This is a genomic window from Brachymonas denitrificans, assembly GCF_907163135.1.
In the GTDB taxonomy this organism is placed as follows: domain Bacteria; phylum Pseudomonadota; class Gammaproteobacteria; order Burkholderiales; family Burkholderiaceae_C; genus Brachymonas; species Brachymonas denitrificans_A.
The window spans coordinates 2,486,944-2,542,731 of the sequence record NZ_CAJQUA010000001.1; the positions used below are offsets into that span (position 1 = coordinate 2,486,944).

General features: G+C 66.0%; 51 protein-coding genes and 1 other RNA gene (2 of these 52 cut by a window edge). 23 read left to right on the forward strand and 29 right to left on the reverse strand.

All coding sequences use genetic code 11. The features are described from left to right. On the forward strand, positions 1-345 hold the final stretch of the coding sequence (locus KKQ75_RS11700) for an MgtC/SapB family protein (RefSeq protein ID WP_213362365.1). The gene continues 888 nt to the left of window position 1, outside the view; 345 of the gene's 1,233 nt are visible here — the last part of the coding sequence; the start codon falls outside the window, past its left edge; its stop codon occupies positions 343-345. Between the two features lie 96 nt (positions 346-441). On the opposite strand, the gene KKQ75_RS11705 is transcribed toward KKQ75_RS11700, so the two are convergent. Beyond that, positions 442-2,415 carry a pyruvate kinase gene (locus KKQ75_RS11705; protein WP_213362366.1) on the reverse strand — a complete coding sequence of 658 codons (1,974 nt, stop codon included), beginning with the start codon at positions 2,413-2,415 and terminating at the stop codon, positions 442-444. A 282-nt stretch (positions 2,416-2,697) separates the two neighbouring features. Here KKQ75_RS11705 and KKQ75_RS11710 point away from each other — a divergent pair, with 282 nt between their 5' ends. Next, entirely contained in the window at positions 2,698-3,750 is a 1,053-nt protein-coding gene (locus KKQ75_RS11710) for a glycosyltransferase family 4 protein (protein ID WP_213362367.1), read from the forward strand. Positions 3,751-3,763: 13 nt separating this feature from the next. Here the strand turns inward: KKQ75_RS11710 and KKQ75_RS11715 are convergent, their stop codons facing one another. The 8 genes from KKQ75_RS11715 to KKQ75_RS11750 form a co-directional block, all read right to left on the reverse strand. Further along, positions 3,764-5,653 carry an ABC transporter ATP-binding protein gene (locus tag KKQ75_RS11715; RefSeq protein ID WP_213362368.1) on the reverse strand — a complete coding sequence of 630 codons (1,890 nt, stop codon included), beginning with the start codon at positions 5,651-5,653 and terminating at the stop codon, positions 3,764-3,766. Between the two features lie 104 nt (positions 5,654-5,757). After that, positions 5,758-6,039 carry a hypothetical protein gene (locus KKQ75_RS11720; protein ID WP_213362369.1) on the reverse strand — a complete coding sequence of 94 codons (282 nt, stop codon included), beginning with the start codon at positions 6,037-6,039 and terminating at the stop codon, positions 5,758-5,760. 15 nt (positions 6,040-6,054) lie between these two features. Continuing rightward, positions 6,055-6,600, reverse strand: a complete 546-nt coding sequence (locus KKQ75_RS11725; protein WP_250131082.1) for a hypothetical protein — start codon at positions 6,598-6,600, stop codon at positions 6,055-6,057. 184 nt (positions 6,601-6,784) lie between these two features. Then, complete coding sequence (locus KKQ75_RS11730) at positions 6,785-7,732, reverse strand: bile acid:sodium symporter family protein (protein WP_250131083.1); 948 nt, start codon at positions 7,730-7,732, stop codon at positions 6,785-6,787. A gap of 69 nt (positions 7,733-7,801) precedes the next feature. After that, positions 7,802-8,995 carry a nicotinate phosphoribosyltransferase gene (pncB, locus tag KKQ75_RS11735; protein WP_213362370.1) on the reverse strand — a complete coding sequence of 398 codons (1,194 nt, stop codon included), beginning with the start codon at positions 8,993-8,995 and terminating at the stop codon, positions 7,802-7,804. Between the two features lie 46 nt (positions 8,996-9,041). Next, entirely contained in the window at positions 9,042-10,097 is a 1,056-nt protein-coding gene (locus KKQ75_RS11740; RefSeq protein WP_213362371.1) for a RelA/SpoT domain-containing protein, read from the reverse strand. A gap of 24 nt (positions 10,098-10,121) precedes the next feature. Further along, complete coding sequence (locus KKQ75_RS11745) at positions 10,122-12,581, reverse strand: adenosylcobalamin-dependent ribonucleoside-diphosphate reductase (RefSeq protein WP_250131084.1); 2,460 nt, start codon at positions 12,579-12,581, stop codon at positions 10,122-10,124. Between the two features lie 247 nt (positions 12,582-12,828). Next, the gene (locus KKQ75_RS11750; protein WP_213362372.1) at positions 12,829-14,088 is read right to left on the reverse strand and encodes an NAD(P)H-dependent flavin oxidoreductase; all 1,260 of its coding nucleotides are present in this window, start codon (positions 14,086-14,088) and stop codon (positions 12,829-12,831) included. Between the two features lie 235 nt (positions 14,089-14,323). Between KKQ75_RS11750 and mnmA the strand changes: the two genes are divergently transcribed. From mnmA to KKQ75_RS11765, 3 genes are all read left to right on the forward strand, one after another. Then, on the forward strand, positions 14,324-15,436 hold the full coding sequence (mnmA, locus tag KKQ75_RS11755; protein ID WP_213362373.1) for a tRNA 2-thiouridine(34) synthase MnmA: 1,113 nt from the start codon (positions 14,324-14,326) through the stop codon (positions 15,434-15,436). 82 nt (positions 15,437-15,518) lie between these two features. Next, complete coding sequence (locus KKQ75_RS11760) at positions 15,519-15,914, forward strand: TraR/DksA family transcriptional regulator (protein ID WP_213362374.1); 396 nt, start codon at positions 15,519-15,521, stop codon at positions 15,912-15,914. 143 nt (positions 15,915-16,057) lie between these two features. Further along, a complete protein-coding gene (locus KKQ75_RS11765; RefSeq protein ID WP_250131140.1) occupies positions 16,058-16,495 on the forward strand; it encodes a CinA family protein in 438 nt (145 codons plus the stop codon). A gap of 63 nt (positions 16,496-16,558) precedes the next feature. Here the strand turns inward: KKQ75_RS11765 and KKQ75_RS11770 are convergent, their stop codons facing one another. The 3 genes from KKQ75_RS11770 to KKQ75_RS11780 all read right to left on the reverse strand — a co-directional run bounded on the left by KKQ75_RS11770 (position 16,559) and on the right by KKQ75_RS11780 (position 20,152). Then, entirely contained in the window at positions 16,559-17,125 is a 567-nt protein-coding gene (locus KKQ75_RS11770; RefSeq protein ID WP_213362376.1) for an EF-hand domain-containing protein, read from the reverse strand. A 176-nt stretch (positions 17,126-17,301) separates the two neighbouring features. After that, positions 17,302-17,844: a cytochrome b gene (locus tag KKQ75_RS11775; RefSeq protein ID WP_213362377.1), complete on the reverse strand. Its 543-nt coding sequence runs from the start codon at positions 17,842-17,844 to the stop codon at positions 17,302-17,304. A gap of 106 nt (positions 17,845-17,950) precedes the next feature. Continuing rightward, the gene (locus tag KKQ75_RS11780; protein WP_213362378.1) at positions 17,951-20,152 is read right to left on the reverse strand and encodes a malate synthase G; all 2,202 of its coding nucleotides are present in this window, start codon (positions 20,150-20,152) and stop codon (positions 17,951-17,953) included. A gap of 233 nt (positions 20,153-20,385) precedes the next feature. On the opposite strand from KKQ75_RS11780, the gene KKQ75_RS11785 reads away from it, so the two are divergent. The 3 genes from KKQ75_RS11785 to KKQ75_RS11795 all read left to right on the forward strand — a co-directional run bounded on the left by KKQ75_RS11785 (position 20,386) and on the right by KKQ75_RS11795 (position 24,760). Further along, positions 20,386-20,787 carry a polyhydroxyalkanoate granule-associated phasin gene (locus KKQ75_RS11785; protein ID WP_213362379.1) on the forward strand — a complete coding sequence of 134 codons (402 nt, stop codon included), beginning with the start codon at positions 20,386-20,388 and terminating at the stop codon, positions 20,785-20,787. Positions 20,788-20,966: 179 nt separating this feature from the next. Beyond that, positions 20,967-23,264 (forward strand): ATP-binding protein, encoded by a 2,298-nt coding sequence (locus KKQ75_RS11790; RefSeq protein ID WP_213362381.1) that lies wholly within the window; start codon positions 20,967-20,969, stop codon positions 23,262-23,264. Positions 23,265-23,407: 143 nt separating this feature from the next. After that, positions 23,408-24,760, forward strand: coding sequence for an alanine/glycine:cation symporter family protein (locus tag KKQ75_RS11795; RefSeq protein ID WP_213362382.1), 1,353 nt, complete (start codon positions 23,408-23,410; stop codon positions 24,758-24,760). Positions 24,761-24,873: 113 nt separating this feature from the next. Here KKQ75_RS11795 and KKQ75_RS11800 read toward each other — a convergent pair whose 3' ends face one another. From KKQ75_RS11800 to KKQ75_RS11810, 3 genes are all read right to left on the reverse strand, one after another. Next, positions 24,874-26,217: a tryptophan--tRNA ligase gene (locus tag KKQ75_RS11800; protein ID WP_213362383.1), complete on the reverse strand. Its 1,344-nt coding sequence runs from the start codon at positions 26,215-26,217 to the stop codon at positions 24,874-24,876. A gap of 99 nt (positions 26,218-26,316) precedes the next feature. Next, positions 26,317-26,694, reverse strand: coding sequence for a YbaN family protein (locus KKQ75_RS11805; protein WP_213362384.1), 378 nt, complete (start codon positions 26,692-26,694; stop codon positions 26,317-26,319). A gap of 9 nt (positions 26,695-26,703) precedes the next feature. Beyond that, entirely contained in the window at positions 26,704-27,606 is a 903-nt protein-coding gene (locus KKQ75_RS11810; protein ID WP_213362385.1) for an NAD(P)-dependent oxidoreductase, read from the reverse strand. 191 nt (positions 27,607-27,797) lie between these two features. Here KKQ75_RS11810 and KKQ75_RS11815 point away from each other — a divergent pair, with 191 nt between their 5' ends. Further along, positions 27,798-28,520 (forward strand): YggS family pyridoxal phosphate-dependent enzyme, encoded by a 723-nt coding sequence (locus KKQ75_RS11815; protein ID WP_213362386.1) that lies wholly within the window; start codon positions 27,798-27,800, stop codon positions 28,518-28,520. Between the two features lie 10 nt (positions 28,521-28,530). Here KKQ75_RS11815 and rarD read toward each other — a convergent pair whose 3' ends face one another. Continuing rightward, positions 28,531-29,412 (reverse strand): EamA family transporter RarD, encoded by an 882-nt coding sequence (gene rarD / locus KKQ75_RS11820; protein WP_213362387.1) that lies wholly within the window; start codon positions 29,410-29,412, stop codon positions 28,531-28,533. Positions 29,413-29,503: 91 nt separating this feature from the next. Between rarD and KKQ75_RS11825 the strand changes: the two genes are divergently transcribed. Continuing rightward, the gene (locus tag KKQ75_RS11825) at positions 29,504-30,634 is read left to right on the forward strand and encodes an aminotransferase class V-fold PLP-dependent enzyme (protein ID WP_213362389.1); all 1,131 of its coding nucleotides are present in this window, start codon (positions 29,504-29,506) and stop codon (positions 30,632-30,634) included. 99 nt (positions 30,635-30,733) lie between these two features. Here the strand turns inward: KKQ75_RS11825 and KKQ75_RS11830 are convergent, their stop codons facing one another. From KKQ75_RS11830 to purU, 5 genes are all read right to left on the reverse strand, one after another. After that, a complete protein-coding gene (locus tag KKQ75_RS11830; RefSeq protein ID WP_213362391.1) occupies positions 30,734-30,913 on the reverse strand; it encodes a hypothetical protein in 180 nt (59 codons plus the stop codon). 262 nt (positions 30,914-31,175) lie between these two features. After that, positions 31,176-31,529, reverse strand: a complete 354-nt coding sequence (locus tag KKQ75_RS11835) for a glycerophosphodiester phosphodiesterase family protein (RefSeq protein WP_349772157.1) — start codon at positions 31,527-31,529, stop codon at positions 31,176-31,178. A 205-nt stretch (positions 31,530-31,734) separates the two neighbouring features. Then, entirely contained in the window at positions 31,735-33,234 is a 1,500-nt protein-coding gene (locus KKQ75_RS11840; RefSeq protein WP_213362392.1) for an FAD-linked oxidase C-terminal domain-containing protein, read from the reverse strand. 90 nt (positions 33,235-33,324) lie between these two features. Continuing rightward, positions 33,325-34,248 carry a LysR substrate-binding domain-containing protein gene (locus KKQ75_RS11845; RefSeq protein WP_213362393.1) on the reverse strand — a complete coding sequence of 308 codons (924 nt, stop codon included), beginning with the start codon at positions 34,246-34,248 and terminating at the stop codon, positions 33,325-33,327. A 67-nt stretch (positions 34,249-34,315) separates the two neighbouring features. Continuing rightward, entirely contained in the window at positions 34,316-35,164 is an 849-nt protein-coding gene (purU, locus tag KKQ75_RS11850; RefSeq protein WP_213362394.1) for a formyltetrahydrofolate deformylase, read from the reverse strand. A 256-nt stretch (positions 35,165-35,420) separates the two neighbouring features. Here purU and KKQ75_RS11855 point away from each other — a divergent pair, with 256 nt between their 5' ends. After that, positions 35,421-36,785, forward strand: coding sequence for an aminotransferase class III-fold pyridoxal phosphate-dependent enzyme (locus KKQ75_RS11855; RefSeq protein ID WP_213362813.1), 1,365 nt, complete (start codon positions 35,421-35,423; stop codon positions 36,783-36,785). Positions 36,786-36,967: 182 nt separating this feature from the next. On the opposite strand, the gene KKQ75_RS11860 is transcribed toward KKQ75_RS11855, so the two are convergent. Together KKQ75_RS11860 and KKQ75_RS11865 are read right to left on the reverse strand one after the other, a co-directional pair. Then, complete coding sequence (locus tag KKQ75_RS11860) at positions 36,968-37,264, reverse strand: BTH_I0359 family protein (RefSeq protein ID WP_091817498.1); 297 nt, start codon at positions 37,262-37,264, stop codon at positions 36,968-36,970. A 139-nt stretch (positions 37,265-37,403) separates the two neighbouring features. Beyond that, positions 37,404-38,630, reverse strand: a complete 1,227-nt coding sequence (locus KKQ75_RS11865; RefSeq protein ID WP_213362395.1) for a DUF3108 domain-containing protein — start codon at positions 38,628-38,630, stop codon at positions 37,404-37,406. A gap of 161 nt (positions 38,631-38,791) precedes the next feature. Between KKQ75_RS11865 and KKQ75_RS11870 the strand changes: the two genes are divergently transcribed. From KKQ75_RS11870 to KKQ75_RS11880, 3 genes are all read left to right on the forward strand, one after another. Beyond that, positions 38,792-39,751, forward strand: a complete 960-nt coding sequence (locus KKQ75_RS11870) for a fumarylacetoacetate hydrolase family protein (protein ID WP_213362397.1) — start codon at positions 38,792-38,794, stop codon at positions 39,749-39,751. Next, positions 39,748-41,166: a DUF3422 domain-containing protein gene (locus tag KKQ75_RS11875; protein ID WP_213362399.1), complete on the forward strand. Its 1,419-nt coding sequence runs from the start codon at positions 39,748-39,750 to the stop codon at positions 41,164-41,166. Before KKQ75_RS11870 ends, KKQ75_RS11875 begins: the two co-directional genes overlap by 4 nt. Before the next feature lie 101 nt (positions 41,167-41,267). Further along, complete coding sequence (locus KKQ75_RS11880; RefSeq protein ID WP_213362401.1) at positions 41,268-42,221, forward strand: PhaM family polyhydroxyalkanoate granule multifunctional regulatory protein; 954 nt, start codon at positions 41,268-41,270, stop codon at positions 42,219-42,221. A 13-nt stretch (positions 42,222-42,234) separates the two neighbouring features. On the opposite strand, the gene KKQ75_RS11885 is transcribed toward KKQ75_RS11880, so the two are convergent. Together KKQ75_RS11885 and KKQ75_RS11890 are read right to left on the reverse strand one after the other, a co-directional pair. After that, complete coding sequence (locus KKQ75_RS11885) at positions 42,235-43,032, reverse strand: class II glutamine amidotransferase (protein ID WP_213362402.1); 798 nt, start codon at positions 43,030-43,032, stop codon at positions 42,235-42,237. Positions 43,033-43,049: 17 nt separating this feature from the next. Next, positions 43,050-43,286 (reverse strand): cysteine-rich CWC family protein, encoded by a 237-nt coding sequence (locus tag KKQ75_RS11890; RefSeq protein WP_213362403.1) that lies wholly within the window; start codon positions 43,284-43,286, stop codon positions 43,050-43,052. A 125-nt stretch (positions 43,287-43,411) separates the two neighbouring features. On the opposite strand from KKQ75_RS11890, the gene KKQ75_RS11895 reads away from it, so the two are divergent. The 4 genes from KKQ75_RS11895 (at position 43,412) to KKQ75_RS11910 (ending at position 46,597) form a co-directional block, all read left to right on the forward strand. Next, a complete protein-coding gene (locus KKQ75_RS11895; RefSeq protein WP_213362404.1) occupies positions 43,412-44,779 on the forward strand; it encodes a THUMP domain-containing class I SAM-dependent RNA methyltransferase in 1,368 nt (455 codons plus the stop codon). Continuing rightward, complete coding sequence (locus KKQ75_RS11900) at positions 44,776-45,876, forward strand: hypothetical protein (protein ID WP_213362405.1); 1,101 nt, start codon at positions 44,776-44,778, stop codon at positions 45,874-45,876. Before KKQ75_RS11895 ends, KKQ75_RS11900 begins: the two co-directional genes overlap by 4 nt. Next, positions 45,876-46,313, forward strand: coding sequence for a putative toxin-antitoxin system toxin component, PIN family (locus KKQ75_RS11905; RefSeq protein WP_213362406.1), 438 nt, complete (start codon positions 45,876-45,878; stop codon positions 46,311-46,313). The genes KKQ75_RS11900 and KKQ75_RS11905 overlap by 1 nt, the downstream gene beginning before the upstream one ends. A 113-nt stretch (positions 46,314-46,426) precedes the next feature. After that, positions 46,427-46,597 (forward strand): DUF1328 domain-containing protein, encoded by a 171-nt coding sequence (locus tag KKQ75_RS11910; RefSeq protein WP_213362407.1) that lies wholly within the window; start codon positions 46,427-46,429, stop codon positions 46,595-46,597. Between the two features lie 93 nt (positions 46,598-46,690). Here KKQ75_RS11910 and panD read toward each other — a convergent pair whose 3' ends face one another. Both panD and KKQ75_RS11920 read right to left on the reverse strand, forming a co-directional pair. Next, positions 46,691-47,083, reverse strand: coding sequence for an aspartate 1-decarboxylase (gene panD, locus KKQ75_RS11915; protein WP_213362408.1), 393 nt, complete (start codon positions 47,081-47,083; stop codon positions 46,691-46,693). An 81-nt stretch (positions 47,084-47,164) separates the two neighbouring features. Further along, positions 47,165-48,898 carry an NAD(P)/FAD-dependent oxidoreductase gene (locus tag KKQ75_RS11920; protein ID WP_213362409.1) on the reverse strand — a complete coding sequence of 578 codons (1,734 nt, stop codon included), beginning with the start codon at positions 48,896-48,898 and terminating at the stop codon, positions 47,165-47,167. 83 nt (positions 48,899-48,981) lie between these two features. Between KKQ75_RS11920 and rnpB the strand changes: the two genes are divergently transcribed. The 3 genes from rnpB to KKQ75_RS11935 all read left to right on the forward strand — a co-directional run bounded on the left by rnpB (position 48,982) and on the right by KKQ75_RS11935 (position 52,003). Beyond that, positions 48,982-49,301, forward strand: an RNA gene (rnpB, locus tag KKQ75_RS11925) — RNase P RNA component class A. A 44-nt stretch (positions 49,302-49,345) separates the two neighbouring features. Beyond that, positions 49,346-50,896, forward strand: a complete 1,551-nt coding sequence (locus KKQ75_RS11930) for an ArnT family glycosyltransferase (protein ID WP_213362410.1) — start codon at positions 49,346-49,348, stop codon at positions 50,894-50,896. 33 nt (positions 50,897-50,929) lie between these two features. After that, the gene (locus KKQ75_RS11935; RefSeq protein WP_213362411.1) at positions 50,930-52,003 is read left to right on the forward strand and encodes a glycosyltransferase family 2 protein; all 1,074 of its coding nucleotides are present in this window, start codon (positions 50,930-50,932) and stop codon (positions 52,001-52,003) included. A gap of 30 nt (positions 52,004-52,033) precedes the next feature. On the opposite strand, the gene KKQ75_RS11940 is transcribed toward KKQ75_RS11935, so the two are convergent. Next, entirely contained in the window at positions 52,034-52,432 is a 399-nt protein-coding gene (locus KKQ75_RS11940; protein ID WP_213362413.1) for a GtrA family protein, read from the reverse strand. A 107-nt stretch (positions 52,433-52,539) separates the two neighbouring features. Here KKQ75_RS11940 and KKQ75_RS11945 point away from each other — a divergent pair, with 107 nt between their 5' ends. Continuing rightward, on the forward strand, positions 52,540-53,469 hold the full coding sequence (locus tag KKQ75_RS11945; protein ID WP_213362415.1) for a ChbG/HpnK family deacetylase: 930 nt from the start codon (positions 52,540-52,542) through the stop codon (positions 53,467-53,469). A gap of 55 nt (positions 53,470-53,524) precedes the next feature. On the opposite strand, the gene KKQ75_RS11950 is transcribed toward KKQ75_RS11945, so the two are convergent. After that, positions 53,525-55,204, reverse strand: a complete 1,680-nt coding sequence (locus KKQ75_RS11950) for an MBL fold metallo-hydrolase (protein WP_213362416.1) — start codon at positions 55,202-55,204, stop codon at positions 53,525-53,527. Positions 55,205-55,295: 91 nt separating this feature from the next. Here KKQ75_RS11950 and dapF point away from each other — a divergent pair, with 91 nt between their 5' ends. Further along, positions 55,296-55,788: the 5' portion of a diaminopimelate epimerase gene (gene dapF / locus KKQ75_RS11955; protein ID WP_213362417.1), read on the forward strand. 413 nt of this gene lie beyond the right edge of the window; the window shows 493 of its 906 coding nt (coding positions 1-493); the start codon lies at positions 55,296-55,298; its stop codon lies off the right edge, out of view.

The following is a 55,788-nucleotide window of genomic DNA, read 5'->3' on the forward strand; positions in this document are numbered from 1 at the left end:
CATGCGGTGCTGATTGCCGCCATTATCGGCGGCGTGTCGCTGGTTGCGGCCTGGGTGCGCCATACCTTTGGCGACACGGCGGCGATTGCGGCCGCCATGCTGGCCGCCTTGACCGAGTTGCAGGCCGCGGCGGTGAGTATCGCGCAGATGAACACCTCCGGCAGCATGCCGACCAGCTACGCTCAGTGGGGCCTGATCGGCATCCTGACGACCAGCGGACTGGCCAAGTCGGTGCTGGGCTTTGTCAGTGGCGGTCCGCGCTATGGCCTGCGCGTGAGCACGGCGCTGGTCGGCATGGTGCTTGCCGCTGCGGCGGTGCAGTGGATGCTGCCTGCGGGCGCTTGAGGCGCGGCGGCTGCCGTACCGTGCCGCTTGTGCTCCAGGGCCGCAGAGAGCTGTCGCGGGATCGGGAGCACGACGACCCGGAACCGCCTTGCCCGCTCAGTGCTTCTTGTGCTTGCCCGACTTCTTGCCGTGCTTGCCCTGCTTGCCTTCGGATGGCGCAATGTCGTAGAGGCCATGTGCCAGTCGCAGTTCGCGCAGCAGGGTGCGCTTCTTGGTCTGGTGCGAACGCATGCGGCACAGGATGTCGTCCAGCACGCGCACGGCTTCGAGCACGTGCGGGCCCTTGTTCAGCATCACGCATTCGGCGCGGTGGCCCATGGCGGCATCGGTGACTTCGGCGCGTGAGGGCAGGCCTTCCTTGGCCAGGCTTTCCAGCACCTGCGTGGCCCAGATCACCGGCACATGGGCTGCCTCGCAGATCCACAGGATTTCCTCCTGCAGCTCGGCCAGGCGCTCGAAGCCGCTTTCCACCGCCAGGTCGCCGCGTGCGATCATGATGCCGCAGCAGGGGCCCTGCATGGCGCTGAGCAGCATCTGCGGCAGGTTCTCGAAACCGCGCCGCGTCTCGATCTTGAGCACGATGGCCAGGTCCGGCCGGCCCAGGCGGCGCAGCTCGGCTTCGAGCTGTTCCACATCGTCGGCGGTGTTGGCAAACGAGAGCTCCACCACGTCGGCATTGGCGGCGATGAACTCCAGATCGATCAAATCCTGCGCTGTGAGGGCCGGGATATGCAGGTCGCTGTCGGGCAGGTTGATGCCCTTGTCGGCGCGCAGCTTTTCGCCATCCAGGCCGGCGCGCGTGATGCGTACCAGGGCGTGGTCGCTCTCCATCTGCTCGACCACGCCGCCGATCTTGCCATCGTCGAACCAGATCGGTTCGCCGGCGCGCACATCGTCGAAGACTTCGGGCAGGGTGCAGCCGATGCTGGCCGGGGAGAGCACCTTGCCATTTGCATCCAGCGTGGCGGGTTGGCCGGGCTGCTGGTCGCGCGTGACGCGCAGCAGGTCGCCGGCACGCAGCAGCAGGGCGCTTGGCGTGGCTGGCAGGGCGCCCACGGCGGCATCGTGCGGAGGGCCGTCGGGCGTGCTCTTGCCGGTGGCCGGAATGCGGCGCAGCAGGGTGCCAGGCGCCACGTAGAGGGTGCGTTCCGCCTCGGCCCAGCAGCCGGTCTTGCCGGTCTGCACCACCTCCATGCTGCGGCGCTTGCCGCGCGCATCGGTCAGGCGGATGCGGTCGCCGGAGCGCAGCGAGCCCAGCCAGACGGCTGGCACCGGCACGCAGCCGTCGGCGTCTTCGGGCGGCGCTGCCGGCGCAGCGTCTTCGGCATGTAGCCAGATGCGTGCCGGCTGGCAGGGCTGGCCGAGGGCATCGCGGCGGGCGCGCAGGCGCAGCACGGCCGGGCCCGGCTCCAGCGGGCCGGTGCGCAACTTGGGGCCGCCCAGGTCCATCACCACCTTGCAGGTATTGCCCAGCGCGCGTTCGGCACGGCGCAGGTGCTTGATCATGCGCGCCCAGGTGGCGGCATCATCGTGCGCGCAGTTGATGCGCATGCAGTCCATGCCCTGCGCCAGCAGGTCGTGGATCAGGCGCGGATCGTCGGCCGCCTCGCTCGGCATGGTGACCATGATGCGCACGTGGCGGCCCGGTTCGGCCGGGCCGAGCAGGGCGTTGGCGTGCTGTTCGAGCAGGTGCTGGCCGTGGGCAAAGTCATAGACCGTGGGCAGGTGCTCGCCCGGTTCCCAGCGTTGACCGCCGAGCTCGTGCAGGACTTCCAGAACGGCGTCGATGGTGGCCAGCACGTGCGATTCGGCGCGGCCCAGCGAGGACAGGCCCAGGGCCGACAGACGCATTTGCAAGGGGCGCAGATCCTGCTGGCGCATGTGCAGATAGTGCACCAGGTTGCGCGCACTCTCGCGGAAGTTGGGATGGGCGGCGTCGAGCAGCGACTGCAGCGCATCGGGAATGGCGACCATCTCCTCGCGCAGCTCCAGCATCTGCTGGCGGGCGGTTTCGATGTCCTTGCGGCGTTGCGCGGCGCTGCTGCGGGGAGATGAGGCGGGAGATGACATGGCGCTCCAGGATGAGGCGGGGAACAGGCCGTGAAATAGGCCATCTTGCCTCATATTGTGGCTGTGTCGGATGTCATATTTATGTCATCTGTTTGCATGTCGGAAGGTAGGGGCAATCGCTGACGCGGCAAGGCCGAGCGTGTTGCTGGCAGGAAGGCGCGAAACCCGCATATGACAGGAATGACAACAATCCGTCATCAGCAAGCCACGAAAATGCACTTGAATCGTCATGGATGCGGGCGCAGGGGCGCTGTCTGCCGTACTACAAGGACTGTCTCCTCCATGAAAATTCTGATCGTTACCGATGCCTGGGAGCCGCAGGTGAACGGCGTGGTGCGCACGCTGAAGATGACCACACGCCATCTGCAGGAGATGGGCCACGAGGTGGCCATTCTTTCGCCGCTGGATTTCCGCTCCATGCCGTGTCCGACCTATCCGGAGATTTCGCTGGCGCTGACGACGCGGCAGAAGGTGGAGCGGCGCATCGTCGACATCGATCCGGACTGCCTGCACATCGCCACCGAAGGACCGCTTGGCTGGCTGGCGCGCGGCGTGGCGCTGCGGCATGGCTGGCCGTTCACCACGGCCTATCACAGCCGTTTTCCGGAGTATGTGCATGCGCGCTTCAAGCTGCCGACGCGCATCAGCTATGCGGCGCTGCGCCGTTTCCACAATGCCGGCCGCGCCACGCTGGCGCCGACGCCGGCGATTGTGGAGGATCTGAAGGCGCGCGGCTTCAACCAGGCGCGCCTGTGGTCGCGCGGCGTGAATCTGGAGGCGTTCAGGCCCGAGGGCGAGAGGCTGCCGCGCACGCCCGAGGTGCCGGTATTCCTGTATGTGGGCCGGCTGGCGGTGGAGAAGCAGGTGCACAAGTTCCTCGAACTGGACCTGCCCGGCGAGAAGTGGGTGGCCGGCACCGGTCCGGCCGAAGACAGATTGAAGGCGCGCTTTCCCGAGGCGCGCTGGTTCGGCGTGCTCAGCGGCGAGGATCTGGCCACGATCTACCGCTCGGCCGACGTGATGGTGTTTCCCAGCGTGACCGATACCTTCGGGCTGGTGATGGTCGAATCCATGGCCTGCGGCACGCCGGTGGCGGCCTATCCGGTGCCGGGGCCGATCGACGTGGTTGGCATGGAGTCGGATGGCGGCGTGCTCAGCGCCGATCTGCGCGCCGCCTGCCTGGCGGCGCTGGACAAGCCGCGCGACGCCGTGCGCCGCTATGCCGAGCAGTTCAACTGGCCGGCAGCCACGCGCCAGTTCGAGCAGGCGCTGGCGCCGCGCCGGGCGGTGGCGCCGCCCGTGCCGCTGCGTCCGGCGGCGGCCTCGGCCTCCTGAATCGGGAGGGCGCTCAGGCAGTTCCCGGAATCGCCAGTTCTTCCTCCGGGATCTCGTTGTCCTGCTCGCCCAGAAAACCGCCGCTCTGGTGCTGCCACAGGCGCGCGTACAAGCCGCCGCGCGCCAGCAGCTGCTGGTGCGTGCCCTGTTCCACGATCCGGCCCTTGTCGAGCACGATCAGCCGGTCCAGCGCGGCGATGGTGGACAGGCGGTGTGCAATCGCGATCACGGTCTTGCCTTCCATCAGCTTGAGCAGGCTGCACTGGATGGCGGCCTCCACTTCCGAATCGAGCGCGCTGGTGGCTTCGTCCAGCACCAGAATCGGGGCGTCCTTGAGCATGACGCGGGCAATGGCCACGCGCTGGCGCTGGCCGCCGGACAGTTTCACGCCGCGCTCGCCCACCTGCGCCTCGTAGCCGGTGCGGCCTTCGCGGTCGGACAGTTGCAGGATAAAGTCGTGCGCTTCGGCGCGTTCGGCGGCGGCGATCATCTCGGCATCGCTGGCATCGGGGCGGCCGTAGAGGATGTTGTCGCGCATGGCGCGGTGCAGCAGCGAGGTGTCCTGCGTGACCATGCCGATATGCTGGCGCAGGCTGTCCTGCGTCACGCTGCGCACGTCCTGGCCGTCGATCAGGATGCGGCCGCCCTGCACATCCTGGAAGCGCAGCAGCAGGTTCACCAGCGTGGATTTGCCGGCGCCGGAGCGGCCGATCAGGCCGACCTTCTCGCCGGGGCGGATGGTGAGGTTGAGCTGTTCGATCACCGGCGCGGCATCGCTGCGGTAGGCAAAGCGCACATCCTCGAAACGCACTTCGCCCTGCGTCACTTCCAGCCGCTGCGCATCCGGCGCATCCACCACGGCGCGCGGGCGCGACAGCGTGTTGATGCCGTCCTGGATGGTGCCCACACTCTCGAACAGGCTGGTCATTTCCCACATCACCCAGTGGCTCATGCCGTTCAGGCGCAGCGCCATGGCGCTCACGGCCGCCACGGCGCCGATGCCGACCTGGCCCTGCATCCACAGCCACAGCGAGAGTCCGCCGGCTGCCAGGATCAGGGCCACCATCAGCACCTGGTTGGCGATCTCGAACAGGCTTACCAGGCGCATCTGCGCATAGCCGGTGGCGCGGAACTCGTCCATGGCGGCGCGTGCAAAGCCGGCCTCGCGCTGCGTGTGCGAGAACAGCTTGACGGTGGCGATATTGGTGTAGGCGTCCGTGATGCGGCCGGTCATGGCGGCGCGGGCGTTGGCCTGTGCCTTGCTGACCATGCCCAGGCGCGGCACGAAATACCAGCAGGCCAGCGCATAGGCGATGGCCCACAGCAGGAAGGGCAGCATCAGGCGCAGGTCAAAGCCGGCGGTGAGCAGCAGGATGGTGAGCATGTAGGTGCCCATGCCGATCACCACATCGGTGGTGGTGAACAGCGCGTCGCGCACGGCGAGCGCGGTCTGCATGATCTTGGTGGTGATGCGGCCGGCGAATTCCTCGGCATAGAAGGCCATGCTCTGGCCCAGCATCAGGCGATGGAAGGTCCAGCGCATGCGCATCGGGAAGTTGATGGCCAGTGCCTGGTGCTTGACGATGGTCTGCAGCGCGACCAGCGCGATGGAGGCCAGCATGATGCCGGCGAGCCAGCCCAGCGCGGTGCCGTGGGTGGCGAGCAGCTCGGCCGGGCGCACCTCGCTCAGCCGGTCCACCACGCGGCCCAGGGTGGCGAACAGGAATACTTCGTAGGCGGCGATCAGGGCCGACAGGATGGCCATGCCGGCCAGATAGCCGCGCGCACCGGCCGTCATGCGCCAGACAAAGGGCAGAAAGCCCGTGGGGGGAAGCACGGGCTCTGCGGCGGGGTAGGGGGGAAGGCGGCGTTCGAACCAGCTGAACGGGGAAAGACTTGGCATGGGCAAATGCTAGCGAAATGGCCGCGGATGTGCTCGCGGCAGGTCTTTTTTCGGAGGCCGAAGCAAACGCCCCACAGCAGGGTGCGGGGCGTCTCGAGGAGGCGTCAATTCAGATCCGAATCCCGTTCCTGACGTTCGGTGATGCGGTCGACCACCGGTTTCAGGCCGGTGTCCTTGCGTCCCTGGCGGCGGTCGTCAACCGCGTCGTCTGCCTTTTCACGGTCCACCGGATCCTCGTTGGGCTCCAGAGCATCCGGCGATTGGTCGCGCTCGTGCGGCAGCTTGGCCTGATCCTTGGCCTCGCGCGAGATGTCGATGTCGCGGTCGTCTTTTTCCAGGCTATCCCCGGAGGGTGGCGGCGAACTGGGCTGGGTATCGCTTTGCATGGCTGCTCCCGGCTCTCAGCGGCCGTCGCCGTCGGCATCACCCGGTAGGGCGCGCTCCACGCGGTCCCAGGCGGCGCGACCGGCGCTCTTGGCCTGCTCCCAGCTCAGGCGCGAATCGCCCTTGAGTTCCTGCCAGTCGCGTTCCAGTTCGGTCTGGGTCTCATCCCAGGTGCGGCCGGCATAGCGTTCGCGACCCTGGTAGCCCAGGCGGTAGGCGGGGGCGTAATCGTCATAGGTATAGTCGGCCACGTAACCGGGCTGGGTGCGGTAGTTTTCGCCCCAGTAGGTGTTCTCGGGATCGGTGGCCTCCACGGCCGCATAGCCGCCGAGTGCGCCCAGCACGGCACCGACGGTGGCGCCGACAAAGGTGCCGACCGGCCCGCCGATCGCGGTGCCGACCACGGCGCCCCCTGCGGCGCCGGCCACCATGCCGCCGCCCATGGCAACGCTGCCGGCCTCCTTGCTGGCCTCACCGGGGGTCATGCCTTCCTGATGCAGGGGATTGGGATCCTGCGAGGGTTGGGCGATGGGGGTTTCCTTGAGGGGTTCCTGGACGGGCATGGCGCTGCTCCTTGTACTGTGACCGGTCCGCTGCCGCACACCCGATGTGCGCGGCGCGGAGAGGGTCTTGTCTATGGAGTCAGTGTGCCGCTGCCTGCCTGCCCTGGGTGTCGGGCAAAGACTGCGGGGCTTGTCGGTCCAGTCTGATAGGCAACCTGTCCCGGAACATGGGACGCGCCCCCGATCAGCCCTGGGCGCGGCGTTCTTCCTTGCGTGCCCAGTAGGTCGCCAGCAATGGCCCGGAAATGTTGTGCCAGAAGCTGAAGATGGCGCTGGGGACGGCCGCCACCGGGTTGGCCTTGAAATGAACGGCGGCCAGCGCGGCCCCCAGGCCGGAGTTCTGCATGCCGACTTCGATGGCGATGGCCTTGTTGTCCGCATGGCTCAGGCCGAGCAGGCGAGCCCCCCAGTAGCCGATCAGGTAACCGAGGCCGTTGTGCAGCATCACCACGGTGAAGATGAGCAGGCCGGTTTCGGCGATGCGGGCCTGACTGGCAGCGACCACGGCTGCCACGATGGCGACGATGGCGAACACCGATACCAGCGGCGTGAACTCTGCCACTGCCTTGACGCGTGCGCCCAGCAGAGCCTGGGCGATCAGGCCAAGTGCAATCGGGAACAGAACGACCTTCAGCACGGAGATGAACATGCTGCCTGCGTCGATGTCGATCCACTCACGCGCCAGCAGATAGAAGATCGCCGGGGTAAGCAGGGGAGCCAGCAGCGTGGATGCGGCCGTGCATGCTACGGACAGCGCCGTGTTGCCGCGGGCCAGGTAGGTCATCACGTTGGACGCAGTACCGCCAGGGCAGCAGCCCACCAGAATCACGCCGATGGCGATTTCCGGCGGCAGGTTGAGGCCCTTGGACAGCAGGTAGGCCAGCCCAGGCATCACCACGAACTGCGCGACCACGCCGATCAGCACGGCCTTGGGATGGCGGGCCACCTCCCGGAAATCCGCTGTGGACAGCGTGATCCCCATGCCGAACATGACGATGCCGAGCAGCCAGGTGATCCATGGCACGATCCACTTGAAGCCTGCCGGCCACATGAATGCAGCAGCCGCTGCGAGCAGCACCCAGAGTGCAAACGTCTTCTGGATGAATTGACTGACTTTCTGAAAACCGGACACCTCATGCCTCCTGCAAAATGGTTGAGTTGGGGTTAACCCAGCCTGGATTTTAGGGGGCAAATATCTGGTTTATGGTGCCTGTTCCGGTTCCGGAATCTCGAACACCTTGCGCAGATACTTCAGATAGCCTTCATCCTCGACCATGGTCTTGCCTGGCGAGTCGGAAATCTTGGCCACCGGCTGGCCGTTGCACTCGATCATCTTCAGCACGATGGACAGCGGCTCGGGGCCGAGGTCGTTGGTCAGGTTGGTGCCGATGCAGAAGGCGGTCTGGATGCGGCCGTGGAAGCGCTGGAAGATCTCGATGCTGCGCGGCACGGTCAGGCCGTCGCTGAAGATCAGCAGCTTGGTGCGCGGGTCGCAGCGGTTGGCGGTGTAATGCGCGATCATGCGCTCGCCCCAGCTGAACGGATCGCCGCTGTCGTGGCGGGCGCCGTCGAACAGCTTGCAGAAGTACATGTCGAAATCGCGCAGGAAGGCGTTCATGCCGTACACGTCAGACAGCGCGATGCCGAGATCGCCACGGTATTCCTGCGCCCATTTCTCGAAGGCGAACACCTGCGTGTCGCGCAGGCGCGGGCCGAGGGCCTGGCAGGCCTGCAGGTATTCGTGCGCCATGGTGCCCATGGGCTTGAGGCCGAGCTGGTGCGCATACATGACGTTGCTGGTGCCGGTGAACTGGCTGCCCGGCTCCGAGCCCAGGCGCTGCTTGAGCAGGGTGAGCACTTCGCCGTGCCAGTCGCGCGAAAAGCGGCGGCGCGAGCCGTAGTCGGCAATGCGCAGGTCTTCCAGGCCGGGCTGCTGCATCAGTGCGATCTTGGCGTCGAGGCGGCGCCGGCCTTCGTCATAGTCCACCTGGGGCGCGGTGTTGCGGAAGTAGACCTCGGCCACGATGGAGAGGATCGGGATCTCGAACAGAATGGTATGCAGCCAGGGGCCGCGGATGCGGATGTCGAGCTCGCCGTTGTCCAGCGGAGTGAGGGTGACGGCCTTCTCGTTGAGCTGGAACAGGCCGAGGAAGTCGACGAAATCGCTCTTGATGAAGCGCAGGCTCGCCATATAGGCCAGCTCGTCCTCGGTGAAGCGCAGCGAGCACAGGTGGCGGATTTCTTCGCGGATCTCCTCCATGTAGGGCGCCAGTTGCACGCCCGGGGTCCGGCACTTGAACTTGTACTCGACCTGGGCGCCTGGAAACTGGTGCAGCACCGCTTGCATCATGGTGAACTTGTAGAGGTCGGTGTCGAGGAGGCTGTGGATGATCATGACCGAGCAACCGTTTTAGACTATTTTGACGTCGTGTTTCAAGAGTTCAAGTCAATCTTATTGAGTTCTTATTGCTATTCTTGCGCTCCTGAGCGCTGAGTTTTGTGCAGCCAGCTTCTATTAGTCGAATGAACTCGGTTGCATCGCTGAAATAATTTCGAAATGCGAGGCGAACCTCGTCTTTTGAATCGGCTCGAACCAAGACGATATCATTTTTTGGATACTTTTTCTCAAGTTCGAAGAGTGCCCTAAGGGCGTCCGTTGCGTCTCTATAGCTCTTTATGTCTAGATCGCCGTTTTCAGAGAAATTGAGAATGGTGTTGCGTTTATCTGAGATTTCAGTTTTTGCTTTGGAGAGTCCTCGTAAGGTTTGAATCAATGCCAGATCCTCATCCAACGATAAAAAATGATCTATTAATTCGGAGTTGCTTAGGGTAGGATGTGGGCCCGTAGTATTTTCATGTGCCCGGGCGAGTATTTCACTCGCTAAAGCCATGGCTATCGCGTATCTAGAGTCGCCTTGTTGGAATTTTGGCTGGCTTTCTGTAATGAAGCCAATTACTTCAACTGCCGTTGCCCAAGCATGTTGAACGAGCGTTCTGTACTGAATTTCAATATATAGGCCTGCAAGACTCTTGCCTGTTTCGGAGCGAACATCATATTCGTAAACATCATGAATGCCACGATATCCTGTAGATTTTGGGTTATTTATGTAGTTGTATTTTTCGGGGTTGTTTCGTAGTTTGTGATTAAAGCGGGCTTTATGGAACTTTTCCCGAAATGTATTTAGATCTTTGATATTCTTGAAAATTAGGCGGCACCCGGCAACATCATCCATGCGTGCTAATTGCATCCCTGGATGACGCTGAAGTTTGTTGAAAATAGTGTTTCGGCGCTTATGGCGTTGCGCTACTGTTATTTTCTTGCCTTTGGTTCGAAATCGAAGAATGGCCTGAAAAGTATTTAATACCCCCCGGTGGGCAGCGCGCCATTTTTCAATTGTTTCGATATCCTCTGGGGTTGCGGTGCCTGTGCGGATCGCTTCTCCTGCACGAGTGACCCGCTTTTTCGATCCCCCTGGGAAGGTATTGGATGGCGACATGGGTTGTTGCTTCTCAATAATTGCTTAGCCGCAGCTCCCCACGTAACCGCACTGCGTGCAATAGTCGCAACCATCCTTGCGGATCATGGCATGCGCGCCGCACTCGGGGCACTTCTTGCCGGCCATCACGGGCAGCGACTGCTGCACGCCCACCGGTGTGTGGTTGGGCGAGGGTGCGTCCAGATCCTTCAGCGGCAGTTCCATCTGGCTGCGTTCGCCGATCAGGTTCTGTAGCGCGTAGGCGATGGCGGCCACTTCGCTGTCGTGCCACATCGGCACCAGCGTGCCGTCGGCCTTTTCGTACGTGCCCAGGCGCACCGGGCCGCGGTCCCAGCTCACCTTGCGCAGGTCGTCCAGCGCACGGTCCAGGAAACCGCCGCGTGCAGCAAGTGACAGCGAGCGCATGGTGGCAGTGATCCACTGCTGCGATTCGCTGCTCTGGCCCACCGGCATGAAGAATTCGATGGCGCGCTCGATGGTGCGGCCGTCCGGCGTGGCCACCGGCATGAAGGAGACGATCAGGTACAGACGCTTCTTGCCTTCCTGCGTCCAGTATTCGATCTTCTCGGCGACGGCGTTGAGGCTGCCTTTGGGACGGCTCTCGATCACAGTGCGCATCGGATCGAACGGCACCGGGGCAGCTTCGGCCACCGGCTCGGGCTTCTTCTCTTCCGCTTTGGGCGTGGCTTCCAGCACGGCACCCAGGATGTTGTTGGGGCGGTAGGTGGCCAGGCCCTTCAGGCCGGCGGTCCAGGCCTGGCGGTACAGGTCCTTGAAGTCATCGTAGGGATAGTCTTCGGGGATGTTGACCGTCTTGGAGATGGAGGTATCGATGTAGGGCTGCACGGCCTGCATCATGCCGACGTGGTCGGCCGCGCTCATTTCCAGCGCCGAGACGAAGTACTCGGGCAGCGGCGCATCGGCGCCCTTGAGCGTGTGGTAGACGCGGGCGGCGTGGTCTTCCACCGTGTATTCGCTGGTGGTGCCGTCGGCCTCGCGCTTCTTGCGCTTGTAGCTCCAGGAGAAGGCCGGTTCGATGCCGTTGGAGGCGTTGTCGGCAAAGGCCAGGCTCACGGTGCCGGTGGGGGCGATGGAGAGCAGGTGGCTGTTGCGGATGCCGTATTTCTTGATCTCGGCCTTGATGTCGGCCGGCAGGCGGCTGGCGAAAGTGCCGTTGCCCAGGTAGGCCTTGGCGTCGAATTTGGGGAAGGCGCCCTTTTCCTTGGCCAGTTCGACCGAGGCGCGGTAGGCGGCATTGCGCATGCGCTCGCCGATCTGCGCGGCCATCTGGCGGCCTTCGTCGCGGTCATAGCGCAGGCACAGCATGGACAGGGTGTTGCCCAGGCCGGTAAAGCCCACGCCGATGCGGCGCTTGGATTGCGATTCGGCATGCTGCTGCGGCAGCGGCCACCAGGTCACGTCCAGCACGTTGTCGAGCGCGCGCACCTGCACCGCCACGGATTGTTCGAAGGCCGCGAAGTCGAACTCGGGCTTGCCATCGACGCCGAACGGGTTGCGCACGAAGCGCGTCAGGATGATCGGGCCCAGGTCGCAGCAGCCGTAGCTGGGCAGGGGTTGCTCGCCGCAGGGGTTGGTGGCGGCGATGGTCTCGCAGTAGTTCAGGTTGTTGTCGCGGCCGATCTGGTCGAGGAACAGGATGCCCGGCTCGGCAAAATCGTAGGCCGACTGCATGATGGTGTCCCACAGCTGGCGCGCCGGCACCTTGCGGTAGACCCACTTGCCGTCGTCGCGCTGGTAGCCGCCCTTGTCCAGCACCTTCTTGCCGGGGCGGGCCTTGTGCACCAGTTCCCAGTCTGCGTCGTTCTGCACGGCCTGCATGAAGGCATCGCTCACGCCCACGGACACGTTGAAGTTGTTCCAGCGGCCGGGCGTGCGCTTGGCGGTGATGAACTCGAGCACGTCCGGATGGTCGATGCGCAGCACGCCCATCTGCGCGCCACGGCGGGCGCCGGCGGATTCGACCGTGGAGCAGCTCTGGTCGAACACGTTGATGTAGCTGCACGGGCCGCTGGCGATGGAGTGCGTGCCCTTCACCTCGGCGCCCTTGGGACGGATGCGGGAGAAGTCGTAGCCCACGCCGCCACCACGGCGCATGGTCTCGGCGGCTTCGCGCAGCGCCTCGTAGATGCCGGGGAAGCCCTCGTCATCCACGCCCTGGATGCAGTCGCCCACCGGCTGCACGAAGCAGTTGATCAGCGTGGCCTGGATCTCGGTGCCGGCGGCGCTCATGATGCGGCCTGCGCCGATGGCGCCGGCCTTGAGGTTGGTCAGGAACTTCTGCTCCCATTCCGCGCGCAGCTCGGGTTTTTCGGCACCGGCCAGGGCGCGCGCCACGCGGGCGTAGATCGCATCGGCGCTGTTTTCGCCTTCCTTGCAGTACTTTTCGATCAGGACGTCGAGGGAGATGAGTTGTTCGGGCAGTTGCATGGTGGTGGCGGAAGGAGTGCGTTCAGCGATGTCCATGGACGGTATTCAGGGTGGGAGTGCAGAAAAAATCGGGGGAGCGACGCGACAGGCGCCAGCGCGCAAGGGAGGGGATTATGGGGCCTCTGGCGGGCTTTTGTGCGAGTCCCTTGCGGCAAAGTGGGCAGGTCGTCCGGCAGCCAGTTTAGCGGTTTTGCCAGCCGGAATTCTTGCGGGAAGCTTTCAACAAACTGACAAAAAGCCGCAAACCCAGTCTGCACCGGGCTTGCGGCCGGGATTGGTATTTTTACGGATGGGCGGCGGCACCACGGCCGCCAAGCAGCCATTGCAGCAGATCCTGAACGGGACGGATTTCCGAGCCGAAGGGCAGCTTGCCGGCGCCGCGGAAGAACAGGCCCTTCTGCGTGTCGCCTTCCTGCGCGTGGGCCAGATGCTTGTCGATGCAGAACTGGCCGATATCGCTCTTGCCGTCGCGCAGGCCGCAATGCTGCAGGCAGTCGAAGGCCATATTGCAGCGCTTCTCGTGTGCCACGGCCTGTAGCTTGGGCTCGATGCGCAGGTATTTGTCGAGCCAGGGCGTGCGCACACCGCGTGCCGGCAGCCCGGCCACGCTGGTGAACTCGACGATATCCTCGGGTTTGGCATTGGCCAATACCTGCTTGAAGGCGGGCGCGGCATCGCTCTCCTGCGTCACGGCGAAAGCCGTGCCCATCTGCACCGCGTCGGCCCCCAGCCCTTGCAGGCGCAGGATGTCCTCATGGCGGCTGACGCCGCCGGCGGCAATCAGCGGAATGTGGCGCTCGTAGCCCGCACTGCGCAGGAACTCGCGCACGGCCGGCAGCACGTTCTCGAACTCGAAACGCGGGTCGTTCAGATCCATGATCTTGGCAGCGCCCAGGTGGCCGCCGGCCAGGCGCGGATGCTCGATCACGATGGCATCGGGCAGACGGCCCTTCTTCTCCCATTTCTTCACGATCAGCTGCACGCCGCGCGCGTCGCTCAGGATCGGGATCAGCGCCGCCTTGGGATGGTCCTTGGCCAGTTCGGGCAGGTCCAGCGGCAGGCCGGCGCCCACCACCACGGCATCGATGCCGGCCTCGAGCGCGGTGCGCACGTTCTGCGCATAGGCGCTGATGGCCTTCATCACGTTCACCGCGATCAGGCCCAGGCCCTGCGAGATGTCGCGCGCGCGGGCGATCTCGCGGCGCAGCGCCTCGTTGTTGGCGGCGTCGATCACGCCCTTGGCATGGGCCACGTCACGCGATTTTTCCAGCGGACGGGTCTTTTCCATCAGGTCGGGGTGCAGGCGGCGCAGGTCCACGGACGAGATGGTGCCGACGGCGCCCATGCGTGCCACGGTGCCGGCCAGACCGCCGGCAGAGATGCCCACGCCCATGCCGCCCTGCACGACCGGAATCAGCGTCTTGCCGGCCAGCGACCACAGTTTCAGGCCGGAAGCGGTGGCCTTCTCGCGCAACTGCTCGACCAGCGCGCTGGCCTCGGCGAGGGAGGGGAAGGTGGGAAGAGGAACTGCAGTGGGAGACATGAAGCGATCCGGCTGGACAAAGTGGTAACCCGTCGAGGCTAGCAAAGAAGGCTTTTCCTTCGCTTGTTGTGGGTCAAGCATTGGCGTGATCGGGCGGACTCATGCAACATGGGCGTAGAAGTTGGCGCCGGCTGTTGCGGCAAACGCCACAGTGCATGCCCAAGCCGCACCGGCGACGGCGGGGGAATACAGGCCAGGTCATCCCCGCCGGGCGGCGGCCGGCGATAATTGCAGGATGACCAAACACCGCATCGTGGTGGGCCTGAGCGGCGGCGTGGATTCTGCCGTCAGCGCCTACCTGCTGAAAAAACAGGGGCACGAGGTGGTCGGCATCTTCATGAAGAACTGGGAGGATGACGACGACTCGGAGTACTGCTCGTCCAACATCGATTTCGTCGATGCCGCCAGCGTGGCCGACGTGATCGGCATCGAGATCGAACACGTCAACTTCGCGGCCGAATACAAGGACCGCGTGTTTGCCGAGTTCCTGCGCGAGTATCAGGCCGGCCGCACGCCCAATCCGGATGTGCTGTGCAATGCCGAGATCAAGTTCAAGGCCTTTCTCGACCACGCCATGCGTCTGGGCGCCGAGAAGATCGCCACCGGCCACTATGCGCGCGTGCGGCGGCTCGACACGGACGAGGTGCAGCTGCTCAAGGGGCTTGATCCCTCCAAGGACCAGAGCTATTTCCTGCACCGGCTGAATCAGACCCAGTTGCAGAAGACGTTGTTCCCGGTCGGTGAACTGCACAAGACCGAGGTGCGCCGCATTGCCGAGGAAATCGGCCTGCCGAACGCGAAGAAGAAGGACTCGACCGGCATCTGTTTCATTGGCGAGCGGCCGTTCCGCGAGTTTCTCAACCGCTACCTGCAAAGCCAGCCGGGTCCGATCAAGGACGAGAAGGGTCGCACCATCGGCGAGCACATGGGGCTGAGCTTCTACACGCTGGGGCAGCGGCAGGGGCTGGGCATCGGTGGCGTCAAGGCCAAGGGCGCTCCGCGCGGCGGCGGCGACCATGCGCCATGGTTCGTGGCGAAGAAGGACATGGCAACCAACACGCTGTATGCGGTGCAGGGGCATGACCATCCCTGGCTGCTGTCGCAGACGCTCAAGGCGGTGGATCTGAGCTGGTGTGCCGGCAAGCCGCCGGCGGCGGCACAGTCCGCCAGCGGATTCGCGGCCAAGACGCGCTACCGCCAGGCAGATGCGCCGTGCACGCCTGCGCTGCTGGCGGATGGTTCGCTGCAGCTGGATTTCCCCGAGCCGCAATGGGCGGTCACGCCGGGGCAGAGTGCCGTGCTGTATGACGGCGAAGTCTGCCTGGGCGGGGGCATCATCACCGCCTGAGCGGGCTCTGCGGCGCGCCCTTTGTGACAGGGATGTTTCGCCGTACACTTGGGTCAGGAGTATCCCGTATCAGGAGAACAACATGGGCAAGCACCTCTCTGCCGCACAACTGGCTGAACTCAAATCCCTGCTCGAACAGCGCAAGGCCGAGATCGAAGGTCGTATTCACGAGGTGCGCGACGGTCAGAGCCGTGTGGACCATGCCCGTGACATCATCGAAACGCGCGGCAGCGTCGAGCGCCAGCACAGTTCCGATCGCGAAGTGGATCTGGCCCTGAGCGACATGGGAGCGGTTGATCTGGCGCGTGTGAATGCGGCGCTGGAGCGCATCGATAACGGCACCTACGGCGAGTGCGACGAGTGCGGCTGCGACATCCCGTTTGCGCGCCTGCAGATCGAGCCGCAGACGCAGCACTGTGTCACCTGCAAGTCGCGCTGGGAGCGCGAGACTGCCGCGGTGCCCAACGCGCGCATGTAAGCGGCTTCTCCTTCATGTCCATGGAGCGCAATCCCCTGCACCCGGTTCCGCAGGGCGGGAGTGACGCCGGCCTGCTGTTTCTGGAGGAGGATACCTTTGCCATCTGCCGCCGCCTGGCGGATTGCCTGGGCAGCCGGGGCTGGATGATGGCCACGGCCGAGAGTTGCACCGGCGGCCTGATCGCCGCTGCCTGCACCTCGCTGGCAGGATCGAGCCAGTGGTTCGAGCGCGGCATGGTGAGCTATTCCAATTTGGCCAAGACCGAGCTGCTGGACGTGCCGGCGGAACTGATAGCGCAGCACGGCGCGGTGAGCGAGCCGGTAGCGCGGGCCATGGCGCTGGGGGCCTGTGCGCGCTCCGGGGCGCAGGTTGCGCTGGCGGTGACGGGCGTGGCCGGGCCGGGAGGCGGTTCGGTCGAGAAGCCGGTGGGCCTGGTCTGGTTCGGCTGGCAGCTGGGCAATCTGGGGGTGGCCGAGATGCGCGTGTTTCCGGGTGACCGGGCGGCCATTCGTGCCGCGACGGTGCGGCACGCCCTGCAGGGCCTGCTGGTGCGCCTGCAGCCGCTGCGGCCTGCGCACTGAAATCTCCCCCTGCAAGACAACAAGGCGCCCTCGGGCGCCTTGTTCATGCCTGCTGATCAGCGATCAACGGTTGCGGCCACGCGGCTGCTGCATCTGGTGGTTGGAGAACTCGGTGGCGTCGATCTTGCCGTCCTTGTTGGTGTCCATGTCGGCAAAGGACTGGGCCTGCGCCGCGTTGCGCATCAGGCGGCCTTCCTGGGAGCGCTGCTGCAACTTGTCGGAACGGTACTGGTTCAGCTCTTCCTGGCTGATGGCGCCATCGCGGTTGGTGTCGAAATCGGCAAAGTCCGGACGGTTCATGCCGCGGCCCATGCCACGGCCTTGCCCCTGGCCCTGCATGGCACCCTTGCGCTGGCCCGGGCGCATACGGTTCTGATGGGCATTGGCAAACTCATTGCGGCTGATGACGCCGTCCTTGTTGGCATCCATCTGCGCGAAGCTCAGCGCATTGCGGCCCATGCCGGGGCGCTGCGCGCGTACGCGGTCGAGTTCCTGCTGCGTGATCACGCCGTTGCCGTCACGGTCGAAGGTGGCGAACGAGGCGCGCGTCTGGGCCGAAGCGGGCAGGCTCATGCCGGCGAGCAGGGCAGCAGCACCGAGGGCAGACAGGATACGCACGGATTTTTTCATGATGCACTCCTTGTGAGGGAAAGGAAAAAGCGGATTGCTTGCACATCTCCTTTATATTCCTGCTACCTTAAGTGTCCATGAAGACCGCAAGCAGGTGTTTCGGGATGCCTCGGCTGCATACAAGCGGATACAGCACCGTGGCGATGCGGCCACTGCAAGCGGCCACACCCGCCGGCTCAGCGTGGCCGCATGCGTTGCAGCGTGTCATCCTTCATCACATGGTGATGGTACAACGCTGCGATGGCATGCAGGCCGATAAGCAGGTAACCCAGTGAGGCAATGGTTTCGTGCAGCTCCTTCATGCGCAGACCGGCCGCGCGGTCGGCCACGGCCAGCGGGGGCAGTTCCATGCCCCAGAAGGGCACGTTGTTGCCGAAAGCGTTCACCATCATCCAGCCGGTGAGCGGCAGGAACATCAGCATGGCCAGCAGCAGGCCGTGCGTGAGCATGCTCAGGGTGCGTTGCCATTGCGGAATCGGCGGCGTGATGGGCGGCGTCTTGCTGCGGGCGCGCAGCAGCAGGCGCAGCCAGGTCAGGGCGAATACCGTCATGCCCAGCGTGAAATGCCACATTTTCATCGCCTCGCGCTCCGGGCTGTCCTTGGGGTAGATGCCCTTGAACTCCATCAGGCAGTAGACGGCGATCACCAGCAGGACGGTGAGCCAGTGCATGGCGATGACGGGGGTGCTGTAGCGGGGAGGGGCGAAGGAATTTGGCATGGGAGTCGCGCAGAAGGGCAGGGAAAGTGCGCCTATCTTACGCCGATGTGCCCACGAAAAAGGGCCGGCAAGCGCCGGCCCCTGTCAGGCACGCATCACCCGGCGATCAGGCGCCGGCCTTGGCCTTCTGGCGCCAGGCGTGCAGCAGCGGCTCGGTGTAGCCACTCGGCTGCTCCACCCCCTTGAACACCAGATCCAGCGCAGCCCGGTAGCCATAGCTGGTAGCCGCATTGCCGTGCATCGGCTGGTACAGCGGATCGCCGCTGTTTTGCTGATCCACCAGCGCGGCCATGCGTTCGAAGGTGGCACGCACGCGGCCTTCGGCGACGATGCCGTGCAGCAGCCAGTTGGCCATGTGCTGGCTGGAGATGCGCAGCGTGGCGCGGTCTTCCATCAGGCCGATGTGGTTGATGTCCGGCACCTTGGAGCAGCCCACGCCCTGGTCCACCCAGCGCACCACATAGCCCAGAATGCCCTGGCAGTTGTTGTCCAGTTCCTGCTGGATCTCTTCATCGCTCCAGTTCGGGTTGCTGGACACCGGCACCGTCAGCAGGCCGGTGAGCAGGTTGTCGCGCTCGGCGGCCACGTCGGTCTTTTCCAGTTCCTGCTGGATGTCGGACACCTTGACCTGGTGGTAGTGCAGCGCATGCAGCGTGGCGCCAGTGGGGCTGGGCACCCAGGCGGTGTTGGCGCCGGCCTTGGGATGGGCGATCTTCTGCTTGAGCATCTCGGCCATCAGGTCGGGCATGGCCCACATGCCCTTGCCGATCTGTGCCTTGCCGCGCAGGCCGCAGGCCAGGCCGACCAGCACGTTGTTCTTCTCGTAGGCCTGAATCCAGGCGCTCGATTTCATGTCGCCCTTGCGGATCATCGGGCCGGCCTGCATGGCGGTGTGCATCTCGTCGCCGGTGCGGTCCAGGAAGCCGGTGTTGATGAAGGCGATGCGGCTCTTGGCCGCATCGATGCAGGCCTGCAGGTTGACGCTGGTACGGCGCTCCTCATCCATGATGCCGAGCTTGACGGTGCTGTCGGGCAAACCGAGCAGTTGCTCCACGCGGCCGAACAGCTCGTTGGCAAAAGCCACTTCGGCCGGGCCGTGCATCTTGGGCTTGACGATGTAGACGCTGCCCTTGCGCGAGTTGCGCACACCGTTCTGGCCCTTGCCCTGCAGGTCGTGCATGGAAATGGCGGTGGTGATGACCGCATCCATGATCCCTTCGGGGATTTCCTTGCCTTCGGCGCCCCACAGGATGGCCGGGTTGGTCATCAGGTGGCCCACGTTGCGCACGAACATCAGCGAGCGGCCGTGCAGGCGCACTTCGCCGTTGCCATTGGGGGCGGTGTAGATGCGGTCCGGGTTCAGGCCGCGCGTCATCATCTTGCCGCCTTTTTCGAAGCTCTCGGTCAGCGTGCCGCGCAGAATGCCCAGCCAGTTGCTGTAGCCCAGGATCTTGTCCTCGGCATCGACGGCGGCCACGGAGTCTTCCAGGTCCAGGATGGTGGACAGTGCGGCTTCCACCACCACGTCGGCCACGCCGGCCACGTCAGCCTGGCCGATCGGCTTGCTGCGGTCGATCTGGATGTCGATGTGCAGGCCGTTGTTTTCCAGCAGGATGCTGGACGGGCCGCGCACGTCGCCCTGGTAGCCAACGAACTGGGCCGGGTTCTTCAGTTTGGCGATCTGGCCGCCCACCACGTTCACCAGCAGTTCGCCGTCCTTCACGTAATAGACGACGGCATCCTTGTGCGAATAGCCTTCCAGCGGCGCGGCCTGGTCGAGGAAATCGCGTGCGAAGGCGATGACCTTTTCGCCGCGCTTGGGGTTGTAGCCCTTGCCTTTTTCGGCACCATCGGTTTCGGGGATGGCGTCGGTGCCGTACAGGGCGTCGTACAGGCTGCCCCAGCGCGCGTTGGCGGCGTTGAGGGCGTAGCGGGCATTGAGGATCGGCACCACCAGCTGCGGGCCGGCCTGCGTGGCCAGTTCGTCATCGACATTGGTGGTGGTGGCCTTGGCGCCGGCGGGCACCGGCACCAGATAGCCGATCTGCTCCAGGAACTTGCGGTAGGCCGCCATGTCCGTCACCGGGCCGGGGTTGGCCTTGTGCCAGGTGTCCAACTCGGCCTGCAGGCGGTCGCGCTCGGCCAGCAGGGCGGCGTTCTTCGGGGCCAGGTCGGTGACGATCTGGCTGAAGCCCTGCCAGAAAGCCTCCTGGTTCACGCCGACGTCGGGCAGAACCTGGCTGTTGATGAAGTCGAACAGGGGGGTGGCCACCTGCAGCTGGTGAACCTGGGTGCGGACAGTTTGCATGGGTCGTTTCCTTGTGCGTTGTGCAGACAAAAAGCCACTGTGTGGCATGACACATACTGTATTACATCCTTTGCTCCGGATTAAATGGCTTATCCGTGCAGGATTCATGACTTTTATAGATGTAATAACAGCTGTTCACACTGTTTTCGGCACTTCCGTGTAGGATGCATCGCAAGGTTGCATGTTTTTTATGCAGTTTCGTGCCTTGACGCGCTTTTTCACCGACTCCCCCGATGACCTCCAACAACCACAAGGCGAGCCAGCTCGCACGCAAGACCGCCGAACTTTCCTTTGCTGCCCCGCAGGTTATCGCCCATCGCGTCTCGCGCATGGCCACGGCGGGCCTGAATCCTTCCAGGGCCGACCGCAAGGAGTTCACCATGATGGGCGCCGAAAAGGTCGCCGCCTTCTATGAATCTTGGCAGGCCATGGGGCTGCAGGCCATGCAGGCGCAGCAGCAAATGTGGATGAAGATGTTCATGAACCCCATGATGTGGTGGCAGCCCTGGAACAACAAGGCGCTCAATAGCCAGATGCAGCGCAGCATGCTGGATGTGATGGGCAAGGGCCTGTTTCCGGTGCACAGCCGTGCCGTGAGCAACGCCAAGCGGCTGGGGCGCAGCAGCAAGCGTTGATGCAAGGCGTCTTGCCCGTGGCGTGCATGCCAGGGTCAAAGCCACCGGATGGACGGAAAGCGGGATTATTTCACTGCGACAAGCGCACAGCTCGCAACGTTTTCATGCAGAAGTGGTCCAATCGGCGTTGAGGCGGCATGGGGCCGCCTCGCTCTGGCACGACGTGTGGGAGGGGCCACATGGCAGACATTTCCGGGCAATTGCGGGTCCACCTGTCTCCGGGGCTGGAACAGGCGCCCGCCATGGATTTGCTGTGCACGCAGTTCGTGCTCACGCTCACGGGGCGCCATGGCAGCCGCTTCAACTGGCGCCGTGATGTCAATGCGCTGATGGCGCTGGCCGGCCGGCATCTGGTCTGGCCCGAGCATGTGCTGCTCAAGCTGCGCGGCTTTCTGGCGCTGCGCTGCCGTGACAACGGCTTCTGGACCGGCCACGAGCAGCTGAGCCCTTCCGAATTTCTGGAGCGGCATGGCGTCTGGCGCGGTGCCTACGAGGAAGGCTCTCTGTTCTATTACCTGGACGAATTCGTCAAGGATTCTGCCAAGGACATGCTCACCCTGCTGGCCACCACCGGCGACTGGGTGCAGCAGCGCCTGCGCAAGAGTCCGGTGGAGATGCAGAAGAACATCGACAGCCTGGGCACGCTGCTGCAGCTCAATCCGGCCGAGCGCGCACTGCTGCTCTACGGCGCCCTGGCGCGTTATCAGCGTGAACTGCGCGGGCTGCTGGTCGAATTCAAGGTCAACAGCGCGGCCGAGGCCTACGCCATGATGGCCGACGTGGCTGGTGTCAGCGCCCGTGAGGTGGCCGATGCCCTGGGCCGCGGCTCGCGGCTGGAGCGTATCGGCATGGTCGACAACCTGGTGGGCGAGCACGCCATCACCGACCTGTCCGACCTGATGAAGGTGAGCGACCAGTTGCCCTCGATGCTGATGCGCGAATACCGCAGCGAGCAGGAACTGATGGCCGAATTCACGCGGCTGGCGGTACCGACCACGCTGCAGGCCGAGGACTTCGCCCACGTCGCGCAGGACCTGCAGGCCGTGACGCGGCTGCTGCAGGCCGCGCGCGAGCGGCGTGAGGCCGGCATCAACATCCTGCTCTACGGCCCGCCCGGCACCGGCAAGACCGAGCTGGCCAAGGTGGCGGTGCAGTCCGCCGGGCTGGACTGCTTCGAGGTGGAATATGCCGACCGCGACGGCAACGCCCTGAGCGGGCGTGATCGCTACCGTTCGCTGCAGATCGCCCAGGCCTTCCTCAAGGAGTCGCCACGCGCCGCGCTGCTGTTTGATGAAGTGGAAGATGTGTTTCCGCCGGTGAAGGGCCAGACTGCCGATCTGCTGGCGCGCCAGGAGCAACTGGCGCATGGTGGCGGCTCGGTCAACGGCAAGGCTTGGGTGAACCAGATCCTCGAGAACAACCCGGTGCCGGTGCTGTGGGTGACGAACCGCATCGAGCAGATCGATCCGGCTTTCCGGCGCCGCTTTACCTACCATCTGGAGTTGTCCAGCCCACCGCCCGGCGCGCGCGAGCGGCTGGTGCGCAAGCTGCTGGCCGAGGTGCCGGTGAGCGATGCCTTCGTCAGCCGCCTGACCGCGCGCGAGAATCTCACACCGGCTCAGATTGCCAACGCGCTGCGCTTTGCCCATCTGGTGCAGGCCGAAGAAGCCGGCGAAGTCGAAGGATGGATGGAACGCCAATTGCAGCATGCCGATCTGGCGCTGGGCCACCGCCCGCAGGGCACGCGCCAGCGCCGCAGCGTAACGCAGTACGACCTGGACATGCTCAACGTGGAAACGCGTTATCCCATTGCCCGCGTGGTCGAGGCGCTGCACGCGCGCGGCCACGGTACGCTGTGCTTTTACGGCACCCCGGGCACCGGCAAGACCGCCTTGGCCGAGTACATCGCCGGCCAGCTTGGCAAGCCGCTCATGGTGAAGCAGGCCAGCGATCTGGTCAGCAAGTACGTGGGCGACACCGAGCAGAACATGGCGCGCATGTTTGCCGATGCCGAACGCGACGAGGCCGTGCTGCTGCTGGACGAGGCCGACAGCTTCCTGATGGACCGGCGCGGTGCGCAGCGCAACTACGAAATCACCGAGGTGAATGAGATGCTGCAGGGCATGGAGCGCTTCCAGGGCATCTTCATCTGCACCACCAACCTGATGGACCGGCTGGACCAGGCTGCGCTGCGCCGCTTCAGTTTCAAGATTCGCTTCAAGCCGCTCACCGGCGAGCAGCGCGAGCGCATGTTCGTGACCGAGGCGCTGCAAGGCGATGCCGAACGGCTCACTCCCGAGCTGCGCCAGCGCCTGGCGCGGCTGGACCAGCTCTGCCCCGGCGACTTCGCCGCGGTGCGCCGGCAGATCGACATCCTGGGCGAGGAACTTTTTCCGGAAGAGTTCATCGAACAACTGGAGGCCGAGCATCGCATCAAGCCCGAAGTGCGCGAAAACCGCGGCATGGGCTTTGTATGAGAGGCAAGGCCAGCGATTGACCACAGCGAGAGCGCGATTTGGGGCAGCCTAGGCTGCCCCTTTTTTGAGATTTTTTGCACGACCGTTTGAATCACCTCCGACTGCTATGATTTTTTCCTTTTGCAAGTTCGGAGACAAAACGGATGGAGACACTCAAGCAGTTCTTTGACATGGTGGGAGGATGGGTGTGGGGTGTTCCCATGCTGGCCCTTCTGGTCGGTACCGGCGTTTACCTTACGCTGCGCCTGCGCTTCCTGCAATTCTCGATGCTGGTGTTTGCGCTCAAGCAGGCCTTCACGCCGCATGGCAAGAAGGCCGACGGCAGCGACCACGACGGCGACGTATCCCATTTCGGCGCCCTGATGACGGCGCTCTCGGCCACCATCGGTACCGGCAACATCGCCGGCGTGGCCACTGCCGTGGTGGCGGGCGGCCCCGGTGCCGTGTTCTGGATGTGGATCACCGCCATCTTCGGCATGGCCACCAAGTACGCCGAAGGCGTGCTGGCGGTCAAGTACCGCACCACCAACAGCCGCGGCGAGAAATCCGGCGGCCCCATGTACTACATCGAGCGCGGCCTGAACATGAAGTGGATGGCGCTGCTGTTCGCGCTGTTCGGCACGCTGGCCTCCTTCGGCATCGGCAGCTCGGTGCAGTCCAACTCGGTGGCGCAATCCATCCAGGCCAGCTTCCAGATCGACTCCTGGATCACCGGCGTGGTGCTGACGGTATTCACGGCCCTGGTGATCCTGGGCGGCATCAAGAGCATCTCGCGCGTCTCTTCCGCCATCGTGCCGGTCATGGCCATCGGCTATGTGCTGGGCGGTCTGGTGGTGATCTTCAGCAACCTGGAGCTGCTCGGCCCGGTGCTGGAGCTGATCTTCACCGACGCCTTCACCGGTCAGGCGGTTGCCGGCGGTGCGCTCGGCACGGTAATCCGCTACGGTGTGGCACGCGGTGTGTTCTCCAACGAGGCAGGCATGGGCTCGGCCCCGATTGCCGCGGCTGCTGCCAAGACCGACCACCCGGTGCGCCAGGGCCTGGTTTCCATGACCGGCACCTTCCTCGACACCATCGTGGTCTGCAGCATCACCGGCATCGTGCTGGTGATGGGCGGTTTGTACACCAACGGTGAAACCGGCGCCGCACTGACTACCCACACCTTTGCGCAACTGCTGCCGGGCGCGGGCGGCTGGATCGTGACCTTCGGCCTGGTGTTCTTTGCCTACTCCACCATCCTGGGCTGGTGCTACTACGGCGAAAAGTGCGCAGCCTACCTGCTGGGCGATGGTTTCGTGCTGATCTACCGCCTGATCTACGTGGCGTCGGTGTTCCTGGGTACGGTGGTCAGTCTGGATCTGGTCTGGGCCGCTTCGGACGTGTTCAACGGCCTGATGGCGATTCCGAACCTGATTGCGCTGCTGATGCTGACGGGCGTGGTCGTGGCCGAGACGCGCGACTTTGCGGAGAAGCGGCGTAGCGGGCAGCTGTACTGAGTGCATGGCCCGGCCTGCGCCGGGCAGCCAGGCTTGCCGAGGCAGCCGCATGAACAAAAAGGGCATGTACCGCCTGCGCGGACATGCCCTTCTGCATTGTGTACCGACGCGGTTTATTCCTGCAGCGTCAGCAGCACATCCAGCGCATTGCGGATGGCGTCCAGCATGCTGGAAGGGTGGTCTTCCAGTTGCGGGCGCATGGCGTCCAGCGCCGCGGGGCCCTGCGCCTTGAGCGCGGCGATGGCGGCGGCGGCGTCGCGCGGGTTGTCGTAACCCTTGCTCTGCAGCAAGAGCTCGCCGTTGGCGGCAGTCATCTTGAAGTAGAAGCGGCCGTCCTTTTCGCGGTATTGCTTGAAAACGGGGGGCTTGGCGGTGGCAGAGGCAGTGGCCTCGCCACTTGAGGAGCCAGTGCCGGCTGCGCTCGTTTGATGCTCGGAGCCAGCCAGGCTGCGCAGGCCCACCGCCGCACGCAATTCGCGCGTATATGGCGCCGCCTCGGCACGCGCCTTCTCGGCACCGGCCAGCAGGATGCGCTCCACCTCGGCCGGATTCGCCATCAGCTCGGCATAGCGCGCGCGCATGGGCGCAATCTCGCGGTCGATGCGCTCGAACAGCTGCTGCTTGGCTTCGCCCCAGGCGATACCCTCGGCAAAGGCCCGGGCAAAGCTGGCGGTTTCTTCCGGCGTGGCAAAGGCCTGGTAGATCTGGAACAGGGCAGAGCCTTCCGTGTCCTTGGGCTCGCCCGGCGCGCGCGAGTCGGTCACGATGGACAGGATGCGCTTTTTCATCTCGGCCTGGGGCACGAACAGCGGGATGGTGTTGTCGTAGCTTTTGCTCATCTTGCGGCCGTCCAGGCCGGGCAGCAGCGCCACCTGCTCGTCCACCTGCGCTTCGGGCAGCACCAGCAAATCCTTGCCGTACAGGTGGTTGAAGCTGCTGGCCATGTCGCGCGCCATCTCGATGTGCTGGATCTGGTCGCGCCCCACCGGCACCTTCTGCGCCTTGAACATCAGAATGTCCGCCGCCATCAGCACCGGATACATGAACAGGCCGGCGGTCACGCCATCGTCCGGCTCCTGACCCGCTTCCAGGTTCTTGTCGACCGAGGCCTTGTACGCATGGGCGCGGTTCAGCAGGCCCTTGCCGGTCACGCAGGTGAGCAGCCAGGTCAGCTCGGGAATCTCGGGGATGTCGCTCTGGCGGTAGAAGGTGACGCGCTCCGGATCGAGGCCGGCGGCCAGCCAGGTGGCGGCGATTTCCAGCGTGGAGCGCTGGATGCGGGCCGGGTCGTCGCACTTGATGAGCGAATGGTAGTCGGCCAGGAAATAGTAGCTTTTCACATCGGCACGCAGGCTGGACTGCACGGCCGGGCGAATCGCGCCGACGTAGTTGCCCAAGTGTGGCGTGCCGGTAGTAGTGATGCCGGTGAGGAAGCGGGTGATGGGGGTGGAGCTCATGGTGGATTGCAGCAGATGGGGTCGCGCAGGGGCGACAAGCGTTCTATTATCGGCGAAGCCTGACTGGCTGGCCGATGTGCGTAGCCGCTGCATGCCGCCTCAGGCGTCCGGCCGGCTCCACATCCACACCGCAATCACGATGCACACCACGGTCATGATCGCCGCGAGATACCAGTGGGGCGTGCTTGCCAGCGTGATCGACACGCCAATGCAGGACACCGCCATGCCCAGGGTGCCGAACCACTTGCCAAGTCGCGGAATGGCGCCGCGTTCTTCCCAGGCGCGGAGGATCGGCCCGGTATGCCTGTGCTCCAGCAGCATGCGGTGCAGGCGCGGCGAGGCCTTGGCCCAGCAGGCGGCGGCCAGCAGCACGAACGGGGCCGTCGGCATCACCGGCAGGAAGATGCCGATGACTCCCAGCGCCAGCGAAATGGCACCAATGACCCAGAGCAGCGCACGGACCGTTTGCTGGAGCATATCCGCGCGTTACTTCAGGCGGGTGATCAGGCTGGAGGTATCCCAGCGGTTGCCGCCGGATTGCTGCACATCGGCATAGAACTGGTCCACCAGCGCGGTCACCGGCAGGCGAGCGCCGTTGCGGCGCGCCTCGTCCAGCACCAGGCCGAGGTCCTTGCGCATCCAGTCCACGGCAAAGCCGAAGTCGAACTTGCCTTCCACCATGGTCTTGCCGCGGTTTTCCATCTGCCAGCTCTGGGCCGCACCCTTGCTGATGGCGTCCAGCACCACCGGCATGTCGAGACCGGCCTTCTGGCCAAAGGCAATCGCTTCGCTCAGACCCTGCACCAGGCCGGCAATGCAGATCTGGTTCACCATCTTGGCCAGCTGGCCGGCACCCACCTCGCCCATGCGGCTGCAGGCCTTGGCAAAGGCGGCGATCACCGGCTGGGCGCGGTCGAAAGTGGCAGCGTCGGCACCGCACATCACGGTGAGCATGCCGTTCTGGGCGCCGGCCTGGCCGCCGGAGACGGGGGCGTCCATGAAATGCAGGCCTTTTTCGGCCGCAGCGGCGTGCAGCTCGCGCGCCACTTCGGCCGAAGCGGTGGTGTGATCCACAAACAGGCTGCCGGGCTGCATGCCGGCAAAGGCGCCGTCCGGCCCCAGCACCACGCTGCGCAGGTCGTCGTCGTTGCCGACGCAGCAGAACACGATGTCGGCCCCCGCAGCGGCTTCGCGCGGGGTGGCGGCCGCCTTGCCGCCGCACTCCTGCACCCATTCGGCGGCCTTGGCGGAGGTGCGGTTGTACACCGTCACATCATGGCCGGCGCGTGCCAGATGGCCGGCCATCGGATAGCCCATGACCCCCAGGCCAAGAAAAGCCACGCTGTGCGGCTGGCTCGGGGCATAGGTCTTGTCGGCGATCTGGGACATGGAAAACTCCTTGGCGGGTGCAAAAACTGGGACGGCACATGGTAACGCAGCGCCCGGAACTTCGGTAACATTCCCATGCAAAGGGGTGGTCCGTCCCGGCCTATTCCCTGCAAACGTTCACGACAGTCACATTTCCATGCGGCTTCGCTGTTGCGAAGGCGCACGCGGTGCGTTGAAAGGCCCGCACGTTCATGCCCGAATCCGAATCTCTTTCCCCCATCGCCACCAGCCTCGCCCAAGTGCAGCAGCGCATTGCGGCTGCCACTCAGGCGGCCGGCCGCGCCCCCGGCTCCGTGCGCCTGCTGGCGGTGTCCAAGACCTTTCCGGCCGAGGCCGTGCGCGAGGCGGCCGCTGCCGGCCAGCTCGCTTTCGGCGAAAACTATGTGCAGGAGGCAGTCGCCAAGATCGACGCCTTGCAGGCTCTCGGGCTGGAATGGCACTGCATCGGCCCGCTGCAGAGCCGCAAGTCCGGCCAGGTGGCCACGCACTTCGACTGGCTGCAGTCGCTGGACCGGCTCGACATTGCCCAGCGCCTGAGCCGCCAGCGCCCGCCTGAGCGCGCGCCGCTGCAGGTCTGCCTGCAGGTCAACATGGATGGCGGCGCCACCAAGTCCGGGCTGGCGCCGGAGCAGGTGGGTGACTTTGCCCGGGCCGTGCGCGAGCTGCCCGGCTTGCAGCTGCGCGGCCTGATGAGCATCCCCGAGCCCTATGACGATCCGCAGCAGATGTTGCAGGTGCACCAGCGCACCCGCGCGCTGTTCGACGAAGTGGGTGCCCGACTGGACCTGCCGCAGTGGGATACGCTGTCGATGGGCATGAGCGGCGATCTGGAACTGGCCATCGCCGCCGGCAGCACCATGGTGCGCGTCGGCACGGCGATTTTCGGGCAGCGCAGCTATCCGGCTCCGGTCTGACTAGTTGTGCTCAGGGCTGCGGCCGGCGCCTGCGCCACTGCTGCACCCCGTCCAGCGCCAGCACCGCCAGCGCCAGCCAGATCGGCACATAGGTCCATGCCGCGCCCGGCGCCATGCGCTCGCCCAGCAGCAGCGACACGCCGAACAGCAGCGCAGGCTCCAGATAGCCCAGCAACCCGAACAGTCCCAGCGGCAGGCGTCGGCTCGCGGCCAGATAGCAGGCCAGCGCCGTGGCGCTCAGCACGCCCAGCAGCGGCAGCAGCACCCCCAGGCGTGGCTGTTGCGCCAGCTGCGCACCGACCGGCTCACCCGCCAGCAGCCACAGCGCTGCCGGCACCAGCAGCAATGTTTCGGCCCACAGCCCGGGCAGCGCCTCCACCTGCAGGCGCCGGCGCAGCATGAAGTAGGGCGGATAGCCCAGTGCCACCAGCGCTGCCGCCCACGACAGGCTGACACCCTGCCAGACCGCATGCCCGACGCCGAAGGCAGCCAGCAGCACCGCCAGCTGCTGCCAGCGGTTCAGCCGTTCGCCATACACCACGCCTCCGGTCAGCACCATCACCAGCGGCAGCAGGAAATAGCCCAGCGACACCTCCAGCGCCCGGCCATGCAGCGGCGCCCATGTGAACAAGGCCATCTGCGCGCCGATCAGATGCGCGCTCACCAACAGCCCGAGCCCCAGCAGCGGCTCGCGGCGCACGCGTTGCCACAGCGCCAGCAGCGCGGCCCCGCTGCCGAGCAGCAGCACCCAGACAGTCAGAACCGGCAGCCCCAGCGCGACGCGCCAGCCGAAAATCGGCAGCCCGTCCAGCGGCTGCAGCAGCACCGCGTAGTAATACAGCACCGCAAACAGCACCGAGGCCGTGGCGGAGAGCACAATTCCTTGCAACATGGCGGGCAGTGTACGGGTTTTCAGTCAGGGGCTGGCAAACCCATTACCATGGATGCCTGCCAAAACCGACACCAACGAAAGAGACAAACCCATGCCCGGACTGCTGCCCCACATCGATCCCGAAGGACTGCTCGAATACTCGGTGGTCTATACCGACCACGCCGTCAACCACATGTCCAGGCAATTCGTCGGCGCCATGCAGGACATTCTCGCCACGCTGCAGGAAGTCTATGGCGCGCACACCTCGGCCATCGTGCCGGGCAGCGGCACCTACGGCATGGAGGCCGTGGCGCGCCAGTTCGCGCAGGGCCAGAAAGTGCTGGTGGTGCGCAACGGCTTCTTCAGCTACCGCTGGAGCCAGATCTTCGAAGTCTGCCAGATCACCCAGACCGTGACGGTGTGCGAAGCACGCCCTGCCAGCGACGACGTGCAGGCCCCGTGGGCGCCGGCGCCGATCGAGGATGTGGTTGCCACCATCCGCGAGCAGAAGCCTGCGCTGGTGTTCGCGCCGCACGTGGAAACCGCCAGCGGCATCATCCTGCCCGACGACTACCTGCGCCAGCTGGCCGATGCCGCGCACGAGGTGGGTGGCCTGTTCGTGCTGGACTGCATCGCTTCCGGCGCCATGTGGGTGAACATGCCGGCTGTGGGCGTGGACGTGCTGATCAGCGCGCCGCAGAAGGGCTGGAGCGGCACGCCGTGCTGCGCCATGGTCTGCCTGAGCGAGCGCGCGCGCACGGCTCTCGAAAACACCGCCAGCAACAGCTTTGCCTGCGACCTGAAGAAGTGGGTGATGCTGGCAGAAGGCTACGTCAAGGGTCAGCACGCCTACCATGCCACCATGCCTACCGACGGCTTGCTGCGCCTGCGCGATGCCATGCAGCAGACGCGGGCCGATGGTTTCGACACCACGCGCGAGCGCCAGATCGCGCTGGGCACGCAGATGCGTGCCATGCTGGAAGCGCGCGGCTTCCCCAGCGTGGCGGCCGAAGGTTTCAAGGCGCCGGGCGTGGTGGTGAGCTACACCAGCGATCCGGGTCTGCAGAACGGCAGCAAGTTCGTCGCCGCCGGCGTGCAGGCGGCCAGCGGCGTGCCGCTGATGTGCGGCGAGCCGCAGGGCTTCAGCACCTTCCGCCTGGGCCTGTTCGGGCTGGAGAAATGGCGCAACGTGGAGCGTACGGTGCAGCTGATGGAGGATGCGCTCGACCGCATGGGCGTATAAAAGCGCGGCAAAAAGGGCAGCCGGTCTTGCAACAGGGCTGCCCCTGTGAAGGCCCCTCTACAGGGGCTTTTTCATGGCATCTGACTTGTGCCGGCTTCGTCAGGCATGCAGGCCGTTGGAAACCCAGCTGCACTCCATGACGCCGCGTTCGGGGTTGAGGGCCCACACGGCGCGCATGGAACGCAGACGATGCGGACGGCCATGCAGATAGGCCTCACGCTCGTGGGCGTCAGCCACGTGCAGATCGGCGTAGGGAAGGGATGCGTAAGCGTAGTTCATGTCTCACCTCCTGATGAACTGGTGCGTGCCAGCTTCGGCGAGAAGAACCTTCAATCACCGGCGCGGAACGCGAGGTTGATGAGAATGACAACTGGCGTTGTCGGAGGGCATTGAATACTCCTGATGGATTCAATTGGGTTGCGCCAATAACTGGCGAATCCAATGATACCACAACTTCAATAAATTGGTATTACATAACCATGCAAGTAACTCGGGTATTGCCGCGCCCGGGGCATTCAGGCGCGGCCGAGCGGGGCGCTGATCAGCGGCCCAGCTCCTTCAGGTAAGCCTGGCGTGCAGCCACTGCGGTGTCCGGAAAATCCGAGAACACGCCATCGATGCCGAGGCGATAGAACTGCAGGTATTCGTTCACCGGATTGCCTTGGTAGTCATAGGCGAGGCGGCGGGCTTCGTTGCGGAAGGTCCAGGTATGGATGGCGAGGCCGGCCTTGTGCGCATCGGCGATCAGCGTGGTGGGGGTGCCGCTGCTGGCGTCCATGCCGTTGACCTTGCCGTCCTTGTTCACGTCCAGCATCCTGCCCTGGGCGTCGAATTGTCCGACCATGGGCACGATGTACGGCTTCCAGGGGCCCACGCCGTCGGCATAGGTGGCCACTTCCTTCAGGCCGGCGGGGGTCAGCAGGGCGTCGAAGTTGTCGGTGCGCCCGGCGCATGGATGAAGGTTTCAACGGTCAGGCTCTGCATGGTGGCTCGAAGCTCCGGAAACGCGAAGGAGGCGGCAAGCATGCCGCCGGGGGTTTCATTGTGGCGCTGGGGCTCGGCCGTTTTTTGTCAGACAACAGGCCGTCCTGCACCGAGGCTCAGAAGCGCTCCAGCTCCGGAAACGGCAGACGCCCGCCGCGCACCAGCATGCGGCCATACTCGGCACAGCGCTGCAGCGTGGGAATGACCTTGCCCGGATTGAGCAGGCCCTGCGGATCGAAGGCGTGCTTGACGGCAAACATCTGCGCGTTCTCTTCTGGCGAGAATTGCACGCACATGCTGTTGAGCTTTTCCACACCCACACCATGTTCGCCCGTCACGGTGCCGCCCATGGCGACACTGGTTTCCATGATGTCGGCACCGAACAGCTCGGCGCGGTGCAGCTGGTCCGGATCGTTCGCGTCGAACAGGATCAGCGGGTGCAGGTTGCCGTCGCCGGCGTGGAACACATTGCAGCAGCGCAGGCCGTACTTGTGCTCCATCTCGCCGATGGCCAGCAGGATGTCGGCCAGGCGCTTGCGCGGGATGGTGCTGTCCATGCACATGTAGTCCGGGCTGATGCGGCCGCTGGCCGGGAAGGCGTTCTTGCGCCCGCTCCAGAAGCGCAGGCGTTCGGCCTCGTCCTGGCTCACGGTGATGGCGGTGGCGCCGGCTGCGCGCAGCACGGTGCTCATGCGGGCGATCTCCTCTTCCACTTCCTGTGGCGTGCCGTCGCTTTCGCACAGCAGGATGGCTGCAGCGTCCAGATCGTAGCCGGCGTGGACGAAGTCCTCCACGGCGGCGGTCATGGGCTTGTCCATCATCTCCAGTCCGGCCGGAATGATGCCGGCGGCGATCACGTTGGCCACGGCATCGCCGGCCTGGCGCACATCGGCAAAGCTGGCCATGATGCAGCGCGCCAACTGCGGCTTGGGGATGAGCCTGACGGTGACTTCCAGCACCACCGCCAGCATGCCTTCGCTGCCGATGGCCAGGCTGAGCAGGTCGTAGCCTGGCGCGTCCAGCGCCTCGCTGCCCAGGGTGAGGGGCTTGCCCTCGATGGTGTAGCCGCGCACGCGCAGCACGTTGTGTACGGTGAGCCCGTATTTCAGGCAGTGCACGCCGCCGGCGTTTTCCGCCACGTTGCCGCCGATGGTGCAGGCGATCTGGCTGCTGGGATCAGGCGCGTAGTACAGGCCGTGCGCCGCCGCTGCCTCGCTGATGGCCAGATTGCGCACGCCGGCCTGCACGCGCGCGGTGCGGCTGCGCGGGTCGACATCGAGAATGCGGTTGAAGCGCGCCAGTGACAGCGTGACGCCATGGCGGTGCGGCAGCGCGCCGCCGGACAGGCCGGTGCCGGCCCCGCGCGCCACCACCGGCACGCGCAGGCGGTGGCAGGTGCGCAGCACGTGCTGCACCTGCTCTTCGGTTTCGGGCAGGGCGACGCACAGGGGGCGCTGGCGGTAGGCCGTCAGGCCGTCGCACTCGTAGGGGGTGGTGTCCTCCTCGTGCCAGAGCAGCGCATGCGCGGGCATGCCCTGCTGCAGGGCCGCGATCAGCTCGGCCTTGGCAACCGGAGGCGCATCATCCTGAATGGGGGGAAAGGCAGCGGCAGACATGCTGCCAATGTAAAAGAAAACGCCCCGCAAAGGGGCGTTCGGGCAGCATGAAATCGCTTCAGCGCTGCCGTGAGGATTTGCCGCGGCGCCTCAGGCCGTGGTCAGCACGCGCTGCGGCGTTGCAGCTTCGGCCGCCGACGCGTCCTGCTGCAGGCTCTCCTGCAGCCAGCGTGCAAAGGTGCTGCATTCCCAGCGATCCATGTTGCCGGTGCGCCAGCACAGATAGTGGGCATGCGGACTCGGGATGCTGCGTTCGAACAGGCGCACCAGCGAGCCGTTGGCCAGCCAGGGTTGCGCCAGTTGCAGGCGCACCAGTGCCACGCCCAGACCCTGTGCGGCGGCATCGCAGGCAAGACCCACGTCGTTGAACGAAGAGCCATCCATGGGCTCGGGCCAGTCCAGGTCGTGGGCGGCAAACCAGGTGCGCCAGGGTTCCAGCGGGCTGCGCAGCAGCTTGGCATTCTGCAGGTCCTGCACCGAGCGGAACGGGCCGAACTCCTCGATATACGCGGGCGAGGCCAGCGGGGAGATGATGTCCTTCATGATGCAGACCGATTCCAGGTCCGCATAGCGGCCGGCGCCGTAGCGGATGGTCAGGTCGGCATCCTCGGCCACCACGTCGAGCAGCGGGATGTTCACGTGCAGCGACAGGTCGATCTCGGGATAGGCCGAGGTGAATTGGCGCAGGCGCGGCATCAGGATGCTGCGCGCGAAGGTGGGCGTGACGGCCACGCGCAGCTTGCGGCGCGACAGGGCCGGGTTGCAGCCGGGAAAACGCTCCAGCATGGCCAGCGCCTCGCGTACGTGCGAGAGGTATTCGCTGCCCTCGGTCGTGAGCGAGAAATCGGAGCGGCCGAACAGGCGCATGCCGACCAGCTGTTCCAGCTGCTTGATGCGGTGGCTGACGGCACTGGGCGTGACGCAGAGTTCTTCGGCGGTGTGGGTGACGCTACGGAGCCGGGCCAGTGCTTCGAAGGTGAGTAGGCACTGGATGGGGGGAATGCGCATGGCCATGGAGGGTATCCCTGTCTGCAATCTGCGGCGCGCCGGCTCTTGTGGAGCGGCCTGCGCCTGCTTGTTTTTATCGGAAGATGACGGTACGGTGGCCGTCGAGAAGGACGCGATGTTCGCTGTGCCACTTTACGGCACGCGCGAGTACCTGGCTCTCGGTGTCTTTCCCGATAGCCGTAAGGTCTTCGACTGTCTTGCTGTGGTCCACGCGCGCGACATCCTGCTCGATGATAGGACCTTCGTCCAGGTCGGCTGTAACGTAATGTGCGGTGGCGCCGATCAGCTTCACGCCGCGGTCGTGGGCCTGGTAGTAGGGCTTGGCTCCCTTGAAGCTGGGCAGGAAGCTGTGGTGGATGTTGATGGCACGGCCGGCGAGCTTGCCGCACAGGTCGTTGGAGAGGATCTGCATGTAGCGGGCCAGCACCACCAGTTCGGCCCCCTCGGATTCGATGATCTCGAGCTGGCGCGCCTCGGCCTGGGCCTTGTTGTCCGTGTTCACCGGGATGTGGTGGAAGGGCACGTTGTAGCTGGCAGCGAGCTGGTAGAAGTCGCGGTGGTTGCTGATGATGGCGCGCACGTCGATCGCCAGCAGGCCGCTGCGCCAGCGGAACAGCAGGTCGTTCAGGCAGTGGCCTTCCTTGCTCACCATGATCACCGTGGGCATGGGCAGGGCGCGCGGGTACAGGCGCGTCTGCATCTGGTAGGGCTTGGCAAATTCGGCCAGCGCCGCGCGCAGCTGCGCAAAATCCGGTTCGGGGCAGGTAAAGCCCACGCGCATGAAGAACAGGCCGGTATCCGTATCGTTGTACTGGGCGGCCTCGTTGATGTTGCCGCCGTGCTCCATCAGGAAGCCGGACACGGCATGCACGAGCCCCATGCGGTCGGGGCAGGAAAGCGTCAGGATGTAAGGATGGCTCATCGTGAGGGGCTCGCCACAGCCTTCCGCAGTTGTGCTGCAGGAGGCGCGGCGGGAATCAGAGTAGAAATCTGCGGTGCTGCAAGTGTCGCCGGACCGGGCATTCGATGCCACAATGGGTGCACTGTCCGGCTGAGCCGGCAGACAGGCTTCAAAGCCGCTTATTGTAGTAGCGTGTCCGTACAGGCGGGCTCTATTGTAAGAAATGTAATACAGCCTGTGCATGCGGCACCACGCCATTGCCGACGAAGGAGACGAGATGGACGCCCCCTTGCCAGCAGATTCCCGCATCCACCCCTATGCCCGTGCCGGCACCGTGCACCAGTGGCTGCCGTTCACGCCCAACCGTGATTTCCAGCGCCAGCCGCGCGTGGTGGTCGAGGCCGGCGGCATGCATTTCACCACCAGCAATGGCCGCAGCATCCTCGATGGCGTCTCGAGCCTGTGGTGCGTGAATGCCGGTCACCGCTGCGCTCCCATCAACGCCGCCATCCGCGAGCAGCTCGACACGCTCGACTACTCGACCGCGTTTTCCATGACCAATGACCGTGCGGTACAGGCCGCCGGCATGATCGCCGCGCTGGCGCCGGACGACCTGAACAAGGTGCTGTTCTGCAACTCGGGCAGCGAGGCGGCCGACACCTCGCTCAAGCTGGCGCTGGCCTACCACCGGGCGCGCGGCGAAGGGCAGCGTTGCGTGTTCATCGGCCGCGAGCGTGGCTACCACGGTGTGAACTTCGGCGGCATGAGCGTGGGCGGCATTCCGGGCAACCGCAAGGCCTATGGCGCTGCCATGCTGCCGCGGGTGGACCACATGCGCTTCATCCACGACCCGGCGCATGCCTTCATCCAGGGCGAACTGCCGCAGTGGGACGACGACCCGCTGCTGGAACTGGAGCAACGCATCCTGCCGCTGCACGATCCGTCCAACGTGGCGGCCATCATCGTCGAGCCGGTGGCCGGCAGCGCCGGCTGGTACGTGCCGCCCCAGGGCTACCTGCAGCGCCTGCGCGAGATCTGCGACCGTCACGGCATCCTGCTGATCTTCGACGAGGTGATCACCGGATTCGGCCGCCTAGGCACGGCATTCGCGGCGCAGTATTTCGGCGTGAAGCCGGACATGCTGAACTTCGCCAAGGGCGTAACCAACGGCAGCATCCCGATGGGGGGCGTGGTCTGCTCCGACCGCATCTACGACACGCTGATGGGGGTGGACCAGCCGGCGCATGCCATCGAGTTCTTCCATGGCTATACCTACTCCGGCCACCCTGTGGCGGCGGCGGCCGCGGTGGCGACGCTGCAGCATTATGTGGAAGCGGATCTGTTCGCACGGGCCGCGCGCATGGCGCCGGTGCTGGGCGATGCCATGCACAGCCAGCTGCGCGAACTGCCGAACGTGACCGGCATCCGCACGCTGGGCATGGCCGGGGCGGTGGAACTGCAGGGCATGGCCGGCAACCCGGGCCGGCGGGCCTACGAGATCTTCCTGCGTTGCTACGAGAACGGCGTGCTGGTGCGCAATGCCGGCGATGTGGTGGTGCTGGCGCCGGCCTTCGTGGCCGAGGAGGCGCATATCGCGCAGATGGTCGAGACCCTGGCCGAGGCGATCCGGGCGCTGGCGTAAGGGCTGCTGGGCCAAGTCATGGCCCGGGCGAGGCTGCCCGAAAAGCGCACGACGGTAGTCTGGCGGTGATGCTCTGATCCGGGCGGTCAACCTTGAGAGGGGCCGGCGGGAAAACGCGCGGCTGCCTCCGTTGCAGCAAAAAGCCCTCCGAAGAGGGCTTTGCGCGGCGGGGGTGCAGAGGCTCAGTGCAGCATTACCGGGCTGCTGGCCAGTCCGCTGTAGTGCTCCAGCGCATCCTCCACCTCTTCCTGCGTGGGGGTGTTGTCCTGCCAAGCCGTGATCTGCTGCTGGAACAGCTCGGCCCAACTGCCGTCGAGATAGACGTGGCGTCCGGAACGCTTGTCGACGATCTCGAAGCCGTGGCGCGCCAGGGCCAGATGGCCGCGACCGCGCATCTGGATCACGTCATCGGCATCCAGTTCGGGATTCGACTGCATGTGCACGACCACGAAACTGTCGGAGTCGTACAGCGTGTGCATGCCGGCTACGGTTTGGTCAAAAAGGTCTTTGTGCATGTCACCTACATGGTAGCGACAAACCGCAAATCAAGGTGTGTCGCGGCGTCAAAGGTGAGCGCGGAGAACAACTTCTGTATCAGGACGGCACAAGATCACGGTTTCAGCCCGGCGGCATGCGCTTGAGCGTCTGCTCCACGTAGTTGCCATTGTCCTCGCTGATGCGCATGCGCACCGGCAGGTAGTGGGTCTGGCCGCCGCTTTGCCAGGGGGCCAGCCACATCTCGATGCGCTTGTTCTGGCCGGCGCTGCGCACCTGGGTGAGCTTGATGGCGCGGTGCTCCTGGCCGCCGGCGTGCACCGTTTCCTCCGGGTCGACGCGGAAGCGGAACAGTGGTGCGTTGCGCGGCCCGGCGGACTGCAACAGCAGCGTGCTGCCTGGCGGATAGCGGCCGGCATCGGCATTGAACAGCGCCAGCAGCTGCACGAACATGCTGACCTGGTCCTGCGCGCCGGGCAGCAGCGGCACTTCGGGATTGCCGGCGCTGAACTGGATCGTGCCCTGTGCGGCTTTCGGGTCGGCCTCCGGGTTGCGCGTGAAGCTGGCTGCCTTCTCGCCGCGCCACTGGTCGGCAAAGCGGTCCGGGCGCAGGCCGTTGGGGCCGATGCGGCCCTGGCTGACCTGGGTGCGCTTGCCCACCAGGAAGGCGCTGATGGTGTAGGCCATCTGGTAGGACTGGTCGCCCTGGTTGGTCCATTGCAGCGTACCGCTGGCGTGGTACTGCAGCTTCTTGGCCTCGCCGGTCATGTCGTATTCGAGCAGGAAGGAGGGCGGGGCCTTGGCAGGGGCACGCGACAGGGCGATCAGTTCCGCCGGGATGGGAGCCGGGGCCGAGGCTGCCGCTGCGGGGGCGCTGGCGGCCGTGCCGGCCAGCGCGATGTCGCGCTCAGGGGGGCCGGGCAGCGACGCGCTTGCCGCGCCGGATGCGGCTGCATCGGCAGCAGGAGGGGCGGATGCCGCGTCCGGCGGGGCAGAAGCGGCCGGAACCGGAGCTGCCGGGCGTGCCGGGCCTTGCGTTTCCGGTTCGCGCCGGGGCGGCAGCGGGGGGGGTGGACGGCGCACGCGCACCGGAGGCGCCAGCTCGGGCTCGGGCTCGGGCTCGGGCTCGGGCTCGGGCTCGGGCTCGGGCGCAGGCTCGGGGGTGATCGTGCGCGTATCCAGGCTGACCACCACCGCTTCGCTGGCGGGCGATTTTTCTGCCGGACGCGCCCGGCCCGGCAGGCCGAACAGCAGCAGGGCATGCACGGCGGCCACGGCCAGCGCCGCCAGCAGCAGGGGCAGCGGACGAATCTGGCGGGCAGCGGGAGCGGAAGGGCGGGTGGCTGACAAGGCGGCAGAAGGTGAAAAGTGGACTGTTGCCGCCTCCCCGACAGCACGCCATGACGTGCGCAGCGAGGTGACGGAACCGGCTTGGCCTATTCTAGAATGGACCGATCAATGGCTGGCGCGCCCGCGCGACGCCAGACCCATCGGGTGACAGAAGGATACCAATGAAACTTGCAACATACAGGGATGGCTCGCGCGACGGATTGCTGGTGGTCGTCTCGCGTGATCTGCGCCATGCCTGCTTTGCCACGCACACGGCCGCGCGCCTGCAACAGGTGCTGGATGACTGGAACTTCATCAGCCCGCAACTGGAGGACCTGTACCGCCAGCTCAATGCCGGGCGCGTGCCGCACGCCTTCGCCTTCGACCCTGCATGCTGCATGGCGCCGCTGCCGCGCGCGTTTCAGCGGGTGGACGGGGCGGCTTATGCCGGCCAGGGTCCGGCAGCAGTCGGTGCCACTGCCGCGCAGGCCCTGCGCCTGTGGCAGGCCGGCTCCGACTGCCATCTCGGTCCGCAGGATCCGGTGTTACTGCCAGCCGCAGAGGCCGATTTCGAGGCCGGACTGGGCGTTGTGTGCGCCGACCTGCCCGTTGGTGCTACCGCCGAGCAGGCGCTCGAGGGCATCCGTCTGCTGCTGCTCTGCAACGGCCTGCGCCTGCGCCACCTGGCGGGCGCGGACGGCGATGGCACAGCGCTGCTGTCGCGTCCGGCCATGGCTTTCGGTCCGGTGGCAGTCACGCCGGACGAGCTCGGCGATGCCTGGCACCACGGCCGCGCCCACCTGAGCCTGCAGGTGCAGGGCAACGGCCGCAAGCTGGGTCTGCTGGACAGCGGTGCCGACATGGAGGCCGGTTTCGATCAGTTGCTGGAGCGCCTGTGCCGTACGCGGCCCGTGCGTGCCGGCACGGTGCTTGCCGCCGGCCCGGTCAGCAACCGTGACCGTCGCAAGGGCGTGGCCTGCCTGGCCGACAAGCGGGCGCTGGAAATTCAGGACCACGGCAGCGCCGAAACCCCCTGGCTGCAGCCCGGCGATACGCTGCGCATCGAGGCACGCACACGCGACGGCCAGAGCCTGTTTGGCGCCATTGACCACGAGATCGTCTCCCCTGGAGAACGCCTATGACGACCGATGCCGGAACCCCGCAGGAACAGACTCTGCCGCTGGCGGCCCCCTTGCAGTCGCCTCCGCGCAGCCATGCCGAGCTGCATGACGAACTGCATGCCCGCCCGCCGCTGCGTACCACACCTTGCTGCGTGGTCAGCTACTGGGCCCAGGCCGGCTTGCCGGCCGAGGTCGCCGACGCTGCCTTGCGCGTGGCCTGTGCCGATGCGGGCCAGCCGGCGCCGGCGTCGGGCCGGCGCCACCATCTGATCGAGACGGGCAGCTGGGCGCTCAAGTACGAGCGTCATGGCGAATTCGTCAGCTGGCAGCTGCGGATGGACTTGCCGGCCGATCCGAGCCAGGAGCCGGAACTGCTGCTCGGCGCCATGCTGCGGGCCGATGCCCGCTACGCGCTGTCGCCGGCCTTTTTTTCGGCGCTGGGCGATGCCCCGATGCTGGCTGCCACGCATGTGGTGGTCTGGCCGGCGGAAGAGGACGGCATGCTGCGCCAGGCGCGGCGCGTGATGGCGCAACTGCTTGCTGCCACGCGCACGGCGACCGAGGCGACGCATGACCTGATCGGCTCCTGGATTGCCGATGACCGCGCCGCCATGTTCACCCATCTGCTGCTGGACGAGGCCGGCTTCACCCGCTTTCTGCTGCTGGACGTGCAGCTGTCGGAGCAGCAGCGTGCGCGCGAGGTGCAGCGCATCGTCGAGATCGAGGGCTACCGGGCGCTGGCCATGCTGGGTTTTCCGCTGGCACAGCAGGAATCGGTGCTGCTGCGCACGCTGGAGCGCCGCCTGCTGCAGGCGGTGGACCAGTTTGCGGCACAAAGGCAGGCGACTGCGGCCGAGCAGCAGGTGCAGGACCAGCAGGTGTTCGCCGAACTGGTGGCCATCGCCTCCGAAGTGGAGCATGGCGTGGCGCGCTCGCGCTACCGCTTCTCGGCCACGCGCGCCTACCACCGCATCGTGGAGCGGCGCCTGCAGGGTCTGCGCGAATCGCGTATCCAGGGCGTGCAGACGCTGGGCGGCTTCCTGTCGCGCCGCTTTCTGCCGGCGATAGAGCTATGCGACAGCACCGATGCCCGCCTGAGCGATGTGGCCGCACGCGTGCAGCGCGTGGTCGAGCTCACCAAGGTGCGGGTCGAGGCGCGGCGCGAGGAAGACAATCAGCAATTGCTGCAGGCCCTGGCACGCCGCCAGCACCTGCAACTGCGCCTGCAGCAGACGGTGGAAGGGCTTTCGGTGGTGGCCATCAGCTACTACGCCATCAGCCTGCTGAGCTATGTATTCAAGCTGCTCAAGACGGTGCCGGCCATCGAGGCACTGCATATCCCGGTCGAGGCCGCCGTGGGCGCCAGCGTGATTCCGGTGGTGCTGCTGGTCGCCTGGTTCGTGCGCCGCATCCGACAGCACCACGCGGTGGACTGACCGGGCGGCCGGGGCTTGTCCGGCTTGGCACGCGTCATGCGCATGCAGTATGCTTTCGACCATCACCATTCGCCGCACGGCGGCCAGGCAGGAGAGTGCAGATGAACATCAACGCAGTAGGCTTCGACTTCAGCAAGTTCGTTCCCGGCTTCGACTTTCTCAAGCAGATCACGCAGCCGCGCAGCATGATGCCCTCGCCTGCGCAGTGGGTGGCGCCCACGGTGGATCCCGAAGAGGTCGAGCGCCGCATCCAGGAGTTGCGCACCGTACAGTTCTGGCTGGAACAGAACACCACTGCGCTCAAGGCCACCATCCAGGCACTCGAAGTGCAGAAGATGACGCTGACCACGCTCAAGGACATGAATGTCGGCCTGAACGACATGGCGCAGGTGTTCCAGCAAGGCGTGGCCGACACCGTTTCCAGCGTGACGCAGGCCGTCAAGGCGGCCGTGCCCGAGGCGCCGGCGCAGGAATCCGCAGCCGTCCCGGCGTCTGCCGTGACCTGGCATGAGGTGCCGGTGCAGGCGGCACAGGGGGCAGCCTCCGGGGACGAGGCGGCAGCCGAAGCAGGCGAGTCCCCGCTGAACGCGGCTTTTGCCCAGGCCGGCCAGTGGTGGGGCAGCATGATGCAGACCTTCCAGAGCATTGCCCAGCAGGCCCAGGAAGACGTGCTGCAGCGTCAGGCCGAGTTCCTGAAGGCCCAGGAGGAAATGGCGCAGCAGGTGGCTGCGGCGATGCCGGAAGTGGCGGCCGGGGTTGCCGCGGCAGAACCGGCGGCGTCTTCGGTCAAGCCTGCCAAGCCGGCGGCGCGTGCCACCGCCGCGCGCAAACCTGCTGCGGCCAAGCCCAAGGCGGCAGCGGGCGCTGCAAAGACAGCCCCCGGCAAGGCGGCCAAACCGGCAACGGCCGCCAGGACGGCGCCCCGCGCCGCGGCGGCTGCCGGCACCAGTACCGCGGGAAGCCCCAAGGCAGCCGCCAAGCCGGCTGCAGCGCGCAAGCCGGCGGTCAAGCGGCCTGCTGCCGCCAAGGCGCCGGCCGAGAAGCCGCGCTCCTGATGGTGCGACCGGGCTAGTCCAGCGGCTGCCCGTCCACGAACACGCGCAGTTCGCCGCAGCAGAAGGGCGTCCATGCCTCGTTGCTGGTGAGCGGCTGCGTGGCGATCACCGCCACGCGGTCCTGCGGTGTGGTGTGCCGGGCGAAATCGATCTCCAGGTCTTCATCCCGCAACTGGGCCGTGGTGAACGGGTGTTGCCGCACGACGTAGTGCAGGTGCGTGCTGGCATGCGCCCATAGTGCTTCGCCGTTGGACAGCAGCATGTTGAAGGTGCCATGCCGCGCCAGCGGCGGCATCAGTTCGCGCAGCGTGCGCGTCAATTCTTCCACCGGCGGCATGCAGGCATGCGCCTTGGCGATCTCCTGCATGATCCAGCAGAAGGCGCGTTCGCTGTCGGTATCGCCCACCGGGCGGAAGTGGCTGTGCAGATGGGGCTGAAAGTTCTCCAGATTGCCGTTGTGCGCAAACACCCAGTAACGGCCCCACAGTTCGCGCACGAAGGGGTGGCAGTTTTCCAGCGCCACCGGTCCCTGCGTCGCCTTGCGGATGTGTGCGATCACGTTGCGGCTCTGGATCGGATAGTGCCGGATCAGCTGCGCTACCGGCGAGGTGCTGGCGGCCTGGTTGTCCACGTACAGGCGCAGGCCCTTGTCCGGCCCGGCCTGCGGCGTGCTGCCGGGCGTGCCTTCGAAAAAGGCAATGCCCCAGCCGTCGCTGTGGTGGTCCGTCACGCCGGCGCGCTGGGCAAAGCCGCTGAAGCTGAAGGTGATGTCGGTCGGGGTATTGCAGTTCATGCCGAGCAGCTGGCACATGGCGGTCTTTCCGGGCGTCAGGAGGTGGATTGGGCGCGCAGGGCGCGCAGGCAGGCCTGGCAGTAGCAGACTGTCGGGGCGGCTTGGCTGCCGGCAGCTTTCGATTCCGGCGCGTGGAACGAGTCGGGCGGTTCCTGCATGCACCAGCAACTGTCAGCGGGTGCGCCGATGGCGATGGCGCAGCGATTGGGCTGGCCGCAGCGGGGGCAAGTCTGGTCCAGGGGAGTCAGTTCGTGGGCAGGAGATGCAGGCATGTTGCCATTGTCGGGCAAAGCGGGCGGTGCCGGCCAGTGCCGCAGCGGATGCGGAGTGCGATTTTTCGATGCCAAGTGCGTGATTTGGCAGCAGAAAAACGTCAGAGTCTGGTAAGGTATCGCCCATGAATGCCTTGCACCTGTTCCTGCCCTGCGCCGCTGGCGTCGAGGGCTATCTGGCCGACGAAGTCGCGGCCATCACGGCACTGCCGCCGGGCCAGATCCAGGCCCTGCGCGCCGGAGTGCTGGTGCACGGCAGCTGGCGTAACGCGCTGCAGCTCAACCTGCACAGCCGGCTGGCCCAGCGCGTGCTGGTGCAGCTCTCGCGCACGCCCTACCAGAACGAGGCCGACCTGTACGAAGCCGCCTCGGCCATCGCTTGGGAAATGTGGTTCACGCCACAGCAGACTTTCCGCATCGACATCACGGCGCAGCGCAGCCCGCTCAAGAGCCTGAACTTTGCCGCGCTCAGGATCAAGGATGCCGTGGCCGACCGCTTCCGCGCCCGCGCCGGCAGCCGCCCCAGCGTGGATACCCAGTGGCCGCACGTGCGCATCTTTGCCCACCTCACCAATGACCGCATGGCGCTGTACATCGACACCTCGGGCGAGCCGCTGTTCAAGCGCGGCTGGCGCGAGGACAAGGGCGATGCGCCACTCAAGGAAACGCTGGCCGCCGCCATGATCGCCGCCAGCGGCTGGAGGCCCGAAACCGGCCAGCCGCTGTATGACCCCTGCTGCGGCAGCGGCACCATCGTCGTGGAGGCGGCGCAGATGGCATGCCGCATGGCGCCGGGCGCGCAGCGCCGATTCGGTTTCGAGCGTCTGCTGCCGTTCCAGGCCCATGTCTGGCAGCAGTTGCGCCAGGAGGCGCGCGCCGCCGAACTGCGCGATGGCCCGCTGCTGGTGTTCGGCAGCGACGTGGCGCACCGCATGGTCGACTTTGCCCAGCGCAATGCCCAGCGCGCCGGCGTGGCACATGCCGTGCAGCTGCGCGGCGGCGATGCCCTGCAGCGCATGCCGCCTACTGATGCGCCCGGCATCCTGCTGGTCAACCCGCCCTACGGCGAGCGCATTGCCGCGGCCGGTGTGGCCGGCCAGCGCGCCGAGGAGCGTGCCCGCAGCGCGCCGCGCGTGCACCGCGTCGGCGGCACCCTGGGCACCGGCACGCTGCGCGAGGCTGCCGCCAGCCGGGGCGGCCGCGAAAGCGCCATCATGGCCGCCGGCAGCGAAGATGACGATTTCTTCGCCCGCCTGGCCAGCCACTGGAAGAAGCACTACACCGGCTGGACCGCATGGATGCTGACCCCCGATCGCGACCTGCCGCGCCGCATGCGCCTGAAGGAAACGCGCAAGATCCCGATGTGGAACGGCCCGATCGAGTGCCGCCTGTTCCGCTTCGACCTGGTGGCAGGCTCCATGCAGACGCGCGCGCCGCGTGACGCAAGCGCGGGCGACGCCACGGTGACCGGCCCGGGAGGTGCCGGCCAGTGAGCGCACAGGGCAGGGCAACACGGCTGGGCGCGCGACTGCTTCAGGCCGCTGCGGCGCTGGCATTGGCCCTGTCGCTAGCAGGCTGCGAGCGCGGCAGCGGCGATGCGTTGACGCCGCCCAACAATGGCGTGGCCAGTTCCCTGCATCTCAACGCGCTGATGGACGCCGCCTTCGGCAGCCAGCAACAGGTGATAGACACCCAGCAGGTGCGCTGGCGTGCCAACCTGATGCTGCCGCCGGCGCAGGAGGCACGTCTTCCCAGCGTCATGTTGCCGGCCAGCGAGCCGCTGGCGCCGCTGCCTCCCCTGACGGCAGCCAGCCACCCCCTGCCGGTGGCGCTGCAGCGTACTGCCGTCGTGACGATCCCGCGCGAAGTGGTGCGCCTCAATGACACCCGGGCCGTGCTGGTGTTCGAGTCGGTGCCGGCTGACGGGGAGGGCCGCCCGGCGCGCAGGCAGACCAGCCAGGCTGTGCTGGGCGCCGTATTCTATTCGCGTGCGGCGGCCGGGAAGAACAGCCCTGAAAAGCCGCGTGCTGCCGGCGAAGAGCAATGGCAGGTCAGCCGCTTCCTGCCCTACGTCGACGCAGTCGGCTACGAAGGCAGCGCCGGCGACAGCCAGGTCTACAAACTGGCTCCCGAGCGCTACCTGCTCACCTTCGAATCCGAAAGCTGCTGGCAGGGCACCTGCGGCAGCTGGCTGCATGGCTATCTGCTGCAACCCGAAGGCATGGCGCTGGCCTTGCAGTCGCGTCTGGCCGGCAATAACCGTGCCGCCTATGCCGATTGCGATGCGCGGCTGTCGCCGCAGCGCAGCGGGCCGCGCCAGCGCCGCCGCCCGGCGGCTGCGGACCCGGCCACACCCGCTTCTGCCGCCGCCAGCGCCGCGATCGACAGCCACAGCTGCTTCGACGTGCGCGGCGAAGTGCATCCGATCTCGCGCGAGGCTGCCAGCGCCGATGTCTCCATCCGCTTCAAGGGCCTGGTATCCACCGTGCGCGGCGAGCGCCAGACGGTGCAGGAAACCCAGCTGTTCCGTCTGAACGACGGCCTGTACGAGCAGGTGGACGGCGGGCCGAACCCGGTGCCGGAGTTCTGATGCAGCCTGTCGTCATCGACACCAACATCGTGCTCGACCTGCTGGTGTTCGAGGAACCTGCCGTTGTGCCGCTGCGCGAGGCGCTGCAGCAGGGCCGGCTGCAATGGCTGGCCACGCCGCGCATGCGCGAGGAACTGGCGCGCGTGCTGCACTACCCGCAGATCGCCAGGCGCGCCGCCTACCACGGCCGCGAGAACGAGGCCGTGCTGGCCGCCATGGATGCCCGGGTGCAATGGATGGAGCCGGCGCCGCGCTGCGAGGTGATCTGCAAGGATGCCGATGACCAGTGCTTCATCGACCTGGCGCTGCTGCATCAGGCCCTGCTGCTGAGCAAGGACGGCTACGTGCTGCGCCTGCGCAAGCGCCTCGCCAGGCAGGGCGTGACGGTGGCGCGTGCCTTGCCCGCGCACTGGTGCGAGCCGGCCCTGTCGGCGTGATCCTACCGGGGGCAGCGCCCTGCGCTGATGGAGGCTGTGCACGGGACAAACTAGAGTGAAAGCATGTCAGGCGTCAAGCGGCGCCGGGCGATCCACTCAACCAGGAGGTCATCATGCTCAAGTGGGCCATCATCTTTGCCATCATCGCCTTTGTTGCGGGCATTTTCGGCTTTACCGGCATCTCGGCCGGCGCTGCCGGCATTGCGAAGATTCTGTTCATCGTCTTCGTGGTGCTGTTCCTGATCATGCTGGTGCTCGGCGTGATGGGCGCGAAGAAGCTCTAGCCGGCACGCGGTGACTGATCACCGAAGACGCCACAAGCAGGAAGGGCTGCACCCGCAAGGATGCAGCCCTTCCTGTTGGAAAAAAAAGCAGGCTCAGGCCGCTTCCATCTCCTGCGTCGGGATATGCGAGCGCAGCTCGATCTGGCGGTTGTTCTCGTCCACGAACACCAGTTGCGGCTTGTGCGCGGCGATTTCGCTGGCTTCCAGCTGCACGAAGGCAGCGATGATCACCAGGTCGCCCTTGGCGGCACGGCGTGCGGCCGAGCCGTTCACGGAAATCATGCCGCTGCCACGCTCGCCCTTGATGGCGTAGGTGGTGAAGCGTTCGCCGTTGTTGATGTTCCAGATGTCGATCTGCTCGAATTCGCGGATGCCGGAAGCTTCCAGCAGGTTTTCGTCGATGGCGCAGGAGCCTTCGTAGTGCAGTTCGCAGTGGGTAACGGTGGCGCGATGGATCTTGCCATTCAGCAGGGTATGACGGGGCATTGACGGTCCTTGGTCAGGAAAGAAATGCGAAAGAAGCGCGATTGTATAGAGTGGCGCCGCAACGCGGGGTAAAAATTCGGTTTACTGTTTCGTCATTGCGACAGCTAAAGCTTCCGCCACCTTGATGCCATCCACGGCCGCGGACAGGATGCCGCCGGCATAGCCCGCGCCTTCGCCGGCCGGGTACAGGCCGGGCACGCCCGGACTCTGCAGCGTTTCGCGGTCGCGGTCGATATGGATGGGGGAGGAGGTGCGCGTTTCCACGCCGGTGAGCATGGCGTCGCTCCAGTCGTAGCCGCGGATCTTGCGGCCGAAGGCGGGCAGGGCCTCGCGCATGGCGTAGATGGCGTAGTGGGGCAGGGCGCGCGACAGGTCGGTCAGCGTCACGCCCGGCTTGTAGGAGGGCTCGACCGCACCCAGTTGCGTAGACGGGCGCTGCTCCAGGAAATCGCCCACGGTCTGGCCGGGTGCGCGGTAGTCGCCGCCACCCATGCGGAAGGCCTGGCTCTCCAGAATGCGCTGCAGGGCGATGCCGGCCAGCGGATGCGCCGGACTGCGGCCCGAGCCCACGCCGTCACGCTCCAGCACGGCCGGCGACAGCTGCTCGGCCCTGGCTAGCGCCTCGGCGGCGGGCCGGTCGGGATCCAGTTGCGGAAAATCCGCCGGCGTGATGCCGACCACCATGCCGGCGTTGGCATTGCGTTCGGCGCGCGAATACTGGCTCATGCCATTGGTGACCACGCGGCCCGGCTCGCTGGTGGCGGCCACCACGGTGCCGCCCGGGCACATGCAGAAGCTGTACACGGCGCGGCCATTGCTCGCGTGATGCACCAGCTTGTAATCCGCCGCGCCCAGGAGCGGATGGCCGGCGTGCACGCCCCAGCGCGCCTGGTCGATCAGGCTTTGCGGATGCTCGATGCGGAAACCGACGGAGAAGGGTTTGGCTTGCATGGGCACGCCGTGCTCGAACAGCATGGTGAAGCTGTCGCGCGCGCTGTGGCCCAGCGCGAAGATGGCATGGCGTGCCGGCAGTTCGTAGTCGCTCCCGCGGGCAAGGTCGTGCACCTGCAGCGCCTGCAAGGCGCCGCCCGCATCGCGCACGATATCGTCCACGCGCTGCTGGAAGCGCACTTCGCCGCCCAGCGCCTCGATCTGCGCGCGGATATTCTCCACCACCTTCACCAGGCGGAAGGTACCGATGTGCTGCCTGGCCACATAGAGGATGTCTTCCGGCGCGCCGGCCTTGACGAATTCCTCCATCACCTTGCGGCCCAGGTGGCGCGGATCCTTGATCTGGCTGTAGAGCTTGCCGTCGCTGAAGGTGCCGGCGCCGCCCTCGCCGAACTGCACGTTGCTCTCGGGCGTGAGCACCTGCTTGCGCCACAGGCCCCAGGTGTCCTTGGTGCGCTCGCGCACGGTCTTGCCGCGCTCCAGCACGATGGGCTTGAAACCCATCTGCGCCAGCGCCAGCGCCGCCAGCATGCCGCAGGGGCCGAAGCCGATCACCACCGGGCGCTCCGTCAGGTGCGCCGGGGCGTGCGCGGGGGCGTACCAGCGCATGTCGGGCGTGGGCTGGATGTGGGCGTTGCCGGCGTGGCGCTGCAGCAGTGCCTCCACGCTGCTGCAGGCGTCGGCCAGCGTCACATCGACGATGAACACCTGCTGCAGCTGCTTCTTGCGGGCATCAAAGCTGCGCTTGTGCACATGCACGTCGTCCAGGTCGGCGGGGGGCAGGCCCAGGACATCGGCCACGGCCTGGCGCAGATCGGCATCGCTGCTGTCGAGCGGCAGCCGGATTTCGGAGAGTCGGATCATGATGGGCTTGTGGCAATCAAGCAAAACATCAATTATCGGATACGCTGGCGCTGCTGTCATCCCTCTGGGATAATGCGCAGCGTGAAGCCTGCCAGACCGCCGCTGGTGCCAACGTGGAAACACGGCACTGGAGGAACGTCCGGACTGCACAGGACAGCGCAGGAGGTAACACCTCTCCACCGCGAGGTGAGGATCAGAGCAACAGAGACGAGCCGCTTGAGTGCGGGTGAAACGGGCAATCTCTGCGCGCAGCAATACCAAGTAGGCCAGCGTTGATGTGGTTCCGCAGAGCTGGCGGGTAGGTAGCACCGAGCCGGGTGGGCGACCCCCGGCCCAGATGAATGGCGGTCACGCAGCGGGCAACCGCTGTGCACAGAATCCGGCTTATCGGCAGACTTCACACTTTCTTTTCCGGTTCGCGCATTTTTTGCGGCAGACCCTCCGCCCATGATGTTCCCCTTTCTCCGTGCAATTGCCGACGCGCGCGCGCCCATCCGTGCGCGCTGGATCGGCTTGTTCCTGCTGGTCTACGGTGCGCTCTGGCTGCTGGTGCATGGCGGCACGGTGCTGGTGCCGCCGATGGACAACATCGAACAGCTGATCTGGGTGCGCAAGCTGGAGTGGGGCTACTACAAGCATCCGCCGCTGACAACCGTGCTGCTCTGGCCACTGGTGCAACTCTTCGGCCTGCATGGCTGGGTCACCTACGTGCTGGGCGCGACGCTCACGCTCGGTGCATTGGGCCTGCTCTGGTGGTTGCTGCGCCGCATGCACGACAGCCGGTTCGCCACCATCGCGCTGCTGGCCATGCTGTGTATCACCAATATCGGCGGGCGGCTGCATTTCTACAACCACAACACCACGCTGCTGCTGTTCACGGTACTGAGCGCAGTGGCTGCCTGGCTGGCGCTGGAACAGCGCCGCTGGACCTGGTGGGCGCTCCTGGGACTGTCACTCGGCGCCGGGGCGCTGGCCAAGTACCAGATCGGCCTGTCGGTGGCGGCGCTGCTGCTGGTGTGGTGGCGCGCGCGCGGCTGGAAGGATCCGGTGCAATTGGGCGGCCTGTTCCTGGCCGGGGTGATTTCCATGCTGGTGTTTGCGCCGCATGCCTGGTGGCAGTGGCAGCATGGTACCGATACGATCGACTATGCCATGAGCACGTCGGTGGCCGCCGGCGAGGCGGGGCTGGACGGTGTCGGCGGCAGTCTGCTGTGGCTGGTCGAGCAACTGCTGACGCGCGGCATACTCTCCGGCTTGCTGCTGGGACTGGGCGTTTGGCTCTGGCGCCGGCGCCGCCCCTCCGGCGCAAGCCCCTCAGCCGTCGGCGTGGTTTCCACCCAGGCCAAAACGCCTGTCAGTCCGGCCTTCTTTCTGCTGGCCTGGGGCGGCCTGCCTCTGTTGCTGATGTTGCTGATGGGTCTGCTGTTCGGCTCTGTGCTGCAGCGCCATTGGGGTGTGGCATACCTGCCGGCCTGCATGGCAGGCGCCATGCTGCTGGCCCGTCGTATTGACTGGCCGGCAGTGCTGGCTCGCCCGGTGCTGTGCATCTTCATCGTGCTGCAGGCGCTACTCATGCTGCAGGTGGTGCTGACCTCGTCCTACGGCCTGTCCGGATTCCGCAACCGCGCCTGGCGCAATTTCGATGCCGCGCGCGTGGCGGCCGCCATGGCGCCGCAGGTGCATAAGGCGCTGGACGGAACGGTGCGCGTGCTGATCGGACCCAGCAAGGAAACGGGCGCGATTTCGCTGAATCTGCCAGAGCGCCCACTGGTGCTGCTCAGCAACAACTACCGCTGGAGCCCGTGGGTGCCGCAAGACCTGGTGGCCCGCTGCGGCGCTGTGAAGATCGAGGTGGAATACCGCAACGCAGTTCCGCTGCCGCCAGTGCCGCCTTCGGCCGTTGGCGGCCGAGTCGAGAATCTCGGAGGCGGCATCACCGCCGTGCAGTGGACGGTTCAAATGCCCCAGCCAGGCCAGCCGCCATGCCCTGCGCTATGATGAAACATCCCTGTCCCACAGTGATTGCTGTCCATGCCCAACAAGGCCTCCACTTCTGCTGATTCCTCGAAGTCTGCCGGCACCCTGTCCTGCGTGGTTCCGGCCTATAACGAGGCGGACAATCTCGCACGGCTGCTGCCCATGCTGCACGATGAACTGGATCGCACCGGGATGGCGTGGGAAATCATCGTCGTCAACGACGGCAGCCGTGACCATACCTTCGACACGCTGGCGAGCCTGAGCGAGCAGATCAGGGGGGTGCGCGCCGTGCATTTCTCGCGCAACTTCGGCAAGGAAGCGGCGATCACGGCTGGCATCGACATGGCGCACGGCGATGCCGTCATCATCATGGACGCCGACCTTCAGCATTCGCCTTCCCTGATTCCGGTGATGCTGCAGCACTGGCGCGAGGGCGCCGAGGTGGTATATGCCATCCGCAGCCACCGCGAGGACGAAAAGCCGCTCAAGCAGATCGGCACCCGCCTGTTCTACCGTGCCGTCAACCGCGGTGCCCGTTTCGGCATACCCCCCGACGCCGGCGATTTCCGCCTGATGGATCGCAAGGTCGTGCTGGCGCTGCGCCGCCTGCCCGAGCGCAACCGTTTCATGAAAGGGCTGTATGCCTGGGCGGGCTTCCGTACCGTGGCCATTCCCTATCAACCACTCACCCGCGAAAGCGGGCTGTCGCACTTCAACGCCATCAAGCTGCTGCATTTCGCCATCGATGGCATGACGGCCTTCACCACCTGGCCGCTGCGCGTGGTCACGCTGATCGGCCTGCTCGCCGCCGTGGTGGCGTTCCTCTACGGCTCCTGGGTCGTGCTGTCCTATTTCATCTGGGGCAACCACGTGTCGGGCTGGAGCACGCTGATCGTCTGCATCCTGCTGTTCTCGAGCTTGCAGATGATGTCGCTCGGCGTGATGGGCGAATACATTGCGCGCATCTTCGAGGAGGTCAAGCGCCGGCCGGTCTACATCGTGTCGGAAGAGCACGGCAGCGGCCTGCCGCGCAAGCGCCGCAACACGCTGTATCCGCTCTCGGGTGGGGCCAACACGGTCCATCCCGATCTGCCCGATCCGCTGCCGGATGATGTGACACTGCAGTAGGCCGCACGTGCCCGCCACCAGGGAGAGGCCTCAATGCCGATGCGTCGCCGAGCGGAACGCCCACAGCTTGCCGAGCACATAGGTGCCCGCAGCCACCGCCAGCAGCACGATCGCCAGCAGCAAGTCGTAGCGCCAGGGCAGCCATTGCAGCGCCAGCGCATAGGCGCCCTGATTGACCGCGAAGCCGGCGGCAGACACCGCAAGAAAGCGCGGCAGCGCCTGCCGCCAGGGCGCGCCGTGTTCGGCAAAGGTCCAGAGGGCATGGCCGGCAAACGAGACGCCGAAGGCAACCATCCAGCCCAGCACATTGGCCGGCAGCGGGCGCAGCCAGCCTGCCTCCACCAGCAGGCGCACCACGCCCCAGTGTACGGCTGCCGCGCAGCAGCCCACGACAATGAAGCGCAGTGGCGGGGGCAGGAGGTGAAGCATGGTGCAGCAAGCAGGGCAAAATGATCGAAGCGGCCATTCTATGCCTGCGCTGGCTTCGCTCCCGGCTGCTCCATGCTGTAATTCGGCGCCCATGCCACAATCGCCCAATGAGTGCTGATCCTTCCTTGCCGAGCGACGCCGCGGCCGCACCGCGCAGCGACATGGCGCATCCGTTGCCCTGCGTCTGCCTGTGCGTGGACGACTTCGGGCTGCACGCCGCCATCAACGATGCCGTGCTGCATCTGCTGGAACTTGGGCGCATCGGCGCCACAGGCGCCATGGTCGACGGCCCCGCATGGACGGCAGGTGCGGCTGCCCTGCATGCCCAGCCTGCCGGCCACATCGACGTCGGCCTGCATCTTGACCTGACCGAAGCGGCGCTGGCCAGCGAAAGCCGCGCCAAGCTGCCGCTGCGCCAGTTGATCGTGGCGAGCTATACACGCCGGCTCGATCCGTCCTGGCTGGCCAGCGAGGTGAGGCGCCAGCTCGATGCCTTCGAACGGGCCTGGCAGCAGCCCCCGGCCTTTGTCGACGGCCACCAGCATGTGCACCAGCTGCCCATGGTGCGCGAGGCCCTGCTGGACGAACTGCTCCAACGTTACCCCGATCCCGCACAACGCCCCTGGCTGCGCGACACCCGGCCGGCGCTGGGCCTGAGCGCCGGGGTCGCCAACGCGTTCAAGGCGGCGGTGATTGCCGCACTGGGACGCCCGGCCCTGCGGCGCATGGCCACCACCTACGGCTTTGCCACCAACCGGGCGCTGTCGGGTGTGTACGATTTCCAGGGCGACGGCGTGCGCTACCAGCAGCTACTCGGCGCCTGGCTGCTGCACGCCCGGCACGGCGATGTGCTGATGTGCCACCCCGCCACGGCCATGGTGCAGGGCGATGCGATTGCGGCCGCACGCTGCAACGAATACCAGGTGCTGGCCTCCGAATGGTTTGGCGGCTTGCTGGAGCAGCTGCCCCTGCGTATCGGGCCGCTGGCACGCTGGCTGCGCGAGGCGCAGCAGGCCCGCCACGGGGGCACGGCCTAAGCTGGGCCCACCCGCGCGTCAGATGCGGCAGAAAGCCGCGCACACCGAAGTAGCCTTACGCCTCGCCCCGCTTGGCGCGGATATGCTCCACATGCGCGATCAGCGAGCGCCGCGCCAGCGGCCACAGTGCCTCGGGCGTGTCGGAGTAGGCCAGCGGCACCCAATCCTCCGGCGCGCCATCCGGCAGCTGTTCCATGGCTGCCGCCACCCGCGCCTCGCGCGCCAGCCGGTGCGCGCGCAGGCCTTCGATCACGGTGGTGGCATGCTGCATCGCATAGCCGTGCGCCGGCAGGATGAACTCCAGCTCCTGCTCCTCGCAGGCGCGCTCCAGCTTGTCCAGCGAGGCCAGGTAGTCGCCCATGTTGCCGTCCGGCGGATCGATGATGGTGGTGCTGCCATTGAGGATGTGGTCCCCGCTGAATAGCAGCTCGTCCTCCAGCAGCGCCAGGCACACATGGTTGGCGGTATGGCCGGGCGTGAGGATGGCCTGCAGCGTGTGCCGGGTGCCGTCCGGCTCTTCCAGCAGCAGGGTCTGGCCGTCCGCCAGCACTTCATCCGGCAGGAACTGGCTGTCGGCACGCGCATCCGGGCCGTGCGGCACGCCATAGATCGGCGGCGTGGGCTTCTCGGCCATCATGGCGCACAGCTGCTGCAGCAGCACGGCGCCGGGGCTGTGGTCGGGGTGGGAGTGCGTGCAGATGATTAAGCGCACATCGCCGCCGGTGGCCTCCAGCAGCTTCTGCTGGTGCGTATCCAGTGCCGGGCCGGGATCGATCACCGCGTAGCCGCTGGCCTCGGTGCCGACGATGTAGCTGTTGGTGCCGGGGCCCGTCATGCGGTTGGCGTTGGGTGCGGTCAGGCGCCGGACGTTGCGCAGCAGCGGCACGGGGCGCTCGTGCTGCCATTCCAGCGTGTGCGCCACCTGACCGTGCGGCGTGACCAGGCCGATTTCGCCAAAGGCCAGTTCATCGTTGACGATGCGGGCCTCCTTGCCGTTGTCCAGGGCACCGCGCGGGCAGTAGGTCCAGAGGGGCTCCTCGCTGCAGGCGTCGAGCAGGGCATCGACCGTTTCAAAGTGTGCAATGCGGCGCAGCGTACGCTCGGTCGGGAACATGATGGCGAACTGCTTCTTCTCATGCAGTTCCAGCGCTTCGGCAGGACGGACCCAGCGGGCCTGGAACTGCTCGTGCTCGTCCGTCTGCACGGTCTGGCCGGCCGGCATGCGCGCGACCAGGAAAGGCGTGTCGAAGCGTTTGGGAATGTCCAGCGGACCGATCCAGCGTGCCAGCACGAAGACCTGGTCCACCATCAGCTGCAGGCCCATCTGCGCGCAGGCCTGGTAGAAGGCCTCGGCCGTGTTGCGGCGGCCGATGCTGGCATCGAGCTGGTCCACCTCCACCTGTGTGGCGGGCGAACCATCGGCACGACGGGCGAGCAGCACACCCACTTCCTCGAAACTCTCGCGCAGCGCGGCCAGGGCCCAGGTCAGCTGCTCGCCGCCCTGGCCGCTGCGCTGGTGCACCAGGCCCGGCTGTTTCGGCGCTTCGGCATCGGCGGCATCCACGGCACCGCCAGGAAACACATACAGGCTGGCGGCAAAGCTGGCCTTGGCCGATCGCCGCGTCATCAGCACTTCCATGCCTTGCGGGCCATCGCGCAGCAGCAGCACGGTGGCGGCCAGGCGCGGGTTCAGGGTCGGGACTGCGGGATGGAGTTGCTGGCTGGGGCGGGGCATGGCATGAATACTTCTGGTAAAGACAGCTGAAAACTATGCCACAAACTGTGGTGCCCCGGCGCAGCGCCATGCCTTGATTGATAATGCCGTGATGCGAATTCCCTTTAGCAAGATGCAGGGGGCGGGCAATGATTTCGTCGTGCTGGACGAAACGCGCACCCGCTACCACCTGCGTCCCGAGCACTACCGCTTTCTGGGCGACCGCCGCTACGGCGTGGGTGCCGACCAGATCCTGACCGTGCGCCCGGCCACGCAGCCCGGCGTCGACTTCGCCTATGTCATCCATAACGCCGATGGCGGCGAGGTGGAGCAGTGCGGCAATGGCGCGCGCTGCTTCGTGCGCTTCGTGCAGGAGCAAGGCATGACCGACAAGGCGCGCATCCGCGTGCAGGTGCAACACGGCATCATCGAACTCGAAGCGCTGCCCGATGGCCTGGTGACTGTGGACATGGGCGCGCCCCGTCTGGACCCGGCCGCGTTGCCCTTCGTTGCCGATGGCCTGACGCAGCGCTTGCAGGGCGAGGCCGAACTCTGGCGTCTGGACCTGTCCGCTGCCGGCATTGGCGCCCCTGTGGAGGTGGCGC

Coding starts and splice junctions, on each gene's coding strand:
- KKQ75_RS11705 (WP_213362366.1), bottom strand. CDS start 2,415: ATGTCATCTCCCGCCTCATCTCCCCGCAGCAGCGCCGCGCAACGCCGC.
- KKQ75_RS11710 (WP_213362367.1), top strand. CDS start 2,698: ATGAAAATTCTGATCGTTACCGATGCCTGGGAGCCGCAGGTGAACGGC.
- KKQ75_RS11715 (WP_213362368.1), bottom strand. CDS start 5,653: ATGCCAAGTCTTTCCCCGTTCAGCTGGTTCGAACGCCGCCTTCCCCCC.
- KKQ75_RS11720 (WP_213362369.1), bottom strand. CDS start 6,039: ATGCAAAGCGATACCCAGCCCAGTTCGCCGCCACCCTCCGGGGATAGC.
- KKQ75_RS11725 (WP_250131082.1), bottom strand. CDS start 6,600: ATGCCCGTCCAGGAACCCCTCAAGGAAACCCCCATCGCCCAACCCTCG.
- pncB (WP_213362370.1), bottom strand. CDS start 8,995: ATGATCATCCACAGCCTCCTCGACACCGACCTCTACAAGTTCACCATG.
- KKQ75_RS11740 (WP_213362371.1), bottom strand. CDS start 10,097: ATGTCGCCATCCAATACCTTCCCAGGGGGATCGAAAAAGCGGGTCACT.
- KKQ75_RS11745 (WP_250131084.1), bottom strand. CDS start 12,581: ATGGACATCGCTGAACGCACTCCTTCCGCCACCACCATGCAACTGCCC.
- KKQ75_RS11750 (WP_213362372.1), bottom strand. CDS start 14,088: ATGTCTCCCACTGCAGTTCCTCTTCCCACCTTCCCCTCCCTCGCCGAG.
- mnmA (WP_213362373.1), top strand. CDS start 14,324: ATGACCAAACACCGCATCGTGGTGGGCCTGAGCGGCGGCGTGGATTCT.
- KKQ75_RS11760 (WP_213362374.1), top strand. CDS start 15,519: ATGGGCAAGCACCTCTCTGCCGCACAACTGGCTGAACTCAAATCCCTG.
- KKQ75_RS11765 (WP_250131140.1), top strand. CDS start 16,058: ATGATGGCCACGGCCGAGAGTTGCACCGGCGGCCTGATCGCCGCTGCC.
- KKQ75_RS11770 (WP_213362376.1), bottom strand. CDS start 17,125: ATGAAAAAATCCGTGCGTATCCTGTCTGCCCTCGGTGCTGCTGCCCTG.
- KKQ75_RS11775 (WP_213362377.1), bottom strand. CDS start 17,844: ATGCCAAATTCCTTCGCCCCTCCCCGCTACAGCACCCCCGTCATCGCC.
- KKQ75_RS11780 (WP_213362378.1), bottom strand. CDS start 20,152: ATGCAAACTGTCCGCACCCAGGTTCACCAGCTGCAGGTGGCCACCCCC.
- KKQ75_RS11785 (WP_213362379.1), top strand. CDS start 20,386: ATGACCTCCAACAACCACAAGGCGAGCCAGCTCGCACGCAAGACCGCC.
- KKQ75_RS11790 (WP_213362381.1), top strand. CDS start 20,967: ATGGCAGACATTTCCGGGCAATTGCGGGTCCACCTGTCTCCGGGGCTG.
- KKQ75_RS11795 (WP_213362382.1), top strand. CDS start 23,408: ATGGAGACACTCAAGCAGTTCTTTGACATGGTGGGAGGATGGGTGTGG.
- KKQ75_RS11800 (WP_213362383.1), bottom strand. CDS start 26,217: ATGAGCTCCACCCCCATCACCCGCTTCCTCACCGGCATCACTACTACC.
- KKQ75_RS11805 (WP_213362384.1), bottom strand. CDS start 26,694: ATGCTCCAGCAAACGGTCCGTGCGCTGCTCTGGGTCATTGGTGCCATT.
- KKQ75_RS11810 (WP_213362385.1), bottom strand. CDS start 27,606: ATGTCCCAGATCGCCGACAAGACCTATGCCCCGAGCCAGCCGCACAGC.
- KKQ75_RS11815 (WP_213362386.1), top strand. CDS start 27,798: ATGCCCGAATCCGAATCTCTTTCCCCCATCGCCACCAGCCTCGCCCAA.
- rarD (WP_213362387.1), bottom strand. CDS start 29,412: ATGTTGCAAGGAATTGTGCTCTCCGCCACGGCCTCGGTGCTGTTTGCG.
- KKQ75_RS11825 (WP_213362389.1), top strand. CDS start 29,504: ATGCCCGGACTGCTGCCCCACATCGATCCCGAAGGACTGCTCGAATAC.
- KKQ75_RS11830 (WP_213362391.1), bottom strand. CDS start 30,913: ATGAACTACGCTTACGCATCCCTTCCCTACGCCGATCTGCACGTGGCT.
- KKQ75_RS11840 (WP_213362392.1), bottom strand. CDS start 33,234: ATGTCTGCCGCTGCCTTTCCCCCCATTCAGGATGATGCGCCTCCGGTT.
- KKQ75_RS11845 (WP_213362393.1), bottom strand. CDS start 34,248: ATGGCCATGCGCATTCCCCCCATCCAGTGCCTACTCACCTTCGAAGCA.
- purU (WP_213362394.1), bottom strand. CDS start 35,164: ATGAGCCATCCTTACATCCTGACGCTTTCCTGCCCCGACCGCATGGGG.
- KKQ75_RS11855 (WP_213362813.1), top strand. CDS start 35,421: ATGGACGCCCCCTTGCCAGCAGATTCCCGCATCCACCCCTATGCCCGT.
- KKQ75_RS11860 (WP_091817498.1), bottom strand. CDS start 37,264: ATGCACACGCTGTACGACTCCGACAGTTTCGTGGTCGTGCACATGCAG.
- KKQ75_RS11870 (WP_213362397.1), top strand. CDS start 38,792: ATGAAACTTGCAACATACAGGGATGGCTCGCGCGACGGATTGCTGGTG.
- KKQ75_RS11875 (WP_213362399.1), top strand. CDS start 39,748: ATGACGACCGATGCCGGAACCCCGCAGGAACAGACTCTGCCGCTGGCG.
- KKQ75_RS11880 (WP_213362401.1), top strand. CDS start 41,268: ATGAACATCAACGCAGTAGGCTTCGACTTCAGCAAGTTCGTTCCCGGC.
- KKQ75_RS11885 (WP_213362402.1), bottom strand. CDS start 43,032: ATGTGCCAGCTGCTCGGCATGAACTGCAATACCCCGACCGACATCACC.
- KKQ75_RS11890 (WP_213362403.1), bottom strand. CDS start 43,286: ATGCCTGCATCTCCTGCCCACGAACTGACTCCCCTGGACCAGACTTGC.
- KKQ75_RS11895 (WP_213362404.1), top strand. CDS start 43,412: ATGAATGCCTTGCACCTGTTCCTGCCCTGCGCCGCTGGCGTCGAGGGC.
- KKQ75_RS11905 (WP_213362406.1), top strand. CDS start 45,876: ATGCAGCCTGTCGTCATCGACACCAACATCGTGCTCGACCTGCTGGTG.
- KKQ75_RS11910 (WP_213362407.1), top strand. CDS start 46,427: ATGCTCAAGTGGGCCATCATCTTTGCCATCATCGCCTTTGTTGCGGGC.
- panD (WP_213362408.1), bottom strand. CDS start 47,083: ATGCCCCGTCATACCCTGCTGAATGGCAAGATCCATCGCGCCACCGTT.
- KKQ75_RS11920 (WP_213362409.1), bottom strand. CDS start 48,898: ATGATCCGACTCTCCGAAATCCGGCTGCCGCTCGACAGCAGCGATGCC.
- KKQ75_RS11930 (WP_213362410.1), top strand. CDS start 49,346: ATGATGTTCCCCTTTCTCCGTGCAATTGCCGACGCGCGCGCGCCCATC.
- KKQ75_RS11935 (WP_213362411.1), top strand. CDS start 50,930: ATGCCCAACAAGGCCTCCACTTCTGCTGATTCCTCGAAGTCTGCCGGC.
- KKQ75_RS11940 (WP_213362413.1), bottom strand. CDS start 52,432: ATGCTTCACCTCCTGCCCCCGCCACTGCGCTTCATTGTCGTGGGCTGC.
- KKQ75_RS11945 (WP_213362415.1), top strand. CDS start 52,540: ATGAGTGCTGATCCTTCCTTGCCGAGCGACGCCGCGGCCGCACCGCGC.
- KKQ75_RS11950 (WP_213362416.1), bottom strand. CDS start 55,204: ATGCCCCGCCCCAGCCAGCAACTCCATCCCGCAGTCCCGACCCTGAAC.